The sequence below is a fragment of the Gordonia sp. NPDC062954 genome, from assembly GCF_044543825.1.
Lineage (GTDB): Bacteria > Actinomycetota > Actinomycetes > Mycobacteriales > Mycobacteriaceae > Gordonia > Gordonia tangerina.
In genome coordinates this window covers 344450-401971 of sequence record NZ_JBITWL010000001.1, presented here as the reverse complement: position 1 = coordinate 401971, position 57522 = coordinate 344450, and the positions used below count along the sequence as shown (strand labels likewise).

Annotated in this window: 55 protein-coding genes and 2 tRNA genes (1 of these 57 running past the window's edge); 40 read left to right on the top strand and 17 right to left on the bottom strand. The window is 66.6% G+C overall.

Going from position 1 to position 57522, the window contains the following annotated elements; all coding sequences use genetic code 11:
• Positions 1-92: 92 nt before the first annotated feature.
• On the bottom strand, positions 93-530 hold the full coding sequence (locus ACIGKQ_RS01870; RefSeq protein WP_235722573.1) for a PH domain-containing protein: 438 nt from the start codon (positions 528-530) through the stop codon (positions 93-95).
• Between the two features lie 272 nt (positions 531-802).
• Here ACIGKQ_RS01870 and ACIGKQ_RS01865 point away from each other — a divergent pair, with 272 nt between their 5' ends.
• The 3 genes from ACIGKQ_RS01865 to ilvC are packed head-to-tail and all read left to right on the top strand — an operon-like array spanning position 803 to position 4317.
• Positions 803-2761, top strand: coding sequence for an acetolactate synthase large subunit (locus ACIGKQ_RS01865; RefSeq protein ID WP_235722575.1), 1959 nt, complete (start codon positions 803-805; stop codon positions 2759-2761).
• Positions 2758-3261: an acetolactate synthase small subunit gene (gene ilvN, locus ACIGKQ_RS01860; RefSeq protein WP_235722582.1), complete on the top strand. Its 504-nt coding sequence runs from the start codon at positions 2758-2760 to the stop codon at positions 3259-3261. Before ACIGKQ_RS01865 ends, ilvN begins: the two co-directional genes overlap by 4 nt.
• Before the next feature lie 42 nt (positions 3262-3303).
• Entirely contained in the window at positions 3304-4317 is a 1014-nt protein-coding gene (ilvC, locus tag ACIGKQ_RS01855; RefSeq protein WP_235722584.1) for a ketol-acid reductoisomerase, read from the top strand.
• Between the two features lie 80 nt (positions 4318-4397).
• On the opposite strand, the gene ACIGKQ_RS01850 is transcribed toward ilvC, so the two are convergent.
• Complete coding sequence (locus ACIGKQ_RS01850; protein ID WP_235722585.1) at positions 4398-5063, bottom strand: S1 family peptidase; 666 nt, start codon at positions 5061-5063, stop codon at positions 4398-4400.
• 313 nt (positions 5064-5376) lie between these two features.
• Here ACIGKQ_RS01850 and serA point away from each other — a divergent pair, with 313 nt between their 5' ends.
• The 4 genes from serA (at position 5377) to ACIGKQ_RS01830 (ending at position 9463) form a co-directional block, all read left to right on the top strand.
• Positions 5377-6972, top strand: coding sequence for a phosphoglycerate dehydrogenase (serA, locus tag ACIGKQ_RS01845; RefSeq protein ID WP_235722587.1), 1596 nt, complete (start codon positions 5377-5379; stop codon positions 6970-6972).
• Positions 6969-7979, top strand: coding sequence for a 3-isopropylmalate dehydrogenase (locus ACIGKQ_RS01840; protein ID WP_235722589.1), 1011 nt, complete (start codon positions 6969-6971; stop codon positions 7977-7979). Before serA ends, ACIGKQ_RS01840 begins: the two co-directional genes overlap by 4 nt.
• A gap of 132 nt (positions 7980-8111) precedes the next feature.
• The gene (locus ACIGKQ_RS01835) at positions 8112-8465 is read left to right on the top strand and encodes a GntR family transcriptional regulator (RefSeq protein WP_235722594.1); all 354 of its coding nucleotides are present in this window, start codon (positions 8112-8114) and stop codon (positions 8463-8465) included.
• Positions 8462-9463: a DUF1648 domain-containing protein gene (locus ACIGKQ_RS01830; protein WP_396572084.1), complete on the top strand. Its 1002-nt coding sequence runs from the start codon at positions 8462-8464 to the stop codon at positions 9461-9463. Before ACIGKQ_RS01835 ends, ACIGKQ_RS01830 begins: the two co-directional genes overlap by 4 nt.
• On the opposite strand, the gene ACIGKQ_RS01825 is transcribed toward ACIGKQ_RS01830, so the two are convergent.
• Positions 9420-10652, bottom strand: coding sequence for an MFS transporter (locus tag ACIGKQ_RS01825; protein WP_396572083.1), 1233 nt, complete (start codon positions 10650-10652; stop codon positions 9420-9422). The genes ACIGKQ_RS01830 and ACIGKQ_RS01825 overlap by 44 nt on opposite strands.
• Before the next feature lie 111 nt (positions 10653-10763).
• Here ACIGKQ_RS01825 and ACIGKQ_RS01820 point away from each other — a divergent pair, with 111 nt between their 5' ends.
• From ACIGKQ_RS01820 to ACIGKQ_RS01800, 5 genes are all read left to right on the top strand, one after another.
• Positions 10764-11537 (top strand): fumarylacetoacetate hydrolase family protein, encoded by a 774-nt coding sequence (locus ACIGKQ_RS01820; protein ID WP_235722599.1) that lies wholly within the window; start codon positions 10764-10766, stop codon positions 11535-11537.
• On the top strand, positions 11534-12355 hold the full coding sequence (locus ACIGKQ_RS01815; protein WP_266061690.1) for an alpha/beta fold hydrolase: 822 nt from the start codon (positions 11534-11536) through the stop codon (positions 12353-12355). The genes ACIGKQ_RS01820 and ACIGKQ_RS01815 overlap by 4 nt, the downstream gene beginning before the upstream one ends.
• A gap of 23 nt (positions 12356-12378) precedes the next feature.
• The gene (gene gltX, locus ACIGKQ_RS01810; RefSeq protein ID WP_396572080.1) at positions 12379-13854 is read left to right on the top strand and encodes a glutamate--tRNA ligase; all 1476 of its coding nucleotides are present in this window, start codon (positions 12379-12381) and stop codon (positions 13852-13854) included.
• A 99-nt stretch (positions 13855-13953) separates the two neighbouring features.
• Positions 13954-14025, top strand: a tRNA-Gln gene (locus tag ACIGKQ_RS01805).
• A 68-nt stretch (positions 14026-14093) separates the two neighbouring features.
• Positions 14094-14166 (top strand) — tRNA-Glu (locus tag ACIGKQ_RS01800).
• 57 nt (positions 14167-14223) lie between these two features.
• On the opposite strand, the gene ACIGKQ_RS01795 is transcribed toward ACIGKQ_RS01800, so the two are convergent.
• Together ACIGKQ_RS01795 and ACIGKQ_RS01790 are read right to left on the bottom strand one after the other, a co-directional pair.
• The gene (locus ACIGKQ_RS01795; RefSeq protein ID WP_235722604.1) at positions 14224-14727 is read right to left on the bottom strand and encodes a PPOX class F420-dependent oxidoreductase; all 504 of its coding nucleotides are present in this window, start codon (positions 14725-14727) and stop codon (positions 14224-14226) included.
• A gap of 34 nt (positions 14728-14761) precedes the next feature.
• The gene (locus ACIGKQ_RS01790; protein WP_235722605.1) at positions 14762-15499 is read right to left on the bottom strand and encodes an IclR family transcriptional regulator; all 738 of its coding nucleotides are present in this window, start codon (positions 15497-15499) and stop codon (positions 14762-14764) included.
• 58 nt (positions 15500-15557) lie between these two features.
• Between ACIGKQ_RS01790 and leuC the strand changes: the two genes are divergently transcribed.
• The 3 genes from leuC (at position 15558) to ACIGKQ_RS01775 (ending at position 18394) form a co-directional block, all read left to right on the top strand.
• Complete coding sequence (gene leuC / locus ACIGKQ_RS01785; RefSeq protein ID WP_235722607.1) at positions 15558-16994, top strand: 3-isopropylmalate dehydratase large subunit; 1437 nt, start codon at positions 15558-15560, stop codon at positions 16992-16994.
• Between the two features lie 42 nt (positions 16995-17036).
• Positions 17037-17630 (top strand): 3-isopropylmalate dehydratase small subunit, encoded by a 594-nt coding sequence (gene leuD, locus ACIGKQ_RS01780; RefSeq protein ID WP_235722609.1) that lies wholly within the window; start codon positions 17037-17039, stop codon positions 17628-17630.
• Between the two features lie 173 nt (positions 17631-17803).
• Entirely contained in the window at positions 17804-18394 is a 591-nt protein-coding gene (locus ACIGKQ_RS01775; RefSeq protein ID WP_235722610.1) for an HU family DNA-binding protein, read from the top strand.
• Positions 18395-18482: 88 nt separating this feature from the next.
• Here ACIGKQ_RS01775 and ACIGKQ_RS01770 read toward each other — a convergent pair whose 3' ends face one another.
• Genes ACIGKQ_RS01770 through cofC form a run of 3 tightly spaced genes read right to left on the bottom strand, consistent with a single transcriptional unit; the run spans position 18483 to position 22408 of the window.
• Entirely contained in the window at positions 18483-19394 is a 912-nt protein-coding gene (locus ACIGKQ_RS01770; RefSeq protein WP_235722611.1) for a bifunctional NUDIX hydrolase/histidine phosphatase family protein, read from the bottom strand.
• Positions 19395-19431: 37 nt separating this feature from the next.
• The gene (locus tag ACIGKQ_RS01765) at positions 19432-21615 is read right to left on the bottom strand and encodes an RNA degradosome polyphosphate kinase (RefSeq protein ID WP_235722613.1); all 2184 of its coding nucleotides are present in this window, start codon (positions 21613-21615) and stop codon (positions 19432-19434) included.
• A gap of 7 nt (positions 21616-21622) precedes the next feature.
• Positions 21623-22408 carry a 2-phospho-L-lactate guanylyltransferase gene (cofC, locus tag ACIGKQ_RS01760; protein ID WP_396572076.1) on the bottom strand — a complete coding sequence of 262 codons (786 nt, stop codon included), beginning with the start codon at positions 22406-22408 and terminating at the stop codon, positions 21623-21625.
• A gap of 118 nt (positions 22409-22526) precedes the next feature.
• Between cofC and ACIGKQ_RS01755 the strand changes: the two genes are divergently transcribed.
• Entirely contained in the window at positions 22527-23531 is a 1005-nt protein-coding gene (locus ACIGKQ_RS01755) for an NAD(P)H-dependent glycerol-3-phosphate dehydrogenase (protein WP_396572180.1), read from the top strand.
• 45 nt (positions 23532-23576) lie between these two features.
• On the opposite strand, the gene ACIGKQ_RS01750 is transcribed toward ACIGKQ_RS01755, so the two are convergent.
• Together ACIGKQ_RS01750 and ACIGKQ_RS01745 are read right to left on the bottom strand one after the other, a co-directional pair.
• Positions 23577-24137 (bottom strand): DUF3515 domain-containing protein, encoded by a 561-nt coding sequence (locus ACIGKQ_RS01750; RefSeq protein WP_235722617.1) that lies wholly within the window; start codon positions 24135-24137, stop codon positions 23577-23579.
• 33 nt (positions 24138-24170) lie between these two features.
• A complete protein-coding gene (locus ACIGKQ_RS01745) occupies positions 24171-24416 on the bottom strand; it encodes an Lrp/AsnC ligand binding domain-containing protein (protein WP_235722618.1) in 246 nt (81 codons plus the stop codon).
• Positions 24417-24513: 97 nt separating this feature from the next.
• Between ACIGKQ_RS01745 and thiL the strand changes: the two genes are divergently transcribed.
• Genes thiL through ACIGKQ_RS01730 form a run of 3 tightly spaced genes read left to right on the top strand, consistent with a single transcriptional unit; the run spans position 24514 to position 26812 of the window.
• Positions 24514-25533 (top strand): thiamine-phosphate kinase, encoded by a 1020-nt coding sequence (thiL, locus tag ACIGKQ_RS01740; protein WP_396572074.1) that lies wholly within the window; start codon positions 24514-24516, stop codon positions 25531-25533.
• 44 nt (positions 25534-25577) lie between these two features.
• Positions 25578-26099, top strand: a complete 522-nt coding sequence (locus tag ACIGKQ_RS01735) for a gamma carbonic anhydrase family protein (protein WP_396572072.1) — start codon at positions 25578-25580, stop codon at positions 26097-26099.
• The gene (locus ACIGKQ_RS01730; RefSeq protein WP_235722624.1) at positions 26096-26812 is read left to right on the top strand and encodes a uracil-DNA glycosylase; all 717 of its coding nucleotides are present in this window, start codon (positions 26096-26098) and stop codon (positions 26810-26812) included. The genes ACIGKQ_RS01735 and ACIGKQ_RS01730 overlap by 4 nt, the downstream gene beginning before the upstream one ends.
• A 4-nt stretch (positions 26813-26816) precedes the next feature.
• Here ACIGKQ_RS01730 and ACIGKQ_RS01725 read toward each other — a convergent pair whose 3' ends face one another.
• Both ACIGKQ_RS01725 and rpmB read right to left on the bottom strand, forming a co-directional pair.
• Positions 26817-27632: an enoyl-CoA hydratase/isomerase family protein gene (locus ACIGKQ_RS01725; RefSeq protein ID WP_396572070.1), complete on the bottom strand. Its 816-nt coding sequence runs from the start codon at positions 27630-27632 to the stop codon at positions 26817-26819.
• Between the two features lie 125 nt (positions 27633-27757).
• Entirely contained in the window at positions 27758-27949 is a 192-nt protein-coding gene (gene rpmB / locus ACIGKQ_RS01720) for a 50S ribosomal protein L28 (RefSeq protein ID WP_124706538.1), read from the bottom strand.
• A 240-nt stretch (positions 27950-28189) separates the two neighbouring features.
• Here rpmB and ACIGKQ_RS01715 point away from each other — a divergent pair, with 240 nt between their 5' ends.
• Genes ACIGKQ_RS01715 through ACIGKQ_RS01705 form a run of 3 tightly spaced genes read left to right on the top strand, consistent with a single transcriptional unit; the run spans position 28190 to position 32870 of the window.
• Positions 28190-29857, top strand: coding sequence for a DAK2 domain-containing protein (locus tag ACIGKQ_RS01715; RefSeq protein ID WP_396572068.1), 1668 nt, complete (start codon positions 28190-28192; stop codon positions 29855-29857).
• Entirely contained in the window at positions 29857-32115 is a 2259-nt protein-coding gene (recG, locus tag ACIGKQ_RS01710) for an ATP-dependent DNA helicase RecG (RefSeq protein WP_396572178.1), read from the top strand. Before ACIGKQ_RS01715 ends, recG begins: the two co-directional genes overlap by 1 nt.
• A gap of 41 nt (positions 32116-32156) precedes the next feature.
• Positions 32157-32870, top strand: a complete 714-nt coding sequence (locus ACIGKQ_RS01705; protein ID WP_396572066.1) for an HNH endonuclease family protein — start codon at positions 32157-32159, stop codon at positions 32868-32870.
• On the opposite strand, the gene ACIGKQ_RS01700 is transcribed toward ACIGKQ_RS01705, so the two are convergent.
• On the bottom strand, positions 32850-33995 hold the full coding sequence (locus tag ACIGKQ_RS01700; protein ID WP_396572064.1) for an MFS transporter: 1146 nt from the start codon (positions 33993-33995) through the stop codon (positions 32850-32852). The two genes, ACIGKQ_RS01705 and ACIGKQ_RS01700, sit on opposite strands and share 21 nt — an antisense overlap.
• Before the next feature lie 12 nt (positions 33996-34007).
• The gene (locus ACIGKQ_RS01695; protein WP_396572176.1) at positions 34008-35282 is read right to left on the bottom strand and encodes an HNH endonuclease; all 1275 of its coding nucleotides are present in this window, start codon (positions 35280-35282) and stop codon (positions 34008-34010) included.
• Positions 35283-36249: 967 nt separating this feature from the next.
• Between ACIGKQ_RS01695 and zapE the strand changes: the two genes are divergently transcribed.
• From zapE to holA, 12 genes are all read left to right on the top strand, one after another.
• On the top strand, positions 36250-37257 hold the full coding sequence (zapE, locus tag ACIGKQ_RS01690) for a cell division protein ZapE (RefSeq protein ID WP_396572062.1): 1008 nt from the start codon (positions 36250-36252) through the stop codon (positions 37255-37257).
• Positions 37258-37380: 123 nt separating this feature from the next.
• Positions 37381-38658, top strand: a complete 1278-nt coding sequence (locus tag ACIGKQ_RS01685) for a glutamate-5-semialdehyde dehydrogenase (protein WP_235722632.1) — start codon at positions 37381-37383, stop codon at positions 38656-38658.
• Positions 38658-39578: an AAA family ATPase gene (locus ACIGKQ_RS01680; protein ID WP_396572060.1), complete on the top strand. Its 921-nt coding sequence runs from the start codon at positions 38658-38660 to the stop codon at positions 39576-39578. The genes ACIGKQ_RS01685 and ACIGKQ_RS01680 overlap by 1 nt, the downstream gene beginning before the upstream one ends.
• Positions 39578-41008, top strand: coding sequence for a VWA domain-containing protein (locus ACIGKQ_RS01675; protein ID WP_396572058.1), 1431 nt, complete (start codon positions 39578-39580; stop codon positions 41006-41008). The genes ACIGKQ_RS01680 and ACIGKQ_RS01675 overlap by 1 nt, the downstream gene beginning before the upstream one ends.
• Before the next feature lie 52 nt (positions 41009-41060).
• Positions 41061-41765: a nicotinate-nucleotide adenylyltransferase gene (gene nadD / locus ACIGKQ_RS01670; RefSeq protein WP_235722637.1), complete on the top strand. Its 705-nt coding sequence runs from the start codon at positions 41061-41063 to the stop codon at positions 41763-41765.
• A 61-nt stretch (positions 41766-41826) separates the two neighbouring features.
• Complete coding sequence (rsfS, locus tag ACIGKQ_RS01665; RefSeq protein ID WP_160901019.1) at positions 41827-42189, top strand: ribosome silencing factor; 363 nt, start codon at positions 41827-41829, stop codon at positions 42187-42189.
• A complete protein-coding gene (locus tag ACIGKQ_RS01660; protein ID WP_396572056.1) occupies positions 42186-42899 on the top strand; it encodes a histidine phosphatase family protein in 714 nt (237 codons plus the stop codon). Before rsfS ends, ACIGKQ_RS01660 begins: the two co-directional genes overlap by 4 nt.
• Complete coding sequence (gene octT / locus ACIGKQ_RS01655; RefSeq protein WP_235722641.1) at positions 42896-43657, top strand: diglucosylglycerate octanoyltransferase; 762 nt, start codon at positions 42896-42898, stop codon at positions 43655-43657. Before ACIGKQ_RS01660 ends, octT begins: the two co-directional genes overlap by 4 nt.
• Positions 43658-43666: 9 nt before the next feature.
• Positions 43667-44515, top strand: coding sequence for a DegV family protein (locus ACIGKQ_RS01650; RefSeq protein ID WP_235722643.1), 849 nt, complete (start codon positions 43667-43669; stop codon positions 44513-44515).
• A gap of 105 nt (positions 44516-44620) precedes the next feature.
• Positions 44621-45619, top strand: a complete 999-nt coding sequence (locus ACIGKQ_RS01645) for a helix-hairpin-helix domain-containing protein (protein ID WP_396572053.1) — start codon at positions 44621-44623, stop codon at positions 45617-45619.
• Positions 45616-47127 (top strand): ComEC/Rec2 family competence protein, encoded by a 1512-nt coding sequence (locus ACIGKQ_RS01640; protein WP_235722646.1) that lies wholly within the window; start codon positions 45616-45618, stop codon positions 47125-47127. The genes ACIGKQ_RS01645 and ACIGKQ_RS01640 overlap by 4 nt, the downstream gene beginning before the upstream one ends.
• The gene (gene holA / locus ACIGKQ_RS01635; protein WP_235722647.1) at positions 47120-48097 is read left to right on the top strand and encodes a DNA polymerase III subunit delta; all 978 of its coding nucleotides are present in this window, start codon (positions 47120-47122) and stop codon (positions 48095-48097) included. The genes ACIGKQ_RS01640 and holA overlap by 8 nt, the downstream gene beginning before the upstream one ends.
• Positions 48098-48160: 63 nt before the next feature.
• Here the strand turns inward: holA and rpsT are convergent, their stop codons facing one another.
• Positions 48161-48421, bottom strand: coding sequence for a 30S ribosomal protein S20 (gene rpsT, locus ACIGKQ_RS01630; RefSeq protein ID WP_235722648.1), 261 nt, complete (start codon positions 48419-48421; stop codon positions 48161-48163).
• A gap of 161 nt (positions 48422-48582) precedes the next feature.
• On the opposite strand from rpsT, the gene ACIGKQ_RS01625 reads away from it, so the two are divergent.
• The 4 genes from ACIGKQ_RS01625 (at position 48583) to ACIGKQ_RS01610 (ending at position 53413) form a co-directional block, all read left to right on the top strand.
• Complete coding sequence (locus ACIGKQ_RS01625; RefSeq protein ID WP_235722649.1) at positions 48583-49713, top strand: sulfotransferase family protein; 1131 nt, start codon at positions 48583-48585, stop codon at positions 49711-49713.
• 66 nt (positions 49714-49779) lie between these two features.
• Positions 49780-51585 (top strand): circularly permuted type 2 ATP-grasp protein, encoded by a 1806-nt coding sequence (locus ACIGKQ_RS01620; protein WP_235722650.1) that lies wholly within the window; start codon positions 49780-49782, stop codon positions 51583-51585.
• Positions 51585-52568 carry an alpha-E domain-containing protein gene (locus tag ACIGKQ_RS01615; RefSeq protein ID WP_235722651.1) on the top strand — a complete coding sequence of 328 codons (984 nt, stop codon included), beginning with the start codon at positions 51585-51587 and terminating at the stop codon, positions 52566-52568. Before ACIGKQ_RS01620 ends, ACIGKQ_RS01615 begins: the two co-directional genes overlap by 1 nt.
• The gene (locus ACIGKQ_RS01610; protein ID WP_235722652.1) at positions 52565-53413 is read left to right on the top strand and encodes a transglutaminase family protein; all 849 of its coding nucleotides are present in this window, start codon (positions 52565-52567) and stop codon (positions 53411-53413) included. The genes ACIGKQ_RS01615 and ACIGKQ_RS01610 overlap by 4 nt, the downstream gene beginning before the upstream one ends.
• Positions 53414-53416: 3 nt before the next feature.
• Here the strand turns inward: ACIGKQ_RS01610 and ACIGKQ_RS01605 are convergent, their stop codons facing one another.
• Together ACIGKQ_RS01605 and ACIGKQ_RS01600 are read right to left on the bottom strand one after the other, a co-directional pair.
• On the bottom strand, positions 53417-53821 hold the full coding sequence (locus ACIGKQ_RS01605; RefSeq protein ID WP_235722653.1) for a type II toxin-antitoxin system PemK/MazF family toxin: 405 nt from the start codon (positions 53819-53821) through the stop codon (positions 53417-53419).
• Between the two features lie 6 nt (positions 53822-53827).
• A complete protein-coding gene (locus ACIGKQ_RS01600; protein WP_396572050.1) occupies positions 53828-54490 on the bottom strand; it encodes an alpha/beta fold hydrolase in 663 nt (220 codons plus the stop codon).
• Between the two features lie 46 nt (positions 54491-54536).
• On the opposite strand from ACIGKQ_RS01600, the gene lepA reads away from it, so the two are divergent.
• Both lepA and ACIGKQ_RS01590 read left to right on the top strand, forming a co-directional pair.
• Positions 54537-56468 (top strand): translation elongation factor 4, encoded by a 1932-nt coding sequence (gene lepA / locus ACIGKQ_RS01595; protein WP_235722655.1) that lies wholly within the window; start codon positions 54537-54539, stop codon positions 56466-56468.
• A 4-nt stretch (positions 56469-56472) separates the two neighbouring features.
• Positions 56473-57522 carry the 5' portion of a M3 family metallopeptidase gene (locus ACIGKQ_RS01590; RefSeq protein ID WP_396572047.1) on the top strand. 996 nt of this gene lie beyond the right edge of the window, so only the first 1050 of its 2046 coding nucleotides appear in the window; its start codon is at positions 56473-56475; its stop codon lies beyond the right edge, outside the window.

Below are 57522 nucleotides of genomic sequence, written 5' to 3'. Positions count from 1 at the left end.
CGGGCGGACTCGTGAACGCCACCGCATGGGGCCGTACACGATTGACGAGGCTACTCCGCGGCGACGAGCGCGAACAAAATGATTTCGTTGGGTCAGTTCTCGTCGTCGGCAGCTGCCGCGGCGTACGGATCGGGAATGCGACCGCGGCTGGCTGCCGAGAGCCGGGGCAGGTCGGCGAAGGTGATGGCGGGCAGGCGGACCCGCGTGCCGTTGGCCAGTACCGCCCGCACCGAACTCCACCGGGGGAACTGCAGGCCGTCGATCTCGCTCCATGGGATCTCACGGGTGGAGAAGGTGTGCACGGCCCGCAGGCCGTCTTCGGTCACGACGGTCCGGATCCGGACGATCCACCAGCCCAGCAGTACGGGCAGGATGAGGGTCCAGCCCAGCCAGACCAGCGACGCACCGGCGAGGATCACCGTGACCACAAACATCATCGGCACCGCGAAGTAGGCGAGACGTTGAATCCGGAACGTCTGCGGCAGTTCGACGGCGGGTGCATCATGAGAGGCGGGCGATGGAGTTGACACCCGACCATTGTCTCACTTCACGCATCCCGTTGATTCACCAGTATGTTCCCACGATGTGGGATGCCGATGGGCGCGGTTTGACTCTTGACATGCGCCGGTCCTACCGTGAAGGCGTGATGCAGCATCAGATTCTCGTAGTACTCGGCCGGCGCGTCGTCGCCTGACGGGTCACTTCGTAGACCTCCAGCATCGACGCGCCACCCTCGAACAGCTCAGCTGTCGGGGGTTTTTTCTTGTCAATTGAACGAACACCAGAGCAAAAGGATCGTGCAGTGAGCGCACCAACAGCACGTACCGACGACGCGCGGGGAACCGCGCGCGAAGCGGCGCCGCGTCAACAGTCACCAGCGGGCGGGAATCTGCGCGCGGTAGGTCAGCACACGGTTGCTCCCGAACGCGTCAGCGGGGCGCAATCGGTGGTTCGTTCGCTCGAGGAACTCGGCGTCGAGATCGTCTTCGGCATCCCGGGCGGAGCCGTTCTGCCCGTCTACGACCCGCTGCTCGACTCAGCGAAGGTGCGTCACGTCCTGGTGCGCCACGAGCAGGGCGCGGGTCACGCGGCCACTGGTTACGCCCAGGTCGCCGGACGTGCCGGCGTCATGATGGCCACGTCGGGCCCCGGCGCGACCAACCTGGTCACCCCGCTGGCCGACGCGCAGATGGACTCGGTCCCGGTGGTCGCGATCACCGGTCAGGTGGGTCGCGCGCTCATCGGAACCGACGGTTTCCAGGAGGCCGACATCTCCGGCATCACCATGCCGATCACCAAGCACAACTTCCTGGTGAACAACCCCGCCGACATCCCGCGCGTGATCGCCGAGGCGTTCCACATCGCCGAGAGCGGACGCCCGGGTGCAGTGCTCGTCGACATCCCCAAGGACATCCTGCAGAGTCAGACCACCTTCTCGTGGCCGCCACAGATCGACCTGCCCGGCTACCGTCCGGTGACCAAGCCGCACGGCAAGCAGGTCCGCGAGGCGGCACGGCTGATCCAGTCGGCCAAGGCGCCGGTGCTCTACGTCGGTGGCGGTGTCATCAAGGCCAACGCGTCCGAGGAACTGCGTGAGCTGGCCGAGCTGACCGGTATCCCGGTGGTCACCACGTTGATGGCGCGCGGTGCATTCCCCGACAGCCACTCCCAGCACCTGGGTATGCCGGGTATGCACGGCACCGTCGCCGCGGTCGCGGCGCTGCAGCGCAGCGATCTGCTCATCACCCTCGGCGCCCGCTTCGATGATCGGGTGACCGGTCAGCTGTCGTCGTTCGCGCCCGACGCGAAGGTGATCCACGCCGACATCGATCCGGCCGAGATCGGTAAGAACCGGCATGTGGACGTGCCGATCGTCGGCGATTGCAAGGCGGTCATCGGCGACCTCCTCGAGACGATCCGCAACGAGCGCGCGACCACCACCGAAGCGCCGGACCTGTCGACGTGGTGGCGGTACCTCGACGGCATCCGGCGCACGTATCCACTGAGCTACGACCGTCAGGCCGACGGCTCGATGTCGCCGGAGTTCGTCATCTCGGCCATCGGCAAGGCCGCCGGGCCCGACGCGGTGTACTGCGCAGGCGTCGGGCAGCACCAGATGTGGGCCGCGCAGTTCATCTCCTATGAGAAGCCACGGACCTGGCTCAACTCGGGCGGTCTGGGCACCATGGGCTACGCCGTCCCGGCCGCGATGGGCGCCAAGGCCGCCGCGCCGGACACCGAGGTGTGGGCCATCGACGGTGACGGCTGCTTCCAGATGACCAACCAGGAGTTGGCCACCTGCGCGATCGAGGGCATTCCGATCAAGGTCGCCCTGATCAACAACGGCAATCTGGGCATGGTTCGCCAATGGCAGACGCTGTTCTACGAGGAGCGCTACTCCAACACCGACCTGGCGACGCACTCACGTCGCATCCCGGACTTCGTGAAGCTCGCAGAGGCGTTGGGCTGTGCGGCATTCCGGGTGGAGAACGAAGCCGACGTCGACGAGGTGATCGCCAAGGCCCGCGAGATCAACGACCGGCCGGTCGTCATCGACTTCATCGTCGGTGCCGACGCGCAGGTGTGGCCGATGGTCGCCGCGGGTACCGGCAACGACGAGATCATGGCGGCGCGCGACATCCGTCCGCTCTTCGATGATGACGAATCCGCCTCGGTCGACACACCGGAGATCCATGAGGCCATGGGCCGCACGGATGCCGCGGTGCTGGCCGGTTCCGCAGACAAGAAGGACGAGCAGTGAGCACCACCCATACCCTCAGCGTTCTGGTCGAGGACCGGCCCGGCGTGCTCGCCCGTGTCTCGGGCCTGTTCTCGCGGCGCGGCTTCAACATCGAGTCGCTCGCCGTGGGACCGACCGAGCTGAAGGGGATCTCGCGGATGACCATCATGGTCACCGTCGACGATTTCCCGCTCGAGCAGGTCACCAAGCAGCTCAACAAGTTGATCAACGTCATCAAGATCGTCGAACAGGACCCGGAGAGTTCGGTGTCCCGAGAACTGATGATGATCAAGGTGCGCTCGGACTCGGCGGTGCGATCAGAAGTGATCGAGGTGGTGAACCTGTTCCGCGCGAAGGTGATCGACGTCTCGCCGGAATCACTGACCATCGAGGCCACCGGCACGAGTGAGAAGCTCGAGGCGCTGCTGCGGATGCTCGATCCGTATGGCATCCGGGAGATCGCGCAGTCGGGCGCGGTCACATTGGGTCGGGGACCCAAGAGCATGTCGGCCAACCGCTGACACGAACGAATCACACGAGAAGAAATCGAAGGGAATCCAACTGTGGCGATCGAACTGTTCTACGACGACGACGCCGATCTGTCGATCATTCAGGGCCGCAAGGTCGCGGTGATCGGCTACGGCAGCCAGGGACACGCACATTCGCTGTCGCTGCGTGACTCCGGCGTCGACGTCGCGATCGGCCTGCGCGAGGGCAGCAAGTCGCGCGACAAGGCCGCCGAGCAGGGCCTGAAGGTCATGACCGCCGCCGAGGCCGCTGCCTGGGCCGACGTCATCATGATCCTCGCCCCGGACACCTCGCAGGCGAAGATCTTCACCGAGGACATCGAGCCCAACCTGAAAGATGGCGACGCCATCTTCTTCGGACACGGCCTCAACATCCACTTCGACCTGATCACGCCGGCCGAGAACATCACCGTCGGCATGGTTGCGCCGAAGGGCCCCGGCCACCTGGTGCGTCGTCAGTTCGTCGACGGCAAGGGTGTGCCCTGCCTGATCGCCATCGACCAGGATCCCAAGGGTGAGGGTCAGGCTCTCGCGCTGAGCTACGCCAGCGCCATCGGCGGTGGCCGTGCCGGCATCATCAAGACCACCTTCAAGGAAGAGACCGAGACCGACCTGTTCGGTGAGCAGGCCGTGCTCTGCGGTGGCACCGAGGAACTGGTCAAGACCGGCTTCGAGGTCATGGTCGAGGCCGGTTACGCCCCGGAGATGGCCTACTTCGAGGTGCTGCACGAGCTCAAGCTCATCGTCGATCTCATGTACGAGGGCGGCATCGCGCGCATGAACTACTCGGTGAGCGACACCGCGGAGTTCGGTGGTTACCTCTCGGGGCCGCGCGTCATCGACGCCGACACCAAGGAGCGGATGCGCGGAATCCTCAAGGACATCCAGGACGGCACCTTCGTCAAGCGTCTCGTCGCCAACGTCGAGGGCGGCAACAAGGAACTCGAGGGGCTGCGTAAGCAGAACGCCGAGCACCCGATCGAGGTCACCGGCAAGAAGCTGCGCGATCTGATGAGCTGGGTCGACCGGCCGATCACCGAGACCGCCTGAGCGACTTCACGTCCCTGACTTTTGGTAGCTACGACAGTGGCCCCGAGGTGAGACCTCGGGGCCACTGTCGTAGCTGACGATCAGATCGGGCGGAAACCGCCGTACTGCGGCAGCGAACCGACCCGGCGCAGGATCGGGGCGATGTTGGTGCCCGTCTCTGGTCCGAGGCAGGCGAGGAAGTAGTAGGCGTTGACCATGCCCACGAGGCGGTCGCCGACGACCACCGGGCTGCCGGAGTCGCCCTCGACCACACACAGCTGGCTGAAGTGCACATCGCCGTCGGAGAACCAGCTGATACCGCAGGTGTTGCCGGTGGTGCGGCCTTGCTTGCAGGCGACGGCCGGGAACGCGAGCGGCCGGGGGTCCACGCTGCGGATGGTCAATCCGCGCACGGAGCGCAGCGGCACGACCTTGGCCGGATTGAACTCGATGACCGCGATGTCGAGATCACTCGCGGAGTACGTGATGGTGCCGGCCTGACCACGGTCCTGGAAGGTCTCGGAGTACACCTTCTGGCCGGGATTGCCGCAGTGACCGGCGGTGATACCGATCAGCTTGCCGGTGTTGGACTTGCCGATGGTGGTCAGCGTGCACGCTGCCGCGGAATTGCCGCCCTTGAGCACCAGGATTCCCGATCCACCACCGAGATAGATCTTCGCCGGTGCGGCATCCACTGAGCCAGCCCCCAAGCCGGCCAGCACTGTTGCAGCCAGAACAGCCAACAGTGCTGTCAGCTTCCTCATCATCCACTCTCCGCTCATCGATGCGCACAGAATCAACGGCCCCGGAGCCGAGCCCGGGGCCAAGCACACGGTACCGGGCGGTAGCCGCGTGATGCGTGGTGCGGAATCGTCCCGGGGTCGGTTTGCAACCTATCCGTAATGCCGATCACAATCTACCGTGAAATTCCGGGGGCGGACCCGAGCAGCGGATACCGCCTGCAAATCCGACATGCGGCGACGACTAAGCTGTCCGCGGAAGTCCCCGTGGTCGCCTCTGCGCCGCCTGCGGCGATCTCCGCCTTCTCACTGACTTTGGCCCCCGACCATGGAGACTATCGTGACCTCAGCTGGCCGTCCGGTCGTTCTGATCGCCGACAAACTGGCTCCCTCGACCGTCGAAGCGCTCGGCGACGACGTCGAGGTCCGCTGGGTGGACGGCCCCGACCGGCCGAAACTGCTCGAAGCCGTGGCCGACGCCGACGCCATTCTCGTACGGTCGGCCACCACCGTCGACGCCGAAGTGCTCGACGCCGCACCCGGAGTCAAGATCATCGCGCGCGCAGGTGTCGGCCTCGACAACGTCGACGTCCCGGCCGCGACCAAGCGCGGCGTGATGGTCGTGAACGCCCCCACCTCCAACATCCACACGGCGGCCGAACATGCCGTCGCGCTCCTGATGTCCGCGGCCCGACAGATCCCCGCCGCCGACGCCACGCTGCGGGAGCACACGTGGAAGCGCTCGGCGTTCAACGGTGTGGAGATCTTCGACAAGACGGTCGGCGTGGTCGGCCTCGGCCGCATCGGCCAGCTGGTCGCCGCTCGGATGGCCGCGTTCGAGACCTCGATCATCGCCTACGACCCGTACGTGTCGCCGGCCCGCGCCGCTCAGCTCGGCATCGAACTGGTCAGCCTCGACGAACTGCTCGAGCGCGCCGACTTCATCACCGTGCACCTGCCGAAGACTCCGGAGACGCTGGGACTCATCGGCAAAGACCAGCTGGCGCGTACCAAGAAGGGTGTCGTCATCGTCAACGCCGCGCGCGGTGGCCTCATCGACGAGCAGGCGCTTGCCGATGCGATCAACTCCGGGCACGTCCGGGGCGCGGGACTCGACGTCTACGCCACCGAGCCGTGCACCGATTCGCCGCTGTTCGAGCTGCCGCAGGTCGTGGTGACCCCGCACCTCGGCGCCTCCACCAGCGAGGCCCAGGACCGTGCCGGCACCGACGTCGCCAAGAGTGTCCGGCTCGCGCTGGCCGGACACTTCGTGCCCGACGCGGTGAACATCACCGGCGGTGCGGTGGATGAAGAGGTGGCGCCATGGCTCGAGGTGGCGCGCAAGTTGGGCTTGCTGGTGGGAGTCATCAGCGACGAGCCACCGACCTCGCTCGTCGTCGACGTCCGCGGCGAGCTCGCCGCCAACAACGTGGAGGTTCTCGGCCTCTCGGCACTGCGCGGGCTGTTCTCTGCGGTCCTCGACGAACCCGTCACCTTCGTCAATGCCCCGGCTGTGGCCGCCGATCGTGGCGTGACCAGTGAGGTCACCACCGCGCCGGAGAGCCCGAACCATCGCAGCGTGGTGGACGTGAAGGCCGTCTTCGCCGACGGGTCGGTGCACAACGTATCGGGCACGCTCACCGAACCGCGCCTGGTGGAGAAGATCGTCAACATCAACGGCCGCAACTTCGACCTGCGGGCCGAGGGCCACAATCTGATCGTCAGCTACGCCGACAAGCCCGGCTCGCTCGGGCGGATCGGCACCCTGCTGGGCAACGCCGACATCGACATCCAGGCGGCGGGTCTGTCGCAGGATGCCGACGGCCCGGGAGCCACCGTGGTGCTGCGGGTCAGCGCCAAGCTGTCCGACGATCTCGTCGCCTCGATCGGTGAGGCCGTCGGCGCCACCCTGATCGAACAGGTGGATCTGTCGTGAAGCTCGCAGTGATCGCCGGGGACGGCATCGGTCCCGAGGTCGTCGGCGAGGCCATCGGCGTTCTCGAAGCCGTGGTGCCCGCGGTGACGACCACCGACTACGACCTGGGCGCACGCCGGTACCACCGCAACGGAGAGTTGCTCACCGCCGACGACCTGGCGTCGTTGCGCGAACACGACGCGATTCTGCTCGGCGCCATCGGGGACCCGTCGGTGCCGTCGGGTGTGCTCGAGCGCGGCCTGCTGCTGAACATGCGTTTCGCCCTCGACCATCACGTCAATCTGCGACCGGCCCGCAAGCTTCGCGGTGTCAACTCGCCGCTCGCCGGCGATCCGGACATCGACTTCGTGGTGGTGCGGGAAGGAACCGAGGGTCCCTATACCGGTAACGGTGGCGCGATCCGCGTCGGCACACCGAACGAGGTCGCCACCGAGGTCAGTGTGAACACCCGGTTCGGTATCGAACGCGTGGTGCGTAACGCCTTCGAACGTGCCCGGGCGCGCCGCAAGAAGCTGACGTTGGTGCACAAGACCAACGTGTTGACCTTTGCGGGTGCGATGTGGAGTCGCACGGTTGCCGAGGTCGGCGCCGAATATCCCGACGTGACCACCGATTACTGCCACGTGGACGCGGCGACCATCTACCTGGTCACCGATCCCGGGCGATTCGACGTCATCGTCACCGACAATCTGTTCGGCGACATCATCACCGACATCGCCGCCGCGGTCACCGGCGGCATCGGATTGGCCGCGTCGGGCAACATCGACGCCACCGGGACCAATCCGTCGATGTTCGAGCCGGTGCACGGCAGCGCGCCCGACATCGCGGGGCAGGGCAAGGCCGATCCGACCGCTGCGATCCTGTCGGCAGCCCTGCTGCTGGCTCATCTCGGTGAGACCGACGCGGCCGAGCGAGTCGAGAAGGCCGTCGCCGACGATGTGGCCGCTCGCGGGTCGGAGGCGTTGAGCACCACCGAGATCGGGCGCCGTATCCGCGAACGCGTCTGATCTCCATCGCGCGACCGTCGCGACAGAGCCCCGCCCGGGAGACATCCGGGCGGGGCTTCGTCGTCGTGGCCATCGTGTCTCGCACGACGCCGGTTCATTGTTCTATTTTCGATAGAACTATATGATCAGCACGTGTTGATCCGCATCGACCCGTCTTCGCGCGTGCCGCTGTACGAACAGATCGCCTCGTCACTTCGCGGCTCGATCGCACGCGAGGAGATCGGAGGTGGTGAGCGGCTCCCGGCCGCACGCGATCTGGCCGCGTCGCTCGACATCAATCTGCACACCGTATTGCGCGCCTATCAGTTGCTCCGCGACGACGGGGTCGTCGAACTTCGTCGAGGGCGGGGGGCGGTGGTGACACACGCGGCCGCCGGGCGTGCCGAACTCGCCGATGCGGTGGAGGGTCTGATCCGGGTGGCGCGGCGACTGGGCATGTCGGCCGACGCGACGGCCGCCGAGATCCACGGGAGGTGGACGCTGTGAGTGGACCGGACGAACAGGGGGACAGCATGAACAGGTGGTTGATCGGGGCGCTCGGTGTGCTTCCGTCGATGATCGCCGGAGTCGTGGGGTCCCTGCTCGTGGCAGCATGGGCCGACGGCCTACCCGATCCGGTGGCCACGCACTGGGGTGGCGGTGGCGCCGACGGTTTCACCAGCGTTCCGGTGGTGGTTGCCTTGCTGGCCTTCGTGGGGATCCTCGGTGCCGTCCTCGGTGCACTGTCGGTGCTGCTGCGCGATCGCACCGCCTTTCGTCTCACGCTCGGAATCGTTGTGGGCGTTGCAGTGTCGACGATCGCCATCATCGTCTTGGCGACCGGGTCGCAGCGCGGTCTCGCGGATGCCGGTGACGCCGCCACCCCGACGTGGCAGCTGCCGGCCGGCTGGCTCCTGGGACTCGCGGCGGGCGCGGGAACGGCTGCGCTCGTGCCGAAGTGGACGTCGACGGAGCAACCGCCAGATGTCGGCGAACGGCCCGACGTCGCGCTCGCCCCCGGCGAGCGGGCACTGTGGACACGGGTCGCGACCACGTCCGGCGTGGCGACGGCGATCATCGCCATCGCCTTGATGATCCTGATCTCGGTGGCACTGCTGGTGCGCTCATGGCCCGTCATCCTCATCGCGGTCGGGGTACTCGTCGTGTCTGTCGCGATGTGGAGTGTCCGGGTGACGGTCGACCGTCGCGCGGTGGCGGTCCGCGGCCGACTCGGCTGGCCGCGCACCGTGATTCCGATGGCGGAGATCGATCACGCCGAGTACGTGCAGGTTCGGGCACTGCGTGATTTCGGCGGCTACGGCTATCGCGTGGCGATGCATGGGGATCTGAAGGGGGCCAAGGGTTTCGTGCTCCGGTCCGGAGACGCGCTGCTGATCCTCCGGCGCGGTGGAGCACGCCACGTAGTCGTGGTGGACGACGCTCGCACCGCCGCAGGGCTGATCAATCGATTTGTCGATCCCGCGGGACGAGGGGAATGGCGATGAGTGGTGTCACGGCGGTCAGCGCGAAGGCGATCGGGAAGCCGGACGCGGCGATCAATGCGCCGAGTATGGGGGTACTCGCCGAGGTGGCCAGGTACTGGGCGGTGTTCTGAATCGCCAGACCGCGCCCGCTCCATGACGGGCCGGCGTATTCGGCGATGGCGGTGAAAGCCAAGCCGTTGTCGGCGACCGAGGCGATCGAGGCGATCACCATCACCAGTGGTGCGACGGGACTCCCCAACCAGTCGGTCAGTGCCAGCGCCATCGTTGCCAGGGCGGCGATCAGGGCGATCAACCGGATCGGACGCATGCGCGAGCCCCACGCGTCCGACACCCGTCCGGCCACGATGCGGCCGATGGCGCCGATCACCTGTGTCACGGTCACCAGGACGCCCGCCGCGGCCGGCGGCCACTGATGCGCGACGATCAACCAGGTGGGCACGAAGGTCCACATCATGGCCTGCGGAATCACCAGCAGCACGCTCACACCGTGGACTCGGGCCAGGAATCCGCTGGTTCGATAGGGATTTCGACCAGTGCTCGACTCCGTCACGTCGGCGGGGCGTCGCGGCGGCGATGGTGGATCCACGATCCCGACGACGCATGCGATGAGTCCGAGTCCGGTCACCACCATCGGAACCGCCAGGGCCGCGGTGACGCCGAGTGCCTGCGCGGTCAGCGGCATGGTGAGCGCGCACACCGCGATGCCGAGCGGCTGTGCCATCTGACGTACCCCCATCGCGGTGCCGCGTTGTCGAGCCGGGAACCAGCCCACCACGATTCGACCGCTGGCGCCGTTGGCTGCCCCGGAGCCCAATCCGCCGACGAACAGTGCTGCGCCCAAGGCCCACAACGGGGCGTCGACGGCGGAGATGACCACGGCGGCGATGGTGCCGGCCAGGGTGATGCACAGTGAGATGGTCAGGACGCGGCGCTCACCGTATCGGTCCAACAGTGCGCCCCACGGGATGAACAGCAGCATCAGGCCCACCGTGGGCACCGTGGCCAGCACCGAGCCCGCAGCGAGCGACATGCCGTGCTCGGTGTGCAGGGCCGGGATGAGATACGCAACGCCGCTGACCGCGCAGGTGGTGGTCATCGCGGCGACCAATGCGCAGCACAGCATCGTCCATCGGCGCGCCGCGGTCATCGTCGGCTGCGTCCGCACAGGGGTTTCGGCGACGCGGTCCATGTCACTCCATCTCAATATGTGAAACACAACGTCCACATTGTAAAACGAGGCGTGGGCTGGTCCAACCCGCGTCCCGAGTGCTGAGAAAAGGCGGTGCGATAGTGTCGTGCCATGCGTTTAGGTCGAGTAGCCAGCCCGGACGGGGTCGCCTTTGTCGCCATCGAGGACGCCGAGGACGGCCCTCGGGCGCGTGAGATCGCGGAGCATCCGTTCGGCACACCGTCGTTCACCGGACGATCGTGGGCGCTGGCCGACGTCCGTCTGCTCGCGCCGATCCTGGCCTCCAAGGTGATCTGCATCGGTAAGAACTACGCCGCACATGTCACCGAGATGGGGGGTGAGCAACCGGCCGATCCGGTGATCTTCATCAAGCCGAACACCTCGATCATCGGTCCGGAGGTTCCGATCGTGCGTCCGCCGAACTCCGAGCGGGTCGACTACGAGGGGGAACTGGCGGTCGTCATCGGGCAGCCCTGCAAGGACGTCGCAGCGGCCAAGGCCGCGGAGGTGATCCTGGGCTATACCGTGGCCAACGACGTCACCGCCCGTGATCAGCAGCAGGCAGACGGCCAGTGGACCCGTGGCAAGGGTTATGACAGCTTCTGTCCGCTCGGTCCCTGGATCGAGACCCAGTTCGACCCGAACGATGTCGAGGTGACCACCGAACTCGACGGGGAGGTCAAACAACGCTCGCGGACCTCGCTGATGCTCCACGGCGTCGGTGAGATCATCGAGTGGATCTCGCGGATCATGACCCTGCTACCAGGTGATGTGATCCTGACCGGCACCCCCGAGGGCGTCGGCCCGATGGTTGCGGGCCAGCGCGTGGCGGTCACCGTTGAGGGGATCGGCACGCTGTCCAACCCGGTGGTGGACAAACCGTGAAGGGGCCGAACATCGCGCGCGTCAACGGGATCGAGCTCGCCTACGAGGATGTCGGTAGCGGGCCGCTGGTGGTGATGGTGATGGGAACCGGCAGCCCGGGCCGGGTCTGGCAGGCCCACCAGCAGCCTGCGCTGGTCAAGGCCGGGTATCGGGTGGTCACCTTCGACAACCGTGGCATCTCGCCGTCCTCGGAGTGCGTCGAGGGCTTCACCGCCGACGACATGGTCGCCGACACCGCCGCGTTGATCGAACATCTCGCGGCCGGTCCGGCGCTGGTGGTCGGAACCTCGCTCGGTGCGCGCATCACCCAGGAGTTGGCCCTGGCGCGACCCGACATCGTGAAGGCCGCGGTGATGATCGCCACCTACGGTCGCAACACTCCGCTCCAGCAGGCGATCTCGGCGGGGGAGCGGGCGCTCTACGACAACAAGATCACGTTGCCGCCGGAGTATGCGGCGGCGATCACCGCACACCTCAACCTCTCCCCGCACACACTCGACGACGACCGGACGGCCAAGGACTGGCTCGATGTGATCGGATTCTCGCCGCAGACCGTCACCGCCGGTGTCCGGGCGCAGCTGGGACTGCACGATCGCGAGTCGGATCGGCTTGCCGCGTACCGAGCCATCGCGCGTCCCGCCTTGGTGATCGGATTCGCCGACGATCGCACGCTCCCGCCGAAACTTGCCCGCGAGGTCGCCGACGCCATCCCCGGGGCGCGTTACGAGGAGATCGCGAAGGCCGGCCATTTCGGATACCTCGAACAGCCCGCCGAGGTGAACCGGCTGCTGATCGAGTTCCTCGGAACCCATCGCTGAGCCGGTTCGATACGCTGACCACCATGAGTGGTTCCGATGTGCGCGTTCGCTTCTGTCCGTCCCCGACCGGTACCCCCCACGTGGGGCTCGCCCGGACGGCGCTGTTCAACTTCGCGCAGGCGCGCCACGACAAGGGCACCTTCGTCTTCCGGATCGAGGACACCGACGCGGCGCGCGACACCCAGGAGTCCTACGAGGCGATCCTCGACGCGTTGCGCTGGCTGGGCCTCGACTGGGACGAGGGGCCCGAGGTGGGAGGTCCCTACGGGCCCTATCGGCAGTCGGAGCGACGTGGCCTCCATCTCGACGTGGTGGCTCGGCTGCTCGAGGCTGGGGAGGCCTATGAGGCATTCTCCACTCCGGAGGAGGTCGAGGCGCGGCACCGCGCCGCGGGACGGGACCCCAAGCTCGGCTACGACAATTTCGATCGTGAGCTGACTGATCAGCAGCGTGCGGATTTTCGTGCAGAAGGACGCAAAGCTGTTGTGCGACTGCGTATGCCGGACCATGACATTACCTGGGACGATCTCGTTCGGGGTACCACCACGATCAAGGCGGGCACGGTCCCGGACTTCGCGTTGACCCGTGCGAGTGGTGACCCGCTGTACACGTTGGTGAATCCCGTCGACGACGCGATGATGAAGATCACCCATGTGCTGCGTGGGGAGGATCTCTTCTCCTCGACCCCACGGCAGATCGCCCTGTACGACGCGCTCATCAGGGTGGGGATCGCCGACCGGGTGCCGGAATTCGGGCACCTCCCGTTCGTGATGGGGGAGGGCAACAAAAAGCTCTCCAAACGCGACCCGGAGTCGAATCTGTTCCACCATCGGGATCGTGGATTCATCCCGGAGGGTCTGCTGAACTATCTGGCATTGCTCGGGTGGGGCTTCTCCGGTGACAACGACATTTTCACCCTCGACGAGATGGTCGCGGCTTTCGATGTGCGCCAGGTGAACTCGAATCCGGCCCGGTTCGACCAGAAGAAGGCCGACGCGATCAACGCCGAACACATCCGGCGGCTGGACCCGGCCGACTTCACCGCTCGCCTGCGGCGCTATCTCGTCGAGACCGGCAAGCTCGCCGAGTCGGTCGACGACAGCGCCTTCGCCGCCCTGGCCGAACTCGTGCAGACCCGCATCCAGGTGCTCGGCGACGCATGGCCGCTGATGTCGTTCCTCTATCTCTCCGACGCCGATTTCGTGATCGACGAGAAATCGGCGGCCAAGAACCTCGGAGGCGATGCGGGACCGGTGCTCGATGCCGCGTCGGCGGCGCTGGGTGCGGTGGACGGTTGGACGGCGTCGGCGATCGAGGAGGCGCTCACAACGGCCCTCGTCGATGAGTTGGGGCTCAAACCCCGCAAGGCGTTCGGGCCGGTGCGGGTGGCTGTCACGGGGTCGCAGGTGAGCCCCCCGCTGTACGAGTCGATGGAGCTGCTCGGTCGTGACAAGAGCCTCGCGCGGCTGGGCGCGGCCCGCGAGATGATCGCAAAATAGGGGTTTGACCTGCCGATTTGTGGTCTAGGGGGATACCTTTGGTAATCTTCTCCTCGGTTCTTTTCCGGCCGGGACGCCGAATCGGAGAAGGGAAAACCTTGGGGTATGGTGTAATTGGCAACACAGCTGATTCTGGTTCAGCCATTCTAGGTTCGAGTCCTGGTACCCCAGCGAGCTGTTGGGATACGATCTCTGACCGAGGCAATATCCTGATGGTTCCAACTGAATAGCGTGTCCATGGCCCCGTCGTCTAGCGGCCTAGGACGCCGCCCTCTCAAGGCGGTAGCGCGGGTTCGAATCCCGTCGGGGCTACACAGGAAGGCGCCTCCTCCGATTTCGGAGGAGGCGCCTTCTTCGGTGTGCGGGGCGTCAGTCGTCGGCCGATGGGGCGGTGCTGCCCGCGACGGGCATCGGGTCGAGGCCGAGCTTGCGGTGATCCCACGATCGCACCTTTGCCGGGATCAGGCGCACGGCCACCCGCTTGTGCATCATCTGGTCGACGAAGGGCCGCATCTCGTCGGTGTACGGCCCGGTGTATCGCTCCCAGACGCTGATGCCGACGCGCAGGCACGAGTCCGGGTCGTCGAGGATCTCGGCGCTCCCCTCGAAGGACACCCCGCGCAGGGTGTCGTAGGTGTCCCCGTCTTCGATCATCACGGTGCAGCGACTGTTGCGGCGCAGGTTGACCGCCTTCTGCGATTTGGCCTTCGTCTCGAACCAGATCTCGCCGTTGACCACGCCGTACCACATGGCCACGAGATGGATGCCGCCATCGGGACCCGTGGTCGCCAGCGTCGCGGTGCGGCTGTTGGCGACGAAGGTCTCGATCTCGGCGTCGGACATGACGATCTGGCTGCGTTGATTGACTCCCATGCAGTGACGCTAACCGACCGCGGGTGCCGGCGGGTCAGGTGCGGGTCGGTTGCAGCCGTTTGTGGATCGCGTCGGCGGCGGCGAGCAGATCGGCTGCCCAGCGTGCTCCGGGGCGTCGCCCCATGCGGTCGATCGGCCCGGAAACCGAGATGGCCGCGACCACGTCTCCGGTGGCGTCGCGGACCGGCGCGGACACACTGGCCACCCCGGCCGCACGTTCACCGGCGCTCTGCGCCCAGCCGCGGCGTCGTATCTCGTGCAGTGCCCGCTCGCTGAAGACGCTGTCGTGTACCAGGGCGCGTTGGGTGCTCGAGTCGGTCCAGGCGAGCAGGACCTTGGCGGCCGATCCGGCGCTCATCGGGAATCGGGTACCCACCGGGACGGTGTCGCGTAGCCCGGTCGGCGGTTCCATGGCAGCGATGCACACTCGTTCGGCGCCCTCGCGACGGTAGACCTGAACAGATTCGCCGGTGATCTCCCGCAGTCGCGGCAGTACCATCAGGGCCGCCTCGCGGACCGGGTCGTGCGAGGAGGCGGCGGCCAGTTCCGCCAGCGCGGGACCGGGATACCAGCGGCCCGAGGAGTTGCGCGCCAGGAGGCGATGGGTTTCCAACCCGACTGCGAGTCGGTGCGCCGTCGCCCGCGGCAATCCGGTGCGGTCGCACAACTCGGTCAGATTGCACGGAGCCTCGGCGATCGCGTGGAGTACCACCACAGATTTGTCGAGCACGCCGATTCCGCTCGTCGTCGGCGATGCGCTATCCTTTCCCATAGGACGATACTAGCGTCCCAGATAATGAGATGCACCCCCGACAGATGCGAGTAGTGCCATGAGCTCCAGCCCCAACGCGCCGCGTACTCTTGCCGAAAAAGTGTGGGACGACCACGTCGTCGCACGCGGCGACACCGATGGTGCCGGGAATCGTAATCCCGACCTGATCTACATCGACCTCCATCTCGTGCACGAGGTAACAAGCCCGCAGGCTTTCGACGGCCTCCGGCTCGCCGAGCGTCCCGTGCGCCGACCGGATCTGACCATCGCCACCGAGGATCACAACGTTCCGACGGTCGACATCTTCAAGCCGATCGCCGACGAGGTGTCACGCACTCAGGTCGAGACGCTGCGCCACAATTGCGAGGAGTTCGGGATTCGCCTGCATCCCATGGGCGATGCCGAGCAGGGCATCGTGCACGTGGTGGGCCCGCAGCTCGGGTTGACCCAGCCTGGGATGACGGTGGTGTGCGGTGACAGTCACACCTCCACACATGGTGCGTTCGGATCGATCGCCATGGGCATCGGAACCTCCGAGGTCGAACACGTGTTGGCCACGCAGACATTGTCCTTGCGCCCGTTCAAGACGATGGCGATCACCGTCGACGGCGAGCTGCCGGCGGGTGTCACCAGCAAGGACCTCATTCTTGCGGTGATCGCCAAGATCGGGACCGGCGGCGGCCAGGGGTACATCCTCGAATACCGCGGAGCGGCCATCGAGAAGTTGTCGATGGAAGCCCGGATGACCATCTGCAACATGTCGATCGAGGCGGGCGCCCGGGCCGGGATGATCGCGCCGGATCAGGTGACCTACGACTTCCTCAAGGGGCGCCCCCATGCTCCGACGGGAGCGGACTGGGACGCCGCGGTGACCTACTGGGACAGTCTGCGAACCGATCCCGATGCCGAGTTCGACGCCGAGGTTCACATCGATGCCTCTGCGCTGACGCCGTTCGTCACGTGGGGAACCAACCCGGGCCAGGGTGCGCCACTCGGGGCTCGGGTGCCCGACCCCGCCGAGATCGTCGACGAGAATGACGCCGTCGCGGCCCGACGAGCGTTGGAATACATGGACCTGGAGCCCGGAACGCCGCTTCGCGATGTGAAGGTGGACACCGTGTTCGTCGGATCGTGTACCAACGGGCGGATCGAAGACCTGCGGGCGGTGGCCGACATCCTGAAGGGGCGCAGCATCGCCGACGGGATGCGCATGCTGATCGTGCCGGGCTCGATGCGGGTGCGTGCGCAGGCCGAAGATGAAGGGCTCGGTGAGATCTTCGTCGCAGCCGGCGCCGAGTGGCGTCAGGCGGGATGCTCGATGTGTCTGGGCATGAACCCCGACCAGCTCGCTCCAGGTGAGCGGTGCGCGTCGACGTCGAACCGGAACTTCGAAGGGCGGCAGGGCAAGGGTGGCCGCACCCACCTGGTCTCGCCGGCGGTCGCGGCCGCCACCGCCATCCGGGGAACGCTGTCGGCCCCCGCGGATCTCGGCTGACCCTCGCCCCTCGTCACCACACGCACAGGATCGGAACACATCATGGAACCATTCATCACCCACACCGGGATCGGCGTGCCGCTGCGCCGCAGCAATGTCGACACCGACCAGATCATTCCGGCGGTCTATCTGAAGCGAGTGACCCGCACCGGCTTTGAGGACGGGTTGTTCGCCGGGTGGCGCGCCGACCCGGATTTCATTCTGAACAACGAACCGTGGAGCCAGGGGTCGGTACTGGTCGCCGGTCCGGACTTCGGTACCGGGTCGTCGCGGGAACACGCGGTCTGGGCGCTGTCGGACTTCGGCTTTCGAGTGGTCATCTCGTCGCGCTTCGCCGACATCTTCCGTGGCAACGCCGGAAAAGCGGGACTGGTGGCCGCCGAGGTCGAGCAATCCGACGTCGAACTCATCTGGAAGCGCCTCGAGGAGCAGCCGGGGCTGGAACTGACGGTCAGTCTTGCCGATCGGACCGTGACCGCCGGAGACCTCGTGGTGCCGTTGGCAATTGATGACTACACCAGGTGGCGTCTGATGGAGGGTCTCGACGACATCGGATTGACGTTACGCCAGGTAGAGGTGATTTCTGAGTTCGAAAAACAGCGGCCGTCGTTCAAGCCGGTGACGCTGCACAGCTGACCGAGAACCTCGTCTACGGGTTGTTCTGGCCTGTCCCCGGAATCTGATCGCTGCTTTCGATTTCGCAACATGCCTGGTTAATTGGCGTGGAAGATGGACGTTTTCGAATTCGACGTTTACCGTGTGGAGTTAGCTGGCCTACCGATGGGTCAGAACAGCTTGCGGAGGTTTCAATGAACAAAGCAGAGCTCATTGATGAGCTGACGAAGAAGCTCGATGCGGATCGCAAGACTGCGACGGCCGCTGTCGAGCTCGTGGTGGACACGATCGTGCGCGCCGTGAACAAGGGCGAGAGCGTGACGATCACCGGGTTCGGTGTCTTCGAGAAGCGCAAGCGCGCTCCTCGTGTGGCGCGTAACCCGCGCACCGGCGAGACCGTGAAGGTGCGTGCCACTTCGGTTCCCGCGTTCCGTCCGGGAGCGCAGTTCAAGGCGGTCGTGGCGGGCAAGCAGAAGCTGTCCGCCAGCGGTCCCGCGGTGAAGCGGGGCAGTGCAACGGCGGCGCCGGCGAAGAAGACCGCAGCCAAGAAGACCGCGGCGAAGAAGACCGCGGCGAAGAAGGCTCCGGCCACGAAGACCGCAGCCAAGAAGGCAGCACCGGCCAAGAAGGCGGCGCCGGCGAAGAAGACTGCGGCCAAGAAGGCTCCGGCCAAGAAGACCGCGGCCAAGAAGGCTCCGGCCAAGAAGACCGCGGCCAAGAAGGCTCCGGCCAAGAAGACCGCAGCCAAGAAGACCGCAGCCAAGAAGACCACCGGCCGCCGCTGAGGCGCCGGTACTTTCATCTGCTCGCCTCGGCCCTCGACGTCCTTCCCTCGTCGGGGGCCGAAGCGTGTGACCGATCAGTGCGTGTGGATCAGCCCTGGCGGTCGGTGTGCGGTAGCGGACTGTCGATGTGGTCGGCGGCGAGCAGTCGGCCATTCGACGTCGACAGCACCCACACACTGCCTTTTCTGTTGCGCTTGACGGGCAAGGTCAGGTCATCCTCATGGGCCCACCACTGCATCAGCGGCGGAATCACCTTCCCCTGGCTGCACACCGCGTGGATCGCCGATGTGTCGGTCGCGATCTCCCGTATGCGGCGATGAGCGGCGTCGGAGTTGGCGCGGTAGGCCTCCTCGGACAGCGCGGTCTCCGGCACGATCGCCACACCCAACTTCTCGGCCGCAGGAGCCAAGGTCTGCTCGCAGCGCACGCGGTCGGCCGAGTGCAGACGTTCGGCGCCGAAGGCGTCCAGCAACGTCGACAGGTCACGTGCCTGGGCTCGACCGAATTTGTCCAGCGGGCGCAATCGGTCGTCGCCCTTGTACCGCGAACGACGGCCGGCGCGCGCGTGACGCACCAGCAGCAGGGTGTGCACGTCGGCCGGGAGGCGTTCGAACTCCTTGAGTACCTTCCGGTCCAGCCCGTAGCTGAGCAGCCCGGCCGCGGCGGCCGGGTCGAGCCAGCGCAGGTCATCGACCTCGTGATTCGCGGTGAAGTCACCGCCCAGCGCGCGGGCGGACCAATAGCGCACGCGTTTGTACCCGCTGGGGATCTGGTAGCCGACATCCATCAGATGACGACCCAGCCGGCTCAACTGTCCGGTCTCCTCGCGGATCTCGCGGACCGCGGTGGAGACCAGTGTCTCCCCGTCGTCGATCTTGCCCTTGGGAAGGGTCCAGTCGTCATAGCGCGGTCGGTGGACGAGGCAGATCTCCACGCCGTCGCGGGTCGGGCGCCACAGCACGGCACCCGCGGCCCACACCGTCTTCGTTGTCTTGGACATCGAAGAGAATCCTAGGTTCTCGAGGTTGCCGGCAGGTTCACGAATGGTGGTCGGGTCGTCGGCGGTTGCGTCGGATCATCTGGCGCTGGTGGTCGCGGACCTCTTCGCCGGCGGCCGGTGATGCCACCCAGCTGCCGTCGGATCGCAGTTCCCAACACCGTGTCCGCGGATCCAGGGCGGAGGCGAAGACGTCCCCGAGCTCGGTGGTCAGGCGGTGATCGCGGACCTGCACCATCACCTCCACCCGACGGTCGAGGTTGCGGTGCATCATGTCGGCGCTACCGATCCAATACTCGTCCTGCGCACCGAAGTGGAGTACGCGGGAGTGCTCGAGGAATTGGCCGAGAATCGAGCGGACCACGATGTTCTCGCTGACCCCGGGCATGCCCGGCCGCAAGGCGCAGATGCCGCGGACCACGACCTCGACAGGGACACCGTTCTGCGATGCGCGATACAGGGCGTCGATCACCTGCTCGTCGACGAGGGCATTCGCCTTGAGCTGCACGCGGGCCCGGGTATCGCCCTGGAGGAAGCGGTCGATCTCACCGTTGATGCGTTCGATGATGCCCGAACGGATTCCGTGCGGCGCCACCAGGATGTTGCGGTACTCCTTCTTTCGCGAGTACCCGGTGAGGGTGTTGAACAGGTCGGTGAGGTCGGCGCCGATGTCGGGTGCGGCGGTGAACAGACCCACGTCCTCGTAGAGCCGTGCGGTCTTAGGGTTGTAGTTGCCGGTCCCGATGTGGCAGTAGCGTCGGATCGACGAGCCCTCGCGGCGCACCACCAGACAGGTCTTGCAGTGTGTCTTCAGACCCACGAGGCCGTACACCACGTGTACGCCGGCCTGCTCGAGTTGCCTGGCCCACTTGATGTTCGCCTGCTCGTCGAATCGCGCCTTGATCTCCACCAGCGCGACCACCTGTTTGCCTGCCTCCGCGGCATCGATGAGTGCGTTGATGATCGGGGAGTCGCCCGAGGTCCGGTAGAGCGTCTGCTTGATCGCGAGGACCTGAGGGTCGGCTGCTGCCTGTTCGATGAAACGCTGCACGCTCGTGGAGAACGAGTCGTAGGGGTGGTGCACGAGTACGTCACCCTCGCGCAGCGTGGAGAAAATGCTCTTGGGGGTCTCTCGTTCGCCGAACGCCGGATGTGTCGCGGGAACGAACGGGCGGTCCTTGAGATGGGGCCGATCGAGTCCGTTGACCTCGAAAAGGCAGGACAGATCCAGCAATCCCGGAACCTGGATGACGTCATCGGGGTTGACGTCGAGTTCACGCAGCAGCAGTTCGAGCATGTGCTCGCTCATGTCGTCGGCGACCTCGAGTCGCACCGGGGAGCCGAAACGCCGGCGGGCGAGTTCGCGTTCGAGCGCTTGCAACAGGTCCTCGTCGCGGTCCTCTTCGACCTCGAAATCGGCGTTCCGGGTGATCCGGAACGCGTGATGCTCAACGATTTCCATGCCCGGGAACAGATGCCCGAGGTTGGCCGCGATCAGTGTCTCCAGCGGCAGCAGAATCGTCTTCGATTCGTCCTGTTGCGAGGGGTCGTGGCGGCGCATCAGGGTGTCTACCCGGATCAGCCTGCTGACATTGTCGGGAACCTTGATTCGGGCGAAGTGTTCGCCACCGGTGTTGGCGTCCTTGACCGTCACGGCCAGGTTCAGCGAGAGCCCGCTGATATATGGGAACGGGTGCGCGGGGTCCACCGCCAGCGGGGTCAGCACCGGGAACACGTCTTCGTGGAAATAGTCGATCAGCCGGGTCTTCTGATCGTCGGAGAGTTGCGCCCACGTGACGACGTGGATGTCGTTGTCGGACAGGGCCGGGTTCACCGAATCGAGGAACACCCGGGCATGCCGTTCGGCGATCGTTTGGGTGCGCGCGGCGATGCGACGCAACTGTTCTCGCGGCGACAAACCGTCCGCCGAGCGCACCGACAGCCCGGTCTCGTCGCGTCGCTTCAGCCCGGCTACGCGCACCATGAAGAACTCGTCGAGGTTGGAGGCGAAGATCGCCAGGAACTTCGCTCGTTCCAGCAATGGCATCGACGTGTCCTCGGCCAGCGCCAGGACACGTGAGTTGAAGTCCAGCCAGCTCAGTTCGCGATTGAGGTACCGGTCGTCGGGAAGGTCCGTGGCTTCTTCGGGGACGAGAGTCGCGGCGGGCGGCGCCCCGGGGATCGATGTGATCGGTTGGGTGGCGGTGTCGTCGGCAGGGCTCACCGTTCAATCATGACGCATCGCGGGTGGCGCTGAGACGTTTGGTGGCCGAATCCGATGGTGTGCGGCGATTCGAGGAGGGTGTGGGGCCCAGCGGCCTCGTCTCACCCAGGATTGCCGCGGTGTGGCGGCCCACTCCCAGCGATCGGGCGGCGTCGAGATCGGCGGCGGTGTCGACGTCGGTGCGCAGATCCGCCCAGCGGACGTGACCGGGATCGAGTTCGACCGCTCCGGCGGCGCGGTGGGCGGCCGCGGAATCGGGCCCGAACCGTGGCGGTTCGGTGATGCTGCGATCACGGAGCAACACCGTGGTGCCGCGTCCGTTTCGATCGGTCAGGACCGCCTGTCGCAATCCGTCCGCCGCGGCGATCACCGCTTGCATGCTGGTGGCCGTCGCCGCAGGCAGATCCGCTTGCACAAGCATCACCGTCCGCGCCGTCGGCCAGCGGCGGCGCGCGATTGCGGATGCTTCGGCGAAGGCCTGGTTGAGTCGATCGGTGTCGATGGGCCGGGCGCCGCGATCCTCGCCCACACTGATCGCTCCCGCCGCGCGGGCGGCGGCGAGTACCTCGTCGTCGGGACTGATGACCGCGATGCCCTCGACGCGTGGACCTCGCAGCGCATCGATGGTGTCGAGCAGCATCGCCAGCACGAGGTCGCGGTGCAATCCGTCGGACGCCGGTCCGCGGCTGGCCGCCAACCGGGACTTGGCCTCGGCCAGGCGTTTGACCGCCAAGACGGCCACGACATCACCTGGGCGTGGGGCGCCCGCGTCGGTGTGTGATGTCGATTCCATGGCATCCATGATGCCGATCGCGCGAGCGGAGTGTGACGCGCACCCGTCTGATCCGGTCCGGCGCTCGTCTACATACCACTAGTGTGAGGTGCGAAGTGTGGTCGGCGAAGGAGTGATCGTGCGTGCGGTGGTGATGGGTGCGGGATCCTGGGGAACCGCGATCGCGAAGGTGTTGGTGGACGCCGGGACGGAGACGACGATCTGGGCTCGGCGGCCCGAGCTCGCCGAGCGCATCACCCACGACCACGCCAATGGCGATTATCTGCCCGGCATCACCCTGCCGGATGGTCTGCGCGCGACGAGTTCGGTCGTCGACGCGGTCACCGGCGCCGACGTGGTGGTGTGTGCGGTGCCGTCACAGTCCTTGCGGGCCAATCTCACCGAGTGGATGCCGCACGTCGCTGACGATGCGACCTTCGTCTCGCTGGCGAAGGGGGTGGAGACCAGCACCCTGCTGCGGATGAGCGAGGTCATCGCCGAGGTGTCCGGTGCGCCGGTAGAACGGGTCGCGGTGTTGTCCGGACCCAATCTCGCCCGCGAGATCGCCGAGGGGCAGCCGGCGGCTACCGTCATCGCGTGTCGCGATGAACACCGAGCGCAGGACCTGCAGCAGGCCTTCAACACCGGGTATTTCCGCCCGTACACCAACACCGATGTGGTCGGCTGCGAGATCGGCGGTGCGGTGAAAAACGTCATAGCCCTGGCGTGCGGAATGGCCAGCGGCGTCGGATTCGGGCAGAACACGCTGGCGACCATCATCACTCGCGGTCTGGCCGAGACCATCCGCTTGGCCGTGGCGGTCGGCGCTCAGATCGAGACCCTCGCCGGCCTGGCCGGCGTCGGCGATCTGGTCGCCACCTGTTCGTCACCGCTGTCGCGCAATCGGACCTTCGGCGCGCACCTGGGTCAGGGCGCGACGATGCAGGAGGCGCAGGAAGCCACACACGGGCAGGTCGCCGAAGGCGTCAAATCGTGTTCGTCGGTGCGGGCACTGGCGGTGAAATTCGATGTGGAGATGCCGCTGACCGACGCAGTGCACCAGGTCTGCCATTCGGGACTGTCGGTTGCCGACGCAGTGAGCTCGTTGCTCGGCCGCCGGACCAAGCCGGAGATCTACGACTGAGTCGATCCGGGATCAGCCGCGGACCCGCGATCCGTCCGACCGATATCAGCCGAAGTCCAATGGTGCCCGCGGCAACGTCTGGTCGATCACCGCGCTGACGTCGGTGATCGGTGCGTTGCCGGCGTTCTCGGGGATCCACATCGCCACATAGGGGCGGTGGTCCACGCACACGTATGCCTGGCCGGCACCTTCGACGGTGTCGGTGATGAACCACTGAACCGGGTTGATCACCTGCAGGTTGCTCGTCGGCGACAGCTCGTCGGGACGTGAGATACCGCACCGCAGTGTGACGGGGTCGGTGTCAAGGTCCGACGACCACGTCACCGTCGTGCCCGTGACCTGCTTGTCGCCGAAGCCGTCGAAGGTCTGCGGCAGTGCGGCGATGAGCTTGTCGCAATCGGCAGGGGCCGCCTCATCGGATGCGTAGGACTCGATCGGTGTGGACGGATCCGGTCGCAACGCCGCGAAGGTGATGAAGCCGACGATGACCATCGCCGGAATCGCCACCAGGGTGGCGATCAGTGCCGGGCTCAGTCTCGGGCCGCTGCCGTAGCGTGCCTGCGCGTCGTCGCCGGAGGCCTCGCCGGCCTGGTTCTCGTCGGTCACGACGAACACACTAGTGCGCGGAGTCGCCCGAGATCAGTGCGAGGACTGCACCACCGGACACGTGAGGGTGCGGGTGATTCCGTCCACCTTCTGGATCTGCGGCACGACGTTCTCGGTCAGGTGCGCCGCATCTGCTGCGTCCACACGGACGATGACATCGTAGGGGCCGCTGACCTCTTCGGATGTGGCGACACCGGAGATCTCCGCGATCGTTGCCGCTGCCAGCGCGGCCCTTCCGACCTCGGTCTGGATCAGAATGTATGCCTGAACCACGCCCATCCTCTCGTCTGCACCGGGGTCCGGCTGTCGACCCGGTGTCAGTATTGTCGCTGACAACCCCGTCCAAGCGCGACTGGAAGCGAATCGAGGAGTTGTGGTGTCCGTCGAAGGTGCCGGGGAACCGGTCGATCGGTCGAGGTCGGTCGGCGATGTCGGAGAGCGGCGCCTGATCGTCGAGCTGACCCGGTCCTCGAGAGCGTTGGATGCCACCCACCGCACAGCCGATGTGGTGATCGGTTCCGGGGACGATGCGGCGGTGATCGACACCGCCGGGCCGACCGTCATCAGCACCGACACCGCGGTCGCGGGCCGGCATTTCCGCTTCGATTGGTCGGATCCACGCACCGTCGGGGCCCGCGCGGTGATCCAGAGTGCCGCCGACATCGCAGCGATGGGCGGGCGCGTGACCGGCACCGTTGTGTCCATCGCGTGCCCCGCCGACACCACCGTCGGCACCGTGCTCGACCTTAACGACGGAATCCTCGACGCCACCCACCGACTCGGTGGTCGGGTGCTGGGCGGTGACCTCGTCGGTGCCGATGAGGTGGTGCTGACCGTGACCACCGTGGGTGCTCTGGACGGTGCGACGCCGATCGTGGTCGGCGGCGCGCGGCCTGGCGATGTGCTCGCGGTCACCGGCACGGCGGTGGGTGCGAGCGCGGCCGGGCTCGCCTTGTTGCTCGACGCGCACGACCGTGGAAACGATGAACTGCTCGCCGAGTTCGCCGATCTGGTCGCCGCTCATCGACTTCCGGCGCCCGACCTGGGACAGGGGCCGGCGGCGGCGCGTGCTGGTGCGCATGCGATGACCGATATCTCCGACGGGCTCGTGGAGGAATTGATCACCATGGCCGCGGCCTCCGGTGTGGCGCTCGCGGTGTCGAGCGATCGCATCCCGGTGGGCAGCGACATGCGTTCCGCGGCGCGCCGTCTGGGTGTGGATCTGCGCCAGTGGACCGTGGCCGGTGGAGAGGATCACGAACTGTTGGGCGCGTTCGCAGCCGGTACGGTCCCGCCGGGCTGGACCACGATCGGCGAGGTCCGCGACGGCACCGGTGTGCGGGTGGACGGTCGGGCGGTGCAGGATCTGCGGGGGTGGCAATCGTTCGGGTCCTGAGCCCGTGCCAATTGTCTGCGCTCGGCATGCCTTAGATTCGGTGCATGGCTATCTATGCGCTCGGTGATCGTGAACCCACCATCGGTGACGATGTGTACGTCCACCCCGATGCGGTCGTCATCGGGGATGTGACCCTCGGCGACGGGGTGTCGATCTGGCCGACCGCGGTTCTGCGGGGCGATTCCGGGACCATCACCGTGGGCCGACGGACCAACATTCAGGACGGCACGATCATCCACTGCACCCCGGTCGACGCGACGGTCATCGGCGCCGAATGCGTCGTCGGGCACAACGCGCACATCGAGGGCGCGACGATCGGCGATCACTGCCTCATCGCGTCGGGTTCGGTGGTGCTCAATGGATCGACGGTCGGCAGCGGCGCGATCGTCGGGGCAGGTGCGGTCGTGCCGTTCAAGTTCACCGTGCCGGACCGCACGATGGCCCTCGGTGTGCCGGCCAAGGTCCGAGAGGGCTTCGAGGTGCCGGAGGGTCACGTGGACCTCAACGTCGAGATGTACTTCGAGAACGCCAAGTACTTCCGGGAGTCGCTGCGGAGGATCGGATGACCTCACCCACAACCGAATCCACGGGAGACGGGGCGAAGCCGCTGTCGGATCTCATCGACCCGGGCTGGGCCGATGCGCTGGCTCCCGTGGAACCGGTCATCACCGCGATGGGACAGTTCCTGCGTGCCGAGAACACGGCCGGACGCGGTTATCTGCCCGCCGGCAGGAATGTGTTGCGTGCGTTCACCAATCCGTTCGCCGATGTGCGGGTGCTGATCGTCGGGCAGGACCCCTATCCGACGCCCGGGCATGCGGTGGGACTGAGTTTTTCGGTGGCGCCAGACGTCTCGCCGATACCGCGGTCGCTGTCCAACATCTACCGCGAGTACTGCGCGGACCTCGGTTACCCCCAGCCGGCCAACGGGGATCTGACTCCCTGGGCGAAATCCGGTGTGCTGCTGCTGAACAGGGTCCTCACCGTGTCGCCGGGGGAGCCTGCCTCGCATCGTGGGAAGGGCTGGGAACAGGTCACCGAATGCGCGATCAAGGCACTGGTCGCGCGGGCGGCCGATCCGCTGGTGGCGATTCTCTGGGGACGCGATGCCGCCGGACTCAAGCAGTGGCTGCCCGATGTCCCGGTGATCGAGTCGGCTCATCCGTCACCACTGTCGGCGAGCAGAGGGTTCTTTGGTTCCCGCCCGTTCAGCAGGGCCAACGACGCGCTCGAGGATCTGGGAGCCGACCCGATCGACTGGCGGTTGCCCGCAGCCTGAGGCTTCAGGCGTTGCGGGCGGCCGCGAAGTCCGGTTTGCGCTTGGCGACGAAGGCGTCGACACCCTCGATGCCCTCCGGTGCGGCGGACAATGCGGAGATCGACTGCGCCTCGGCGGCGAGCTGATCGCCCAGAGTCGAGGTGGCCGATCGGGTGAGCAGGGCGCGGGCGGCCCCGTCCGACTGCCACGGGCCGGCGGCGATCTTCGCCGCGGTGGCGAGTGCGGTGGAATCGACCTCGTCGTCGGCGACGATGTCGGACAACAGTCCCCAGCTCAGCGCCTTGTCCGCGTCGATGACCGGGTCGGTGAGGATGATCTGACGGGCGCGTGCGGCGCCGACGATGCGGGGTAGCGTCCAGGTCATCCCGCCGTCGGGGGACAGTCCGATACCGCGGTATGCCGGTCGCATCTTGGTGGAGGTCCCGCCGATCGCGACGTCGGCGTGGGTGACGATGCTCATCCCGGCGCCGGCGGCCCAGCCCTTGACCGCGGCGACGACCGGCCGATCGGCTTCGTGGAGGGCGCTGACGAAGGCGTGGAAATTGTCGGCGATCTCACGCAGGAAGGTGGGGCGGTGGGCGGCCGAGGCGAAGTCGCGGACGTTGCCACCGGCGCAGAAGTTCGCGCCCGGACCCTTGAGCAGGATCACCCCGACCCGGCGCTCTCCGCGCGCGATTTCGCGGAGTGCGGCGGCGCCCGCGGACAGGGCGTCGTCGTTGAGCGGATTGCCCGGTGCGGCCGAGGAGATCGCGATGGTCAGGATGCCGTCGCTCTCGGTGACGAGCTCGGCAGTGGGTGCGGTGGCAGGGTCAGCGGTCATGGTCTGCAGACTCTAGTGCCAACGCACAAAGACCCGACTCCCAGGGGCCGAGCTAGTGTTCGCTCGGGGAGTCGGGTGCAATGTGGATGTCGGTTCGGCGCCGACGGCCGAGGCCGTCGGGAGCGTCAGACGCGAGCGGTCTTGCCGGCCTTCAGGCAGGAGGTGCACACGTTCTTGCGCTTGCGGTTCCCCGGCGCGACCTCGACGCGCACCGACTGAATGTTCGGGTTCCACCGGCGGTTCGTGCGGCGGTGCGAGTGTGACACCGACTTGCCGAAGCCCGGTCCCTTGCCGCAGATGTCGCAGACGGCAGCCATCGTCGAACTCCCTTGTGTTGATGAAAGTGGTCGTGTTCTGCCCGCAGTTCCACGATCGGCGACGGGCGTCGACGGGCACAGTTGCAAGGCAACCCTGCAAGAGTAGCCGGAAGGACCCGACCCGGCCAAATCGCGGCGCCAGGAGCGGGCAGATGGTGGCACCGTGGCCGTCGGGGCGTCCGAGTAACCTCGAACACATCCGGCCAACGGCCATCGTCACTGCCAACGGTAAGGGGTTTCATGGAGTCGGTGTTCGACGGTGGTCGCATCAGGATGATGAATCCGCAGCTGTTGCGGGATTGGGCGCACACCGCGGTCGACGGGCTCGAGACGCTGCGGGGCGAGATCAACGACCTGAACGTCTTCCCGATCCCGGACTCCGACACGGGCAGCAACATGCTGTTCACGATGCAGGCCGCTGCCGACGGCCTGGCAACGCTGTCCGAGGATGCGAGCACCCCGCAGGTGGCCCGGGCGATGGCCGACGCGGCGATCGCACAGGCCCGCGGCAACTCCGGCATCATCCTCTCGCAGGTGCTCATCGGTCTGGCCGACGCCGCCGAGCTGATGCCCGACCAGACCCAGGTGACTTTCAACCAGCTGTGGGCCGCGGGGTTGCGGCTCGGGTCGCTGGCGGCGATGCGGGCGGTCAGCGAACCCCGGGAGGGCACCGTCCTCACGCTGATCCGGACCGCAGCGGAGACCGCCGCGGCGCACGTCTCGGAGTCGGCGGGCGACCTGGCCCGGGCGGTTGCCGATGACTGCGCCGATGCGCTCGAGCGCACGCCGGAGCAACTGCCCGAGCTCGCCGAGGCCGGTGTCGTCGACGCAGGTGGGCGGGGATTCCTCGCACTGGCCGATGCCATGGTCGCGGTGTTGACCGGTGTCGCGCAGCGCCGGCGCCGTTACCGGGGGATCCTGATTGGTGGTGGTGTCCCGGGGCATCAGGGCAACGACGCCTGTACCGGCGGCAGCGACATGGACTTCGAGGTGATGTACTTCCTCGACGGTGCCGCCGGCGATCAGGTCGGGTCGTTGCGTCAGGTCCTCAACGAGATCGGCGATTCCGTGGTGATCGTCGGGGACAGTTCGACCGGGGGCGAACGATTCTCGGTCCACGTGCACACCAGCGACCCGGGACGGGCGGTCGAGGAGGGTGCGGCCCGCGGACCCGTCGCCGAGGTCCGGATCAGTTGCTTTGCGCTCGACGCGATTCGTGCCCAGACCGACACAGCCGAACCGCCGCCCCGGCACAAGCGAGCGGTGGTCGCGGTGGTGACCGGCGAAGGTGCCGACGAATTGTTCACCGAGGCCGGGGCCGCGGTACTACGCGCAGACGCCGGACTCGCGCCGGAGGCTCTGACCGAGGCGATTCGCGGAACCGACAGCGCACACGTGGTGGTGATGGCCAACGGCAAACTGAGCTCGCAGGACCTGGTCACGGTCACGGCGGCCACGCGGTCCGCGCAGCGTTCGGTGGTGTTTCTGCCGACCTCGTCGATGGTGCAGTGCCTGTCGGCGCTGGCCGTACACGATCCCACCGAGGCGCCCGATCCCGACACCTATGCGATGGCAGAAGCTGCCGCAGGTACCCGCTGGGGTTCGCTGGTGCGGGCCGACAGCCGGATCATGACGCTCGCCGGTACGTGTGAGGTCGGGGATGTCCTGGGCATGATCGGGTCCGATGTGCTGGTGATCGCGCCCGACCAGACCGGGGCGGCGACCGCGCTGGTCGACCTGATGCTCGCCACCGGTGGTGAAATGGTCACTGTGATGGCGGGTTCCGGGGTGGACGACGCCGCGCTGGATGCGCTCGCCGAGCAGATGCGCCGCAGCTACGCGGGTGTGGAACTCGCCATCTACCGGACCGGCCAACCCGATCAGCTGCTGCAGGTGGGGGTCGAGTGATGGTGGCGATGGCCGACGGTCTCGAGACGGTGGTGAGCCCCAAGGTCGCCTCGCAGATCTCGACACTGGGCATCGTCACGGTGGGGGAGCTGCTCCGCTACGCTCCGCGCAGATACGTGCGACAGGGTCAGCTCTCCAACCAGGAGATGCCCGTGGAAGACGATTGGCTGACGATCGTCGGCCGCGTCACCGGCGCCAGCATGATCCCCATGAAGAAGCGGTCCGGGAAGTTCTTGAAGGTGACCGTGACCGACGACGATTACACCTACGTCGCGAACTTCTTCAACGCCCGCTTCATCCAACACCGGATCAAGCCGGGGGCCAGGGTGCTGATGGCGGGCAAGGTGAAGATCTTCCGAGGCCAGATACAGCTGTCCCACCCGGAGTGGGCAGTGTTGCCCGATGGCGAGGCCGGCGTCGACGGCGTGGTCGGTTCGGCGATGCTGGCGCAGATGCTCGGCGCGGAGGCGGAGTCGCTCGACGAGTCGGGCAACACCGCTGCCGAAGCACTGGTGGATCGGTCCATCATCCCGATCTACCCGGCCACCAAGGACATCCAGACCTGGACCATCGGGGCGGCAATTGCGCGCACACTGGCCGCGGTCGAGCGCAGCGGCGCGCAGGCCGACGCCCTCACCGACCAGCAGCAGAGATCGCGCGGGCTGATCAGCACGGCCGAGGCGCTACACAAAGTGCATCTGCCCGAGACCGAGGACGACATCGAGGCGGCGCGGGCGCGATTGAAATTCGACGAGGCGCTGGCCATCCAGACTGTGCTCGCCCAACGGCGGATCGCCGGCCGCACCGAGAACGGACCGCCGTGCCCGCACGTCGCCGGCGGACTCGAGGACCGACTGCGCGAGCGTCTACCGTTCACCCTGACCGACGGCCAGCAGACCGTGGTGGCCGAGATCGCCGAGGACCTGGCGCGCGACACCCCGATGAGTCGTTTGCTGCAGGGCGAGGTCGGCTCGGGCAAGACGCTGATCTCCCTGCTGGCCATGCTCCGGGTGGTGGACAACGGACATCAGTGTGCGATCCTTGCTCCGACGGAAGTACTTGCCGCGCAGCACTATCGGACGATGACGTCGATGCTGGGCAACCTCGCGGAGGCCGGCGAGTTGACCGCGGCCGAAGGTGCGACCAAGATCGCGCTGCTCACCGGATCGATGAAGACCGCCGGCAAACGGCAGACGTTGCTCGACGTGGTGACCGGCGAGGCCGGCATTGTGGTGGGCACCCACGCGCTGCTCGAGGAGAACGTCGCATTCTTCGATCTGGGCATGGTGGTGGTCGACGAGCAGCACAGATTCGGTGTCGAGCAGCGGGACACGTTGCGCGGCAGAGGTAAAGACCGGCTGATGCCGCACTTCCTGGTGATGACCGCGACACCCATCCCGCGAACCGTCGCGATGACAGTTTTCGGCGACCTGGACACCTCGGTGCTCACCGAACTACCCAAAGGCCGCCAGCCCATCAAGACGTCAGTGGTCCCGATGCGTAACTCGGCCTGGGTGGACCGCGCGTGGACGCGCGCGGCCGAAGAGATCGCCCAGGGCCGCCAGGTGTACGTGGTGTGTTCGCGAATCGGCGACGATCCCGACGGTAAGAAGAAACCGAAGGGACGCAACGAGGAATCGGAACCGCAGAGCACCTCGGTTCTCGACCAGTACACCGAGTTGTTGGGTGGGCCGCTCGGTGGCCACCGGATCGAGATGTTGCACGGACGCCTGCCCGCCGAGGAGAAGAACGCGATCATGGACGCGTTCGGTCGTGGTGAGATCGATGTGGTGGTCTCGACCACTGTCATCGAGGTCGGCGTGGACGTGCCCAACGCGACGATGATGGTGGTTGTCGATGCGGAACGATTCGGGGTCAGTCAGCTGCATCAGTTGCGTGGCCGCGTAGGCCGTGGCAGGCACCCCGGCCTGTGTCTGCTGATGACCTCGGTCAAGGACATCTCGCAGTCGATGCAGCGACTGCGGGCCGTGGAGGCGTCCACCGACGGGTTCGAACTGGCCCGCGTGGATCTCGAGCAGCGCAGGGAGGGTGACGTTCTCGGGTCGCTGCAGTCCGGTGGTGTCTCCTCGCTGCACTTCCTGTCGCTGCTGGCGGACGGCGATGTGATCGCCGACGCCCGCGAACTCGCCGACGACGTGGTGGGGGCCGACCTGCCCCTGGCCGATCACAGGCCGCTCGCCGACCTCGTCGACGCCGTGCTGGTCCCCAACAAGGTCAAATACCTCGACAAATCCTGACCAGAGCGGAACCGAACACGCGGCTGCCGCGTCCAAATGTCATGGTGTCGGGCGCCGCGTGGCCACTGCGGTGGTGGCTGATCCTCGTCGGCAGCGTGCTGACCGCGGTGATCGTGGCCGGAGGTCTGACGGTGTCCGGGCGCGGAGCGCCCACCGACTCGGCGGCGGGCAGCGCAGCGGGTGCGGCCTCGCTGCGACTCGCGGGCCTGTCGGTGACCGACCGCCGCCCCGAGCGCTCGGACTACCAGCGTGCGGCATTCGGGGCCGCCTGGACCGACGCTGTGACGGTGACGGGTGGCGGAAACGGGTGCGATACCCGAAATGACGTCCTGGCGCGCGACTTGGTCGATGTGCGTCGAGCCGTCGTCGACAGTTGCCCTGACGCCGTCGTCGCCGGCGAGTTCCGTAGCCCGTACACCGGTGAGTTCATCGTCTTCCGCCGCGACCGACGTCCCGGCGCCGTGCAGATCGATCACATCGTTCCGCTGGCATACGCCTGGGACATGGGTGCGTGGGCGTGGCCGCAAACGGCGCGGATGAATCTGGCGAACGACCCCGCGAACCTGGTCGCCGCCGACGCGGCCTCGAACCTCACGAAATCCGATCAGGCCCCGGCCGAGTGGATGCCACCCAATCGGGGGTTCCACTGCCAGTACGTGACTCAGTTCGTCATGGTGATGGCCGCCTACCAGCTCCCTGTCGATCGTCGGTCGCGTGATGTGATGGCGCAGGTTCTACGGTCCTGCGGTGCCTGACACGGGGGAGGACGGACTGGGCGGGGAGACGAACCGCGCGCACACGAGGGTCACGACAGCGATGGCTGCGGCCATTGCGAGGAACGCATCGGCGTAGCCGAGTCGGCCGACGAACCAACCGAATCCGACGGCACCGAGACCGAGGCCGCCGTCGTAGGCGATATTCCAAATGATGCTGGCGGTCCCGCTGCGATCTGGGCCGAGACGTTGCACTGTGACGACGAACGAATCATTCTGGCAGGAACCGAAACCGGCGCCCAACAACGCGGCGCCGAGGATCAACGACCAGCCCGGTCCGTCCAATGATGTTCCGATGATGGTGCAGCCCAGCGCGGCGATGAGCACCGAGAGCACCAGCAGTCGCCCCGCACCGCGCCGATCACCGTGGAATCCGGCACCCAGCCGCCCGGCCACCAAGGTGACGGAGCCGGCGAGGAGTGCGGCGGCGACAGTTGCCGCGCTCGGTCCGGACAGCGGCAGGAATGTGGTGGTGGCGCCGAAGGCGCCCGCGACCATCACGAACACCACGATCGGAACGGCGATTGGCCGCACGTCCGATATCGACGGCAGTCGGAAACGCCCGTACAGTCCGCCCGGAAGCAGGCAGGCGGTGACCGCACCTGCCAGGGCCGCTGCTCCGGCGATGTAGAACACGAGGTGATAGCCGAGGACGTCGACGGCCCACACGCCGCCGGCCAACGCGCCGATGTTCGGCAGCGCCGCAGCGGCACCGTAATAGCCCGAATACGAGGCGAGTTTCCGGGGACCGGCGAGGTCGGCCACGATCACCGCCCCGGAGATGACGATGAAGGCGAAGCCGATACCGCGGATGACGGTGATCAGCACGATCGGTACGGCGTCGGTCGCCAGCGGATACAGCGGCGTCGGGCCACCGAGCAGGACGGCGCCGAGCACCATCATGGTGCGCAGTGGTACGCGTCGGAACAACCACGGCATCGACAGCTGTGTCGCCACAGTGGCCGCCATCATCGCTCCGGTGGTGGCACCGACCACCACACTTCCGGCGCCACCATTCGACGCCCACATCGGTACCACGGGAAGTAACGCGGCGTAGTTGACGAAGGCCAGAAAGGTGGCGCCCATCAAGGCCACGAGATTGCTCATGGCACCAGGGTTTCACGCAGCGTTGAGCAGTGCGAGCAGGTGGGACTCGACCACGCTCGTGGTATCCGGGATATGCCCGACCACTGGTGGCGCTGCGGAGAGGTGAATGCCGTCGGTCGGCGTATGAATCTCCATCCGGTGGCCGCCGGGGGTGTTGACCACGGCGTATCGCCAGCCGTCGGCCTCCTTCGCCAGGTTGTGCGCGCGGCACGCGCCGTCGCCGTTGACGTCGGTGGTGGCGCCGCCGTGTCGATGCGGGTGGGCGTGATCGGTCTCGGCGATCGGTGCGCCGCAATACGGTGTGCGGCACATTCGGTCACGCATGGCGATGAAATGCGCCAACGCCTTGGGGAATGTGCGCGACCGCGCGTCCATGGAGACCAGCGTGCCGTCGCGCGGGCGCGCGAACAATCGTCGCAGCGTCGATCTCGTCGTCCCGTCGGTACCTTCGGCAATCATCTGTCGCGCCAGGCTGCCCGGGATCGGGCCGAATCCGGGGATCTCCGCCGCCTCATGGCTGTTGGTGAGCATGGTGCGTTCGGACATGATCACGTTCACCGACACTGGGACCTTTTCGGCGTAGTCCTGGCCGGTGACCCGCTCGACAAGGGTGTCGGCCATGATCTGCGCGTGGGTTCGATCGTCACCCCCGACCGTCGCGTCGGCATGCGCTTTGAGTGACGCGTACACCGCGACTCCCTGCTTCAGGGGTAGCAGCGCCGAGAGTTTCGTCATCAGATCCGGGGCGGGGCGCACCCCGACCCGACGGTCCTTCTCCGCCCGGGCCGACCGCGCGACCACGGCGTGTGGATCTAGTTCGTAGGCGTGCTTTTTGGCCGAGGCCTCGAGTGCGCGATCGCTGACGCCGTCGAGTGTGGCCGGATCGGCACACATGCGTCGATCGATCTCGGTTCGGGTTTCTTTTGTCAGATAAGCGGTTTCACGGACCAGGATGGTGGCGCGCCATTCGGTGAGCGTCCCGGAGGTCAATGCCCGCATCGTGTGCGGCATCTCGTGGGCGAGAGCCCGTGCGAAACCCAGGTATTGACTGCCTTTTCGCGGGGACACCTTGCGTGCGAGACCGACCTCTGCCGACAGGCCGCGTCCGCGCCGGGATGCCGGCACGTTGCGCATCTGCTCGTCGGCGTCACGCAACTCCTCGAGTCGCGCCGTCTCACGCACTTGTGCGGCAGCGCACGCCGACTTGATCTCCTCGAGCAATGTCAGACGCTTGGTCGCAGCGGCCTCGGTGTCGGCTACGGCAAGCGATGCAATCGAATCCGGCATGGAGCGCAGGAAGTCGGGCGCAGCCAGCGTCTCTGCAGCAGGTTCGGCGTTACCCGGCGTCACAACCGATACGTCCACCGACATCGACCCCCCGATCGATTGATTCGAACTCACGTTCGATGCTACGCCGCGATCGTGACCGGCGCAACCGTTATTTCCCAGTGCATCGGTGACAGTTCTGTATCAAGACATTGGTGACATTGTGGGTGGTCATGGTGGTGAGACTTGTGCAGCGAGGCTCGCGTGGTGGCTGCTCGTGAAACGATTGACCCTATGGTGCGTCTGGCTATCTCATGGCTCGCTGCAGGAGTCACATTTATCAGAAGCGGACAACCATGCGGATGTTCTGCTGCGGAACCGTCACCGATGTCCTGATATAGGACACGTGATTGGCGAAACGGAGACGAGCTGCAAGCTGGTGAGGGCTGCTTAGCGGCCGTAGTGCACTCCAATACCCGACAAATGCTGCACCCGAGGGAAATCCAACCGCACGAAACTGATCGGGGTGATGCCTGCACCGCTTGGCTCCGATGGCGCACAATGGTCCTGTGGGAGCGAAGAGCAACGAGGCGACGTTCCGCTTCACGCTGCCGGCTCACTTGCACGGGCCCGACTCAGCGAGCAGATGAAAAGGCTGTACTCGAAAGGGCCCGCGATGCTGGAGCTGTATCCATCGGCGACCTAAATGTCAGCGACAGTATCTCCGTCGGTGACGGCACCTGCCAGTACTCGGTTCGAGTTCGGTTGTACTTCGGTGGCACTGCCTTCGCTCGAGCCTCATCATTTTCCGGCCGGGCTCAACGACGTCGGGGCCTCTGAGAACACTCGTCCTGGCCAGTAGCGTCTGCTTGGCCGCGGCCGCGATATGGCTTGATATCCCGATCAGCAGTGGTTTGTGCAGTGCGACGTCGCACACAGTATTGCTTCGACACGTAGCGGGCGTGCAACTATCGGTCAGGTGCCCGCTGTGCGTCAGAGCATCGTAGAAGCAATCGATATCTCTGCCACCCAGGCCGGTATCGTTCTAAACGCCGACCAGAAGCGGCTTACTGAACGACTCGCCATGCTCGCCCAGCCCGATGGTCGTCGACTCCGAGCCCGCCGAAACCAGAGTTCACGTGGACTTTATGTCCACGGGCCGGCCGGCCGCGGAAAATCTTGGCTGGCTCAAGCCTATTTCGATGAAGCGACCGTGCCGAAAACCCGGGTCCACTTCCACAACTTCTTCGACGAGTTGCACCTTCGCGTACACGACTCCCGCGATGATCCTAGAGCGCTAGAATCCGCGCTCAGTGAACTCCTCGGGCCAAGTCGCCTGCTGTTCTTCGACGAGTTTCATGTCCACGATTCTGGGGACGCTCGCCTTCTCACACGCCTTCTCGAGTTCGTGTTCGCTCGGCAGCTCACGGTGCTGGTCACCTCGAACTATGCGCCGGAATCCCTATTGCCCAATCCCATCTGGCACCACACCTTCGAGCCTGGTATCGCGATGATCAAGAACCACCTCGACGTATTCCACCTCGACGGTCCCACCGACTACCGGACGCAGTCACCACACCACACCACGGGCTTCGCGTCCGGCAAGTGGCTGACCGATTCGGCGCCCGGTAGCTATCCATCCGCCGACGAGAAAGCGACGCTCACGGTCCGGGGTCGACAATTCGCTGCCCTCGCTGTCCGTAATGGTCAGCTATGGATCTCGTTCGGTCAGCTGTGCGACTCACCACTATCGACGATCGAATATCTCTACTTGGCCGACGCGTTCGGTGACTGGGTCGTAACCGACATCCCGCTGTTCGACGAGGTGGGCCGCGAAGCGCAGCAGCGGTTTATCAACGTCATCGACATCTTGACCGACACCGATACCCCCGCCACATTCATCTCAACACACACCCTCGACGAGTTCCTCGCGACTGATACCGCGCGCCCGGACGCCTTCCGCATGGCCAGCCGACTCCAGCTACTTCGTGGCTAGCAGCGAGAACAACTCGTCCCACATCATCACGTCTCGATACCAGCTCAGCCGGGATTGGGGCACTTCCGGACGCACCGCTACTCTGGTGGGCGACATATTTCCGCAGGCGAAGTCGAGGATTCCATGAGTGCACCCACCGCCGATTCGGGCGTGGTGGCGACCGACGTCGAAGAGGTCGTCGCGGGTCTGGCCAAGGCCGCCAAGGTCGCGTCGCAGGCCCTGGCCGGGTTGACGACCGCGGCCAAGAACGAGGTTCTGCTCGCAGCGGCCGAGGCCATCGAGGCCGACAGTGAAGCGATCCTGGCCGCGAATGCCGCCGACATCACCCGCGCGGACAACGACGGCACCGAGGCCAGCCTGATCGACCGGCTGCGGCTGACCCCGGAACGCATCACCGGAATTGCCGACGGACTCCGCCAGGTGGCGGTCCTACCGGATCCGATCGGCACCGTCGTGTCGGGCAAGACGCTGCCCAACGGCATGGAATTGCGTCAGCTCCGGGTGCCGCTCGGTGTAGTCGGCATGGTGTACGAAGCGCGGCCGAACGTGACCGTCGACGCCTTCGGTATCGCCTTCAAGTCGGGCAATGCGGTGCTGCTGCGCGGTTCGTCGTCCGCCGCGAACTCGAACGCCGAACTCGTCCGCATCCTGCGTGAGGTGTTGCGCGACAAAGGTGTCAACGCCGACGCCGTTGCGCTGCTGCCGAGCGAGGACCGGTCGAGCGTCACCGCTCTCATCCGTGCCCGCGGCCTGGTCGACGTGGTGATCCCGCGCGGGGGCGCCGGACTGATCAATGCAGTCGTGGCCAATGCCACCGTGCCCACCATCGAGACCGGCACGGGCAATTGTCATGTCTACGTGCACGCACTCGCCGACCTCGACGTTGCCACGCGCATCGTGTTGAACTCCAAGACACGGCGGCCAAGCGTGTGCAACACCGCCGAGACGGTACTCATCGACAAGGCCGTGGCGTCCGACGCGTTGCCGAAGATCTCGCAGGCCCTGCAGGCGCAGGGCGTGGTGATCCACGGTGATGAACCCGGTATGGAGCCGGCGACGGACACGGACTGGGCCGAAGAGTATCTGTCGATGGACATCGCGATGAAGGTCGTCGACGACCTGGATGCGGCGGTCGCCCACATCGACACCTGGGGGACCGGTCACACCGAGGCGATCGTCACCACCGATCTGGCCGCCGCGCGGGAATTCACCTCGCGGGTCGATGCGGCGGCGGTGATGGTCAACGCGTCGACCGCGTTCACCGACGGTGAGCAGTTCGGGTTCGGTGCCGAGATCGGCATCTCGACACAGAAACTGCATGCGCGCGGTCCGATGGGGCTGCCGGAACTCACCTCGACGAAGTGGACCGTCTGGGGCGACGGCCACATCAGGCCCGCCTGATGGCCGAGACGACCGCCGCGACCGGCGGGCCCACCACCGTGCCATCGTTCACCGACGTCGCCGACGTCACCACACGGCTGCGCGACACCGGCTATCTCGCCGACGACGCCACTGCCACGTCGACGTACCTGGCCGACCGGCTCGGCAAACCGCTCCTGGTGGAAGGCCCCGCCGGCGTCGGCAAAACCGAACTGGCGCGGGCGATCTCGCAGTCGACGAATGCCGAGTTCATCCGGCTGCAGTGTTATGAAGGCATCGACGAGGCGCGGGCACTCTACGAGTGGAACCACGCCAAACAGATCCTGCACATCCAGGCCACAGGGACACGAGACTGGGACGAGGCGAAGAGCGACATCTTCTCCGAGGAGTTCCTGTTGCCGCGTCCGCTGCTACGGGCCATCTCGAGACCCGAACCGACGGTGCTTCTCATCGACGAGGTGGACAAGGCCGACGTCGATGTGGAGGGTCTGCTCCTCGAGGTGCTCAGTGACTTCGCGGTGACCATTCCCGAGATGGGCACGGTTGCCGCCACCCGGCGGCCGATCGTCATCCTCACGTCCAATGCGACCCGCGATCTCTCCGAGGCGCTGAAGCGTCGGTGCCTGTACCTCTACATCGACTTCCCCGACTCGGTCCGCGAACGCGAGATCCTGGCGTCGCGGGTGCCCGGGTTGCCCGACGCACTCGCCGCGGAACTGGTGCGGGTCGTCGGTGTGTTGCGCACCCTCGACATCCGCAAGAAGCCGTCGGTGGCCGAGACCATCGACTGGGGCAACACCCTGCTGGCGCTCGGCGCGGGGGAATCGACTACGGGCTCCGGCGCGACTCTTGACGACGGTCTGATCGCGCGCACCCTGGGTGTGGTGCTCAAGCACCGCCCGGATCTGAAGACGGCGTTCAAAGAACTCAAGTTGGGCTGATGTCCCCTCCGGCGCAGGCGGCACCCGAGGTGCCGTTGATCGATCATCTGACCGGTTTCGTCGACGAGCTGCGGGCCCGCGGTATCGTCGTCGGGCCGTCGTCGCTCATCGACGCGGCGCAAGCCGTGGAGGTGCTCGATCTGCTCGACCGTCGCACCTTGCGGGAGGGACTGGCCGCCACCCTCATCAGCGATCAGATGCATCGCCGGGTGTTCGACACCGTCTTCGACCTGTGGTTTCCGCTGGGCACCGGCGCGCGCACCGCGGTCTCCGAATTGCCGAGAACGCAGGACGGCGAGGTGGATGTGGAGGCGATCCGCGACCAGCTGGCCGAGTTGCTCGCCGACGAGTCGCCCGATGCGGACGCGCGGCTCGCGCAGATGGTGGCGCTCATCGTCGACCAGCTCGGACGTTACGATTCCACCCGCGGCGAGGCGTACTCGGCCTATCAGGCGTTGTCGCAGATCAGTCCGCAGACGCTGATCGCGCGGATCGCGGCCGCGATGGCCGGCGGTGGCGACGACGACTCGCTCGGCGACCGCGCGGGTACCGAGCCCCGCTACCGGAGTGCGGCGCGCGCCCGATCGGCCGATCTGCGTGCTGCGATCGAGGCGGAGACGCAGCGGCGGATGGCCGGTGCCAAGGGCCGTGAACGGGTCGCGGAGTATGCCGTGCCGCAGCTGCCGGAGAACATCAATTTCCTGTCGGCCGGTGCGTCGGACCTCGCCGAAATCCGACGCACGATCGAGCCGCTGGCACGGCTGTTGGCGGCGAAGCTGGAAGTTCGTCGCCGCCGATCGCATCGTGGCGCGGTCGACGTGCGCAAGACGTTGCGGGCATCGATGTCGACCGGCGGTGTGCCGATAGAGCTCACGCATCGCAAACCCCGACCGGGGCGTCCGGAGCTCACCGTCATCTGTGACGTGTCGGGCTCGGTGGCGGGTTTCTCCCAGTTCACGCTGCGATTGGTGTATGCGTTGCGTCACCAGTTCTCGAAGGTCCGGGTCTTCGCCTTCGTCGACACCGTCGACGAGGTGACCGACTTCTTCGACCGGGGCGCCGACGACGAGGACTTCGGTGCCAGCATGCATCGGATGATCACCACGGCCCGGATCAGCACCCGCGATGGACACTCCGACTACGGCAACATGCTCAATGGCTTCGTCGAAGAATACGCCGACTCGCTGACCCACCGTGGGGCACTGCTGATCCTCGGCGACGCCCGCAACAACTACCACGATCCGCGGCTGGGAGCGCTCCGTGAACTCGTCGACCGTGCCCGACATGCGTACTGGCTCAATCCCGAGGCCGAGCGCAATTGGGGCACCGGGGACTCCGCCGCGACAGAGTATGCCGAGGGCATCGAGATGTTCGAATGTCGCAACGCCACCCAGCTCGGACGAGTGATCGCCGACCTGCTGCCGGTGTGATCTGCAGCGGGTCACCGGGTGCCGTGTGGTCGACCGCGTAAACTCACACGTCATGGCCACCGACGGGCAGACGTCCACGCGACCGCGCGCACGCCGCATCGGCATCATGGGTGGCACGTTCGATCCCATCCACAACGGTCACCTGGTGGCCGCCAGTGAGGTGGCCCATCGGTTCTCCCTGGACGAGGTGATCTTCGTCCCGACCGGAAGACCCTGGCAGAAGCTGGGTGAGGACGAGGACGGCCACGTCATCGACGCGGCGAGGGCGGTCAGTCCGGCCGAGGACCGCTACCTGATGACGGTCATCGCGACCGCATCGAATCCGCGCTTCAGCGTGAGCCGCGTCGACATCGAACGTGACGGCGACACCTACACCGTCGACACACTGCGTGATCTCCGCAAGCACCATCCCGACGCCGAGCTGTTCTTCATCACCGGCGCCGATGCGCTGGAATCGATCCTGTCCTGGCAGGACTGGGAGGGATTGTTCGAACTCGCGCACTTCATCGGCGTCAGCCGACCCGGCTACGAACTGCACGCCAAGCATCTCGCTGCGCACCTCGGTTCGCTGCCGCCGGATACGTTGCAGATGCTCGAGATCCCGGCGCTGGCGATCTCGTCCACGGACTGCCGCGCCCGCGCCGCGCGCGGGCGTCCGGTCTGGTATCTCGTTCCCGACGGAGTCGTCCAGTACATCGCCAAACGCAAGCTGTACCGTGCGCCGAAGGCGTCCTCGCCGGGGGTGTCCGCGCCCTGATCTCACTGCGACGACCAGACCTGCCTCACACACCGCACCGCACCCCGACGGAAGGACTCCAGTGACTGCCTCAGCCGAAGCGCTGCAGATGGCCACCGTGGCGGCACACGCCGCCGCCGACAAACTCGCCCACGATGTCACGGTCATCGATGTCTCCGAACAACTCGTCATCACCGACATCTTCGTGATCGCGTCGGCCGACAACGAACGGCAGGTGACCGCGATCGTCGATGAGGTGGAGGACAAACTGCGCGAAGCCGGTCACAAACCCGTGCGGCGGGAAGGCACCCGTGAGGGCCGGTGGGCGCTCATCGACTACGCCGACATCGTCGTACACATCCAGCACACCGACGAGCGGCAGTTCTACGCGCTGGAGCGGCTCTGGAAGGACTGCCCGGTCATCGACGTGGACGGCCTCGCGTGAGCGGCGGACCGGACAGTCACGACACCTCCGTGGAACGTCTCACGCCGGTGGTCCGTCGGCTGATCCTGTTGCGTCACGGGCAGACCGACTACAACGCGACGAGCCGGATGCAGGGGCAGCTGGACACGGAGCTGTCGACGTTGGGCCGGCGCCAGGCCGAGGACGCCGCGGTCGCGTTGGCCGATCGCGCACCTATGCGCATCCTGTCCTCCGATCTGACCCGCGCCCGCGACACCGCCGAGGCGTTGGCGCGGCGGACAGGGCTCACGGTCACCACCGACAAGCGCCTGCGTGAAACACATCTCGGTGACTGGCAGGGCATGACCCACCTCGAGGTGGATGCCGAGATGCCGGGGGCGCGGCGCATCTGGCGCGACGACGCGTCCTGGGCGCCACCGAACGGGGAGAGCCGTATCGACGTCGCCACCCGGGCGACCCCACTGGTGGACGAACTCGTCGACATCGTCGACGGCTGGGGCAGTGGTGAACGACCTGAGGCCCCGGTGGTGCTCGTCGCTCACGGCGGCGTCATCGCCGCGATGACCGCGGCACTGCTGGACCTGGACCGGAAGTCGTGGCCGGTGTTCGGCGGACTCGCGAACACCAGTTGGGTGCAACTGTCCGGCCACGGCGTGCCCGGCAGTGCGCCACGGTGGCGATTGGACGTCTGGAACGCCTCGGCCGAGGTGGCCGACGCGGGCGTGCAGTGACGATCCTGGTCTTGTCGGACTCGCTGGCCTACTACGGGCCGACCGGTGGCCTTCCCGCCGACGACACCCGAATCTGGCCGTCGCTGGTCGGGGTGGGATGCGATCGCGATGTGGCGCTGTTCGGACGGATCGGCTGGACCAGCCGAGATGTCTGGTGGGCTCTCACCCAGGACCCCAACATCTGGGCGGCAGTACCGACCGCGGAGGTGGTGGTGCTGGCTTTCGGCGGGATGGACAGTCTGCCGTCGCCACTGCCCACCGCGGTGCGCGAACAGATCCGCTACGTGCGACCGGCGCGGCTGCGTCAGGTGGTGCGCGACGGCTACTCGTGGTTGCAGCCTCGCCTGTCCACAGTCGGATGGCCACTGGCACTGCCGCCGTCGGTCACCGTCGAATACCTCGAGAAGATCCGGGCCGCGCTCGCCGAGTTGCGGCCCGACCTGCCCATCGTGCTGTGTCTGCCGCCGACGCATCGCAGTCCGTACTACGGATACGTGCACTCGGGCCGGATACCGACCACGGCGGCGATGCTCGCTTGGGGGCGCTCCCACGATTTGCGCATCGCCGACTTCTACCCGGTCACCCGCGACGCGTTCGAGCAGCGGCCCGAGACGATGAACCCCGACGGCATTCACTGGGGATTCGACTGTCATCGGCGCATCGCCGACGAGGTCATCGGGGTGGTGCGCGAGGCGCTGACCACACCTGGCCGCAACGGTGCCGACGGGCCCCCGGCCGCACCGAAACCGACCGGCTAACGTAGACGCGTGCCAGTCGTCGTCGTCACCGATTCATCTTCGCGCCTGCCCGCCGAGATCGCCGACCACTACGGTATCCGGCAGGTGCCGTTGCACCTGACGCTGGACGACGAGGATTATCGCGAAGGCGTGGACGAGATGCCCGCCGACATCGTCTCTCACCCGGGTGTGACGACCTCAGGGGCCAATCCGCACGAACTCGGCACCGCTTACGAACAGGCGCTGGCCGACAGCGACGGCGACGGAGTGGTTGCGGTCCACATGTCGCGTCGCCTGTCGGGAACCTGGAGCGCCGGCCGGCTGGCCGCTGAGAAGTACTCCGGACAGGTCCGCATCGTCGATTCACGGTCGGTGGGCCTGGCCGTCGGCTTTACCGCGATCGGTGCGGCGCAGGCGGCGAATGCCGGCGCCGATCGCGATCGCGTCTACGAATCCGCGATCCGACAGGCCGCCACCATCGACTCGATGCTGTGCGTCCATCAACTCGAGAATCTCCGACAGAGCGGCCGGATCAGCGCAGCGAGCAAGATGCTGGGTTCGGCGTTGTCGATCAAGCCGATCCTGCACATGGTCGACGGCGTGCTCACTTTGCGTGAACGCCACCGGACCTTCTCCAAGGCGCTGGAGAAAATGGCCGACGCGGCGGTCGAGTCAGCGGCCGGCCGGCCGGTGACCCTCGGTGTGCAGCACTGCGAATCACCCGAGCTCGCATCCGAATTCGCCGATTCCATCGCCGATCGATTTCGCGAGGTGACGTCACGGGTGATCGTCGATCTCGGTCCGGTGCTGGGCTGCCACGTGGGGCCGGGGGCCATCGGGGTGACACTGGCCACCAACCTCGAACCGATCGAACTGTAGATTCTCGGCGCGGCCGAATCCACAGCCGCCGGTTGATCCACAGATCTCTGTCGGCAGCCGACGTGCGGACTGAATCGACGACGATCGGTTCTAGCCTCGACGGGCATGAGCACAACCTCGCCGCGGCGCCGGTCCGGTCTGGATCGACTCGACTCCCGTGCCCCGAATCAGACCGTTGTGGAGTCGGAAATATCTGCGCGGCAAGAAATTCCAGATTCGTCGGAGGTGGATGACGATGGGGTCGACACCGTCGGCGTCGGCGGTCCGTGGCCGGTCACGGCCGTACCCACCTGGTACGCGCCGGTCGGCGACGCCGAGCGATCCGGGGAGCAACTCAGCGTCGGCGATCGGTTCGGTGCCCTCGACGCAGAGGACGTCGACGACGAACCGCGCGGACGTTTTCTCGTCGCGCCACCGGCCGCGATCGCCCTGATCCTGGTGGGGATCGCGGCGTGTGCCGTGGCGGGGTTCTCGCTCCTGCGCGCCGGAACGGACACGGCGACTCCGGTGGCGTTCCCGGCGACCGCCGGACCGTCGGCCGGCGTTGCCGCCGACCCGACCCAGGTGTCCTCGCCGCAGACTGCGGCACCCCAGCCGCCGACCCAGGCCGCCGAACTGGTGGTCAGCGTGGTGGGACTGGTGCATCGCCCGGGGCTGGTGCGGCTGGCAGCCCAGGCGCGCGTGGCCGACGCGATAGCTCGTGCCGGTGGGGCGCGGAAGGGAGCGGACCTGCTGTCGCTCAACCTGGCTCAACGCCTCAACGACGGTGACCAGGTTCTGGTCGGCTACGGCGGCGACGGTGGGCGGATGGCGCTGCGCAGTGCTGTCGTCGGCGGCGGGCAGTCGGGTGCTGCTGAGTCGGGCTCGTCGGCGGGGCGCAGCGACACATCGGCGACCGACGACGGGCCGGGAGGGAAGGTGAATCTGAATTCCGCGACCGAGGCGCAACTCGATGAACTGCCCGGTGTCGGACCGGTGACGGCACAGGCCATTCTGGCCTGGCGTGAGGCCAACGGACGATTCACGTCGGTCGACCAGCTCGCCGAGGTCGATGGCATCGGGCCCACCCGGTTTGCGCGGCTGCGCGATCTGGTGACGGTGTGACCGCTGGGCGTGTGGCCCGGAGTGTCGTGCCGAGTGGCGACTACCGGCTGGTGGTGCCCGGGGCGAGCACCTGGACGGTGACCTTGCTGATCCTGTTCGGCCCGCGCGCGGTGGTGTGGCCGGTGCTGGTTGTCGGCGTGCTGGTCTGTGCGGCCTGCGCACTCGCCGTCCGCCGGGCGTGGGTGACTTGGGCGACGGTGTCGCTGGTGGTGGTCGCGGCGGCGATGGCGACGGTGACCGCCGGGGCATTGGCGATGCGGCTGCAGGCTGCGACGGCTCACCCGCTGAGCGGGATCGAGGGCAAAGTGCGGATCAGTGCGGTGGTCGGCGACGACGCGATCATCATGGGTTCGTCCGCACGGGTGCGTGTCCGCGTGGATGTCTGCGAGTTGTCGGGACGCGCGGTCGCGCCGGCGTCGGCGGAGCTGACCGGTCCCGCTGCGAGCTGGTCGGAACTTTCTGTGGGTCAAAGCTTCTCGACTGTCGTCCGGGTGAGCCCGCCACGGCGGGGTGAGATGCTGGTGGCGCGGCTGTCCGCGGTGGCCGAGCCGCGGCTGCTTGGCCGGCCGCCGCCGCATCAGCGACTGGCGACCTTCATTCGCGCACGGCTGCAGCAGATCTCCGCGCGGGCTCTGGGGGTGGAGGCTGCCGGTCTGCTGCCTGGTCTGGTCCTCGGGGACACCAGTGGACTCGGGACCGAGGTGCGGTCGGACTTCCGCGCGGCGGGGTTGACCCACCTGGTGGCGGTGTCGGGCGCCAACTTCGCGATCGTTTGCGGAGCTGCGGTGCTGGCGGTGCGGATGCTGGGCGCGTCGCCAGGGGTGACGGCGGTGGTCGGGGCGATCGTGGTGGTGGCCTTCGTGATCCTGGTCCGCCCCTCTCCGAGTGTGCTGCGCGCGGCGATGATGGGCCTGATCGGACTGCTGGCGTTGATCCGGTCACGGCGAGCGCAGGCGTTGCCGGCGCTCGGGACGGCGGTGGTGCTCGGGTTGCTGTGGTGGCCGGAACTCGCCGCGGATCCAGGATTCGCGTTGTCGGTGATCGCGACCGCGGGACTGGTGCTGTGGTCGGCCCCGGTGCGAGATCGGTTGCGCCGCTGGCGAGTACCGGCCGGCGTTGCCGAGCTGCTGGCGATGGCGCTGGTGGCGCAGCTGGTCACCGCGCCTGTCGTCGCGATGATAGGTGGGCGGTTCAGCGTCGTCGGACTGGCCGCCAATGTGGCGGTCGCACCGATCGTCGGGGTGATCGCGATCATCGGCACCGGCGCCGCAGTGCTGGGTGCGATGGGCGGACCCAACGGCCCGGGCGCGGTGTGCGCCGAACTGATGATCCGTGCGCTGGCACCGGAATTGTGGTGGATGCTGAGCTGCGCCCGCGTACTGGGCCGTCTGTCGTGGGCGGCGATCGAGGTTCCCTCCGGAGTGCTCGGTGCGGTGATCGTCGCGCTCATGACCGTGTGCGCTCTCGGGGCGCTCCGCGCGGTCTGGCAGCATTGTCGTCGTGAGTGAACGCCTACATCTGTTGCTCGGTGATGACGACTTCCTGACCGGGCGGGTCATCAGTTCGATCACCGCACAACAGGCGGCAGCGGCCGGCACCGAGGTTCCGGTGACGCGGGTCCGCGCCGGCGATGTGACCGAGCACGAGTTGGCCGAATTGCTCAGTCCGTCGCTGTTCGCCGAGGATCGGATCGTCGTGGTGGAGTCGGCGGCCGAGGCGGGTAAGGAACCCGCCTCGCTGATCGCGCAGGCAGCGGGGGAGTTACCCGAGGGCATCACCCTGATGGTGATCCACACCGGCGGCGGTCGTGCGAAGTCACTGGTGCCCGCACTGAAGAAGGCCGGTGCCACCGAGCACGACTGCGCCGGGCCCAAGTGGCCGTCGGAGCGGATGGATTTCGTGCGCAAGGAGTTCCGCGTGCTCGGCGCCAAGGTGAGCAACGACGTGGTGGAACAGGTCGTCGAAGGGGTCGGTGCCGAGCTACGGGAACTGGCCGCGGCGTGTGCCCAGCTCGTGGCCGACACCGACGGGAAGGTCACTGTCGACGCGGTCCGCCTCTACTATCAGGGGCGCCCGGAGATCACCGGATTCGAGGTGGCCGACAAGGCGGTGACCGGTGACCGTCCGGGCGCATTGGAATCACTGGCATGGGCCGAACATCATGGGGTCCCGCGCGTGTTGCTCGCCGACGCGCTGGCCGAGGCCGTCCATGCGATCGCCCGGGTCCGCGCCATCGGTTCGATGGATCAATACGCGGCCGCATCCGAGCTCGGCATGCCGCCGCGGCGGGTCAAGAAGGTGCAGGCTCAGGCGCGCGCCTGGGATTCGGTGTCGATCGCGGCCGCGGTGCGGGTGGTGGCCCAGCTCAACGGCGACGTCAAGGGGCAGGCCGCGGACCCGGCGTTCAGTCTCGCGCACGCCGTCGCGGCGGTGGCGGACCTGCGTCCGGCGCCCGGACAACGCAGTTCACCCCGGTGACCGCGTGGACGTCACCGGGGTGAACCGAAAAGACTTCAGCTGATCTGAAAGAAAGAGTCGGGATCAGAGCTTGTTGACGGCGATGGCCATCGCCGACTTCTTGTTGGCGGCCTGGTTGGCGTGGATGACGCCCTTCGAGGCAGCCTTGTCGAGCTTGCGGCCGGCGGCACGCGACAGCTCGGCGGCCTTGTCCTTGTCGCCGGAGTCGACGGCTTCGCGGAAGCTGCGGATCGCGGTGCGCAGCGACGACTTCACCGACTGGTTGCGCTGACGGCGCTCCTCGTTGGTCCGGTTACGCTTCATCTGCGACTTGATGTTGGCCACGCGTGTATCCCTCTTGATCTGGTCGGTAGTTGTTTCGTTTCCAGCAGGTCGGGTGCCGTGAATCCGGTGGATCACGTCGACGCTGCGACAGCGGTCGACTTTACCAGCAGGCGGCCACCCCGCCCAAATCGCGGACAGAGCCGATTAGGCTGGCGCTCATCATGTCAGTCGTCTTCATTCACATCGGCCTGCCCAAAACCGGCACAACCCACCTTCAGGATCGCCTCTGGCGTAACCGTGACCTGGCATTACGGTCATCGGGTCTGCTCTATCCGGGCAATCACATGACCGATCACTTCCATGCCGCCACCCATCTGCAGCCCGAGCGCTACCTGGACTGGGTGAACCCGGACTTCGATGACGCGTGGCCCAACCTTCTGGGTCAGATGAAGGCCTGGCCGGGAAAATCGCTGCTCTCCCACGAGCTGTATGCGACGGCCACACCGCGACACATCGACACACTGATGTCGGACCTCTCCTTCGCCGACGAGATCCATGTCATCGCAACCGTCCGCGATCTGGCGCGGCAACTGCCCTCGGTGTGGCAGGAGAACATCAAGAACCAGCGGCGTGCCGATTTCGCCGAGTTCCTGGCGTCGGTGCGTGAGCACGGACCGGCGGTGCCCGGCTTCGTGCCACCGACCGACGGCGGCGAAGAGGAACCGTTCTGGGAGTTCCAGGACTATGTGCGGATCCTCGCCGACTGGGCCGACGCGGTGGGCCCGCAACGAGTGCATCTGGTGACCGTACCGACCCGCCGCGACACTCCCGGGGAATCGATCTGGGAGAGATTCCTGCGGGTACTCGACGTCGATCCGGCGCCGCTGACGATGGATGTGCCGAACCTGAACTCGTCGTTGCCGGCGGCACAGGCCGAGTACCTGCGCCGACTCAATCACCATCTGCAGCCGTCGGACGTGCATTGGAGCCGCTATGACGGGGTGGTCAAGGGTCAGGTCATCCAGATCCTGAAACGCGCGCACGGCGCGCCCCTGGGGCTCAGCGCAGAACAACGTGTCTGGGCGGCGAGCGCCGCCGATGACATGGTGGCGGCCGTCCGGTCGCGTGGCTACGTCGTCTCCGGCGATCTCGCCGATCTGGAGGTGTCCACCGCCGCGGGTGTCGACGCCGAGCCGCCGACCACGCAGGACATACTCGACGTCGCTGTCACGACCATGGCGGAGATGGTCAAGGAGGCGCCGATCCGTGACGACCGCCCAAGGCTGCGGACACGCGCGATGAACGTGGCGCGTCGTGCCCGGCGTCGGGTACGCGCGCTGCGCCGTCGGTGATCGGCGTGGCACGCCCGTGACCAACAGTCCTGCCGAATCGCGGTTTTTGTAGCACCATGTCAAGTTATGAGTCCCGCGCCGACGACCTCCGCCAGCAAGCGAGCCGCCAGCAAGGCCACGAAGTCCACCACGACTACTGGTAGCCCGGCGAACAAGTCGACCAAGGCCACCAAGTCGTCGTCCGGGCGAAAGTCCGACACCAAGGCCGCGGGCACCAAGGGGCGGTCCAAGGAACCGGCCAAACGTGCCAAGACCACGGTCCGTGAACCCAAGGCGATCGACAACACGATCTTCGCCGGATACTCGAAAGGGCCGTACGGCAAGGCCTTCGACGAGATGTTCGACGCCGACGGCGAGGTGCGCGCACCATACCGCGGCATCTACAAGGCGATGTCGGCCTACGATACGGCCGACCTCGACGTGCGGGTCGATGCACTCGGCCGCGCGTTCATCGATCAAGGTGTCACGTTCTCGCTGTCCGGCAAGGAACGACCGTTCCCGCTCGACGTTGTGCCGCGGGTGATCTCGGCGAGCGAATGGAGCAAGCTGGAAGCCGGTATCACCCAACGGGTGCAGGCCCTGGAGTTGTTCCTCGACGACATCTACGGCGAACAGGAGATCCTGCGCGACGGGGTGTTGCCGAAACGGCTTGTGCACTCGTGTGAGCATTTCCATCGGCAGGCCGCAAACATCCGTCCGCCCAACGGGGTTCGCATCCATGTCGCGGGTATCGACCTCATCCGTGACGAGAACGGCGATTTCCGGGTACTCGAGGACAACCTGCGATCCCCGTCCGGCGTCTCGTATGTGATGGAGAACCGGCGCACCATGGCGCGGGTCTTCCCGGATCTGTTCTCCTCGCATCGGGTGCGTGCGGTTGCCGACTATCCCAGTCACCTGTTGCGCGCGTTGCGGGCATCGGCGGCGTTCAACGAGGCCGATCCCAACATCGTGGTGCTCACCCCGGGTGTCGCGAACTCCGCCTACTTCGAACATTCGCTGCTGGCGCGACTGATGGGCGTCGAGTTGGTCGAGGGTCGAGACCTCTTCTGCCGCGACAACATCGTCTACATGCGCACCACTGAGGGTGAGCAGCGGGTGGACGTGATCTACCGCCGCATCGACGACGATTTCCTCGATCCGATGCAGTTCCGGCCGGATTCCATGCTCGGCGTCGCAGGCCTGCTGAATGCCGCCCGCGCCGGCAACGTGGTTATCTCGAGTGCGGTCGGCAACGGCGTCGGCGACGACAAGCTCATCTACACCTACGTTCCGGACATCATCGAGTACTACCTCGGTGAGAAACCCTCGTTGCAGAACGTGGACACGTTGCGGTGCTGGCTCGACGACGAGTGCGAAGAGGTGCTCGACCGGATCGACGAACTCGTGGTCAAACCGGTGGAGGGTTCCGGCGGCTACGGCATCGTGTTCGGTCCGGACGCCACCAAGGCAGAATTGAACACGTTGGCCCGCAAGGTACGCAACGACCCCCGCGGATGGATCGCACAGCCCGTCGTGCAGTTGTCGACGGTGCCGACCAAGATCGACGGGGAGGTGCGGCCCCGGCACGTCGACCTGAGGCCGTTCGCCGTCAACGACGGGGAGTCGGTGTGGGTTCTGCCCGGTGGTCTCACCCGCGTCGCCCTGCCCGAGGGATCGTTGGTGGTCAACTCCAGTCAGGGCGGCGGCTCCAAGGACACCTGGGTGCTCGCGTCGGCGCGCTCGTCGGAAGATCGTGAACTCTCCGGGGCGAAGGTGGTCAACGCCAGCGGGGTCGCCGCCGCCCGCCCGGCCGAGAACGCTCCCGACCCGCTGCACACCCAGACCCAACAACAGCAGCAGGGCCTCGAACAGCAGGGTGGTGAGCACTGATGATGTTGGCGCGCAACGCGGAATCGCTCTACTGGATCGGCCGCTACGTCGAACGTGCCGACGACATGGCACGCATTCTCGACGTCGCGATCCACCAGTTGCTCGAGGATGCGACTGTCGACGTGGACCGTCAGGCACGCCTGGTTATCCAGGTTCTGGGTCTGGACACGCCGAGTACCGACGATCTGATCGACGTGTGGGCCCTGACCGAGCGCGTCGCCTACGACAAGGACGCAATCGGTTCGATCGTCGACCTGATCCGGTCGGCCCGGGAGAACGCACGTGGTGCGCGTGAGGTCACGTCCAGCGAGATGTGGGAGTGCCTGAACACCACCTACAACGGTCTCAACGACGCCGAACGTCGGGCTCGCCGGCTCGGCCCGCACGAGTTCCTGTCCTACGTGAAGAACCGGGCCGCCATGTTCGCGGGACTCGCCGACGCCACCCTCAGCCACGACGACGGCTACCGGTACCTGCTGCTCGGGCGGTCGGTGGAACGCGTGGACATGACCATTCGGATGCTGCTGTCGCGCGCCGGCGATCGCGTCACGTCGCCGTCGTGGGTCAGTGTGCTGGTGTCAGCCGGTGCACACGACACCTTCCTGCGCACCTACCGAGGACGGCTCGACGCGGAGAACATCGTCGAGTTCATGTTGGTGGACAGGCTGTTCCCGCGGTCGGTGTTCCACGCGCTGCGGGTGGCCGAGCACAATCTGAACGACCTGGAGAAGCGGCCGAGCCGCGTCGGCACCCAAGCCGAGGCGTTGTTGCTCCTCGGCCGTGCGCGCAGCTCGTTGGAGTTCATCGAACCGGGCAATCTGCTCGAGGACCTGCAGGACCGTCTGCTCGATCTCCAGGACACCTGCCGCGCGGTCAACGAGGCGGTGACCGGCCAATACTTCCATGTGTCGCCGTATGTCTCGTGGGCCGACGCCCGCGTGAGCGATTCGGAGGACCACATGATCGAGGAGAGTGAACTGTGAGCTGGCGTCTACGCGTCGTCCATTCCACCGGATTCGCCTACAAGAGTCCGGTGACGTCGTCGTACAACGAGGCCCGCCTCACGCCCCGCAGCGACAACCGGCAGAACGTCATCATCAACCGGGTCGAGACGGTGCCGGCCACGAGGTCCTACCGCTACACCGACTACTGGGGCACTGCGGTGACCGCCTTCGACCTGCACGCACCGCACGAGGAACTCGAGGTGTCCGGCATGTCGGTGGTGGAGACCGAGGCCGGTGGCCGGGTCCCGGTCGCCGAGCAACGCACCTGGGACGACGTGCGCAGCGACTACGTCGAGGACCGCTACGACGAGATGCTCTCTTACACCGGGTACGTGCCGAAGAACCGACAGCTGGCCTCGGCGGCGACGCGACTTGCCAAAGGGCTCGATCCCGATGCGGCCGTCGAGGCGGTGTGCCGCTACGTGCACGAGGAGATGAAGTACGTGCCTGGCACGACCGGCGTGCACACCACCGCCGTCGACGCATGGAACGAACGCAAAGGTGTCTGCCAGGACTACGCGCACCTGTCGTTGCTGATGTTGCGCAGCCTCGGCATCCCCGCCCGATACGTCTCGGGGTATCTGCACCCGAAACCCGATGCGGCCATCGACAAGACGGTCGAGGGGCAGAGCCACGCGTGGATCGAGGCGTGGACAGGTGGTTGGTGGGGTTACGACCCGACGAATGCCACCGGCATCACCGAGCAGCACGTGTCGGTCGGAGTCGGACGCGACTACTCGGATGTGTCACCCCTGAAGGGGATCTACACCGGTGGCGGGGCAACCGATCTCGATGTCGTCGTGGAGATCACCCGGCTGGCCTAGCGGTCAGTGCCAGCCGAAGTCGGCGCGTAGACGGGCCGCGACCCGGTCGAACCGCGCACGATCGAGAATGGCGCCCTCGCGACGGATGCCGTGTTCGGCAACGACCAGGACCCGGTCGAGCCGAACGAAACTCTCCCGCCGCGACGCATCCCACACCCCGCTGCCGATACCCATCCAATCAGGGTCCTCGCGGTGATACTCCCTGCTGGACAGCATCAATCCGAGGAGATTCGCGCCGGACCGGCCGACAACGAGCACCGGGCGGTCCTTGCCCTGATCGGGATCATCCTCGTAGCGCACCCAGGTCCACACGATCTCGCCCGGATCGGCGGCGCCGTCGAGGTCAGGGGAGTAGCAGATCGCGCGCGCGAGAGTACGTGTCGCAGCGGTACGCGGAGTGAGTCGCATCGCGGGTCAGCCCATCAGGGTATCGAACACGGCGTCGGCGGTCACCGTGGCGGTGGGTGCGCGATCGGGGTTGAGATTGTGGCCGACCTTCTCGATCTCGACGACGCGGGTCGGCGACGGGATCAACGCCACCGCGTCGGCGAGTTCCGCAGGTGTGGCGAACGGATCGGTACTGCCATGCACGATCACCGTGGGCACCGAGATCGACGACAGATGTTCGGTCCGCAGCCGGTCGGGTTTGCCCGGCGGGTGCAGGGGATAGGACGTCAGCAGCAGGCCATCGGCCAGATCCGGATTCTCGGCAACCGCCATCGAGGCCTGCCGACCGCCATAGGAATGACCGCCGACGATCAGCGGAACACCGTCGAGCCGGAACGTCTCGCAGGCCGCGACGATGCCGGTACGATCGGCAGCCGCCGTCGACGGGCTCGGCGGGCCCTTGGGGCGTCGTTGTCGGTAGGGCAGATCGATACGGGCCACCAGCAGGCCCCGCGCGGACAGCTCGTCGGCCAGCACGCGCAGGATGACCGCGTGTCGGTTGCCGCCGGCGCCGTGCGCGAGCACAGCCACCCCGATCCGATCGTGGCCGGGTTCGGTGACCTCGGCCACCACCGAGTCGGCGTCGTACGTATGCGACTCGGGACTGTTCGGAGGGGGCGCGGCAGCCATTGCACAACCGTAGCGGCGAGCGTCGCCGACGCCGACCGTGGCGGGCATGAGAAACTGGACCCAGCGACGTGGTCACCTTCGGCCGCGTCACCATGCCGCACGTCCGAGGAGCAGTTCGATTCCCACCTTCGCTGACACCACCTTCACCGACCCCGCGCGGATCCGGAACTTCTGCATCATCGCCCACATCGACCACGGGAAGTCCACCCTGGCCGACCGTATGTTGCAGCTGACCGGCGTGGTCGAGGAGCGTCAGATGCGCGCGCAGTACCTCGATCGGATGGACATCGAACGTGAGCGCGGCATCACCATCAAGGCGCAGAACGTGCGCCTGCCGTGGCAGGTCACCGAGCCCGACGGCGCCACCACCGACTACGTCATCCACCTGATCGACACACCCGGCCACGTCGACTTCACCTATGAGGTATCGCGTGCCCTCGAGGCCTGTGAAGGGGCGATTCTGCTGGTCGACGCCGCCCAAGGCATCGAGGCGCAGACGCTGGCCAACCTCTACCTGGCGATGGACAAGGACCTGACGATCATCCCGGTCCTCAACAAGATCGATCTGCCGGCGGCCGATCCGGACCGCTACGCCGCGGAGATCGCGCACATCATCGGCTGCGAGGCCGACGAGGTGCTGCGGGTGTCGGGTAAGACCGGAGCCGGCGTGGCCGAACTGCTCGACGAGGTCATCCGGCAGGTCCCCCCGCCCGAAGGTGATCAGGACGCTCCGGCGCGCGCAATGATCTTCGACTCGGTCTACGACACCTACCGTGGGGTGGTCACCTACGTCCGTGTCGTCGACGGACGCGTCCTGCCGCGCGAGAAGGTGCTGATGATGTCGACCGGCGCGACACATGAACTTCTCGAGGTCGGCATCGTCTCGCCCGAACCGAAGGCATCCAAGGGGCTGGGAGTCGGTGAGGTCGGCTACCTGATCACCGGTGTGAAAGACGTGCGGCAGTCCAAGGTCGGCGATACCGTGACCACGGCCAAGCACGGGGCCGAGGAACCATTGACGGGCTACCGGGAGCCGCAGCCCATGGTCTACTCGGGGCTCTACCCAGTGGACGGCTCGGACTACCCGGTGCTGCGCGAGGCGCTGGACAAGCTGCAACTCAACGACGCGGCACTCGCCTACGAACCGGAGACCTCGGTGGCCCTCGGGTTCGGTTTCCGCTGCGGCTTCCTCGGGCTCCTGCACATGGAGATCACCCGTGAACGCCTCGAACGCGAGTTCAACCTCAACCTGATCTCGACGGCACCCAACGTCGTCTATCGGGTCATCATGGAGGACGGGCAGGAGATCACCGTCACCAATCCATCGGACTGGCCTGCGGGCAAGGCCAAGCAGATCTTCGAGCCGATCGTGAAGATGACGATCATCGCTCCGAGCGAGTTCGTCGGGGCGATCATGGAACTTTGTCAGAGCCGGCGCGGTGATCTCGGCGGGATGGACTACCTCTCGGAGACCCGCGTCGAGCTGCGCTACACGATGCCGATGGCCGAGATCATCTTCGACTTCTTCGATGCACTCAAGTCGCGCACCCGCGGCTACGCCAGCCTCGATTACGAGGAAGCCGGCGAGCAGGAAGCCGAGCTGGTGAAGGTCGACATCCTCTTGCAGGGGGAGGCCGTGGACGCGTTCAGCGCGATCGTGCACAAGGATGCGGCCTATGCGTACGGCAACAAGATGGCCACCAAACTCAAGGAACTGATCCCGCGTCAGCAGTTCGAGGTACCGGTGCAGGCGGCCATCGGCTCCAAGATCATCGCGCGCGAGAACATCCGTGCCATCCGCAAGGACGTGCTGGCCAAGTGCTACGGCGGTGACATCAGCCGCAAGCGCAAGCTGCTCGAGAAGCAGAAAGAGGGCAAGAAGCGGATGAAGACGATCGGGCGGGTCGACGTCCCGCAAGAGGCGTTTGTCGCCGCGCTGTCCACCGACTCACTGGGAGACAAGCCGAAGGGGAAGTAGACCGTTGGACAACCGCCGCAACCCGGTACTGGCCGAGAGTCCGCTGCCGCACGGACTGCCCGACTTCGCGTCGATCTCCGACGACGACTTCCTGCCCGCCTTCGGTGAGGCGATGGCGACCCATCTCGCGGAGGTGGAGTCGATCGCCACCGACCCACGGCCCGCGACGTTCGCCAACACCGTAGAGGCGTTGGAACTGTCCGGGCGGGATCTCGCTCGGGCCGGCGGGATGTTCTTCAATCTCGTCGGGCCGGACACCAACCCGCAGCGCAACGAGATCTCCCAGCAACTCTCAACCTTGCTGACCGACCACGCGAACACCATCGCCATGGATCGGCGACTGTTCGAGAGGATCTCGGCGCTGCACGACCGCGCAGACGAACTCGACCTGACCGAGGCGCAGCAACGGTTGCTCGCCAAGCGCTATCGCGAATCGGTGCGGGCCGGCGCCGGGCTCGGCCCGGACGAGCAAGAACAGATGCGCCAGATCTCTTCGCGGCTGGCATATCTCAGCACGACGTTCTCGCAACGCATTCTCGATGACACCAATGCCTCGGCGGTGCTCGTCGACGACGTCGCCCAGCTCGACGGGCTCTCGGCGGGACAGGTCGCCGCCGCTCGCCGTGCGGCAGCCGACGCGGGCCACGAATCCGGTTACCTGCTCACCCTGGAACTACCCAGCAGCCAGGCGATACTCACGGCGCTCACGGATCGTTCGGTGCGGCAACGGGTCTTCGACGCGTCGATCTCGCGCTGTGCGCGGGGTAACGACCACGACACCCGTGAGCTCGTCCTCGAGATCGTCGTGCTTCGCGCTCGACGTGCCCGACTCCTGGGGTATCACGACCATGCCGAGTATGTGATCGCCGAGGAGACCGCACCCAACCCGGCCGCGGTCGTCGAGTTGCTGGCCGAGCTCACCGCGTCCGCCCTGCGGGCGGGCGGACGCGAACTGACCCGCCTGAACCGGTTCGCCGACGAGGAGATCGGCGCGGCCGACCTCACCTACTGGTTGGAACGGGAGCGGCGGGCCGCGTCTGCGGTTCCGCTCGAC

Coding starts and splice junctions, on each gene's coding strand:
- ACIGKQ_RS01675 (WP_396572058.1), top strand. CDS start 39,578: ATGTCCCCTCCGGCGCAGGCGGCACCCGAGGTGCCGTTGATCGATCAT.
- ACIGKQ_RS01695 (WP_396572176.1), bottom strand. CDS start 35,282: ATGCCGGATTCGATTGCATCGCTTGCCGTAGCCGACACCGAGGCCGCT.
- ACIGKQ_RS01730 (WP_235722624.1), top strand. CDS start 26,096: ATGACCTCACCCACAACCGAATCCACGGGAGACGGGGCGAAGCCGCTG.
- ACIGKQ_RS01705 (WP_396572066.1), top strand. CDS start 32,157: ATGGTGTCGGGCGCCGCGTGGCCACTGCGGTGGTGGCTGATCCTCGTC.
- gltX (WP_396572080.1), top strand. CDS start 12,379: ATGAGTGGTTCCGATGTGCGCGTTCGCTTCTGTCCGTCCCCGACCGGT.
- ACIGKQ_RS01735 (WP_396572072.1), top strand. CDS start 25,578: ATGGCTATCTATGCGCTCGGTGATCGTGAACCCACCATCGGTGACGAT.
- ACIGKQ_RS01600 (WP_396572050.1), bottom strand. CDS start 54,490: ATGGCTGCCGCGCCCCCTCCGAACAGTCCCGAGTCGCATACGTACGAC.
- cofC (WP_396572076.1), bottom strand. CDS start 22,408: ATGGAATCGACATCACACACCGACGCGGGCGCCCCACGCCCAGGTGAT.
- ACIGKQ_RS01790 (WP_235722605.1), bottom strand. CDS start 15,499: ATGGGAAAGGATAGCGCATCGCCGACGACGAGCGGAATCGGCGTGCTC.
- ACIGKQ_RS01745 (WP_235722618.1), bottom strand. CDS start 24,416: ATGGGCGTGGTTCAGGCATACATTCTGATCCAGACCGAGGTCGGAAGG.
- leuC (WP_235722607.1), top strand. CDS start 15,558: ATGAGCTCCAGCCCCAACGCGCCGCGTACTCTTGCCGAAAAAGTGTGG.
- ACIGKQ_RS01715 (WP_396572068.1), top strand. CDS start 28,190: ATGGAGTCGGTGTTCGACGGTGGTCGCATCAGGATGATGAATCCGCAG.
- ACIGKQ_RS01605 (WP_235722653.1), bottom strand. CDS start 53,821: ATGCGACTCACTCCGCGTACCGCTGCGACACGTACTCTCGCGCGCGCG.
- lepA (WP_235722655.1), top strand. CDS start 54,537: ATGAGAAACTGGACCCAGCGACGTGGTCACCTTCGGCCGCGTCACCAT.
- recG (WP_396572178.1), top strand. CDS start 29,857: ATGGTGGCGATGGCCGACGGTCTCGAGACGGTGGTGAGCCCCAAGGTC.
- leuD (WP_235722609.1), top strand. CDS start 17,037: ATGGAACCATTCATCACCCACACCGGGATCGGCGTGCCGCTGCGCCGC.
- ACIGKQ_RS01700 (WP_396572064.1), bottom strand. CDS start 33,995: ATGAGCAATCTCGTGGCCTTGATGGGCGCCACCTTTCTGGCCTTCGTC.
- ACIGKQ_RS01825 (WP_396572083.1), bottom strand. CDS start 10,652: ATGGACCGCGTCGCCGAAACCCCTGTGCGGACGCAGCCGACGATGACC.
- ACIGKQ_RS01685 (WP_235722632.1), top strand. CDS start 37,381: ATGAGTGCACCCACCGCCGATTCGGGCGTGGTGGCGACCGACGTCGAA.
- ACIGKQ_RS01645 (WP_396572053.1), top strand. CDS start 44,621: ATGAGCACAACCTCGCCGCGGCGCCGGTCCGGTCTGGATCGACTCGAC.
- ACIGKQ_RS01615 (WP_235722651.1), top strand. CDS start 51,585: ATGATGTTGGCGCGCAACGCGGAATCGCTCTACTGGATCGGCCGCTAC.
- ACIGKQ_RS01620 (WP_235722650.1), top strand. CDS start 49,780: ATGAGTCCCGCGCCGACGACCTCCGCCAGCAAGCGAGCCGCCAGCAAG.
- ACIGKQ_RS01725 (WP_396572070.1), bottom strand. CDS start 27,632: ATGACCGCTGACCCTGCCACCGCACCCACTGCCGAGCTCGTCACCGAG.
- ACIGKQ_RS01770 (WP_235722611.1), bottom strand. CDS start 19,394: ATGTCCAAGACAACGAAGACGGTGTGGGCCGCGGGTGCCGTGCTGTGG.
- ACIGKQ_RS01795 (WP_235722604.1), bottom strand. CDS start 14,727: ATGGGAGTCAATCAACGCAGCCAGATCGTCATGTCCGACGCCGAGATC.
- ACIGKQ_RS01820 (WP_235722599.1), top strand. CDS start 10,764: ATGCGTTTAGGTCGAGTAGCCAGCCCGGACGGGGTCGCCTTTGTCGCC.
- ACIGKQ_RS01680 (WP_396572060.1), top strand. CDS start 38,658: ATGGCCGAGACGACCGCCGCGACCGGCGGGCCCACCACCGTGCCATCG.
- nadD (WP_235722637.1), top strand. CDS start 41,061: ATGGCCACCGACGGGCAGACGTCCACGCGACCGCGCGCACGCCGCATC.
- rpmB (WP_124706538.1), bottom strand. CDS start 27,949: ATGGCTGCCGTCTGCGACATCTGCGGCAAGGGACCGGGCTTCGGCAAG.
- ACIGKQ_RS01775 (WP_235722610.1), top strand. CDS start 17,804: ATGAACAAAGCAGAGCTCATTGATGAGCTGACGAAGAAGCTCGATGCG.
- ACIGKQ_RS01850 (WP_235722585.1), bottom strand. CDS start 5,063: ATGATGAGGAAGCTGACAGCACTGTTGGCTGTTCTGGCTGCAACAGTG.
- ACIGKQ_RS01625 (WP_235722649.1), top strand. CDS start 48,583: ATGTCAGTCGTCTTCATTCACATCGGCCTGCCCAAAACCGGCACAACC.